Raw genomic sequence first — 57,671 nt, forward strand, 5'->3', positions numbered from 1 at the left:
TCCATTGCTTTCGCCAATTCCATATTAATGGGAATATTGGCCGCAGAACTGCGTGTAAAGAATGCGGGAATCGCACTTTCCTTTAATACAAAAAAGACTAACGGATACGGATTTTGCCGAATATTCCAAAAAACAATCGCTGGATAAACGACTAAAGCAACCACGGCCATCGTACCAATTAACAATAATAATAACTGGCCATACTTGGCTAACCCTGCAATGCCTGTGGTTGCCACCGAATGAAACACCAAACCTAGAATTCCAATTGGCGCAATGCCGATAATCATTTGAACGACCGTGGTAATCCCTGTCGAAAGATTGGCAATCACATCCTTGGTAGCGACTGAACTTTGACGTAGCCCAATGCCGATTAATGAGGACCAAAATAAAACAGATAAATAATTGCCTTCAATCATCGCTTGAATCGGATTTTGGACAACGCTTGTTAACACATTACTTAAAACATCACTAAGTTGCGTTGGGGCTGCTTGCGCTTCTTGCGCCGCCTCCAAGACAATCTTAACGGGAAACAGATAGCTTGCTGTCACGGCAACAACAGCTGCCAAAAATGTCGCTAACAGATAAACAACTAAAATTGATCCAACATATGTTTTCGCCCCAGCCTTTTGTTGGGCTAGCGACGCAATAATTAAGACAAAAACTAAAATCGGCGCAATTGCTTTTAAGGCGCCCACAAACAATTCACCAAGAACGCTGATGAAGGTCCATTCTGGCACCAAGAAACCCAAGGTGGTTCCAATCACAATCCCTATCATGATTTTTTGAATTAACGATAATTTCCGAATCGCTTTGACCATTCACTTCACGCTCCTTTAAAATAAAATACAGTTTGGGACATACTACCATAATTATTAAGATAAAAAAAGAGTGTTTCTCAAAAAACTTTCATTTTTCGAGAAACACTTGGTCAACTCATCAATTTCGTCTATTTTTCTGAAGACTTTTCCTCTGAATGTTCTTTGTTTTTATGGTGATGGTGGTGATGACTTTGTTTAGAATACAAGTAGGATTTTGCTACGACCGAAATAAACATAGCCATAATCCCCAAGCCTACTGTAGCATAAACCATGGTGAAAATTTTTCCCAAGTCAGTAACTGGATGCACATCTCCATAACCAATCGTGGTTAACGTCATGAAACTTAAATATAACGAATCTAATGGCGACAATTTTTCCACTGTTGAATAAAAAATAGTCCCACTCAACAACGTGGTTGCCAGTAAAAAGAACAAGGCACGAGTGTCTTCTTTTTTTAAGATACCTAAAAAAGATGAAAATAATTTTTTGACAGAAATAAGTAAAGATAGCAAAAAAATGACCTCTTTCTATTGTTAATCTCTTCTTAACGTTAGCACTTTTTAGATAAAGTTCAACTTTTTAATTGGTGTGGTTAAAGAAAATTTATTTTTTTGTTATTTATAATACACTTCATCTAAAAACAACCCTTGTGCAGGAGCCGTTTCACCTGCGCCTTCTCGGACTTTTGTTGCGAATAATTCGTCAATTATCGCTAATTCTTTGGTGCCTGCACCAATTTCTAAAAGTGTCCCAACGAGGATGCGGACCATTTTATGCAAGAAACCATTGCCCACAAAAGTGAACTGTAACATTTCGCCGTCTCTTTCAATCGTAATCTTTTCAATCGTTCGAGTAGTCGATTTTTTGGTTTTTTTCAATGCTGAAAAGCCAATAAAATCATGGGTCCCTATTAATTTTTGGCAAGCTTGTTCCATTTTTTCTTGATCCAACGCTTTGGGAAAGTGAAAACTATGATACCGTTCAAAGGCATTAGGAATTGGGCTATTCCAAACATAGTAGCTGTATTGTTTGCCTGTGGCGTTATACCGTGCATGAAAACGTTCAGGCATTTCTGTAACTTCTTTAACAACAATATCGCCAGGTAAATATCGATTTAAAAAGGATAACATTTCGGTTGTTGTTAGTGAACTAGTCGTTTTAAAATTCGCTACTTGACCACGTGCATGTGTGCCGGCATCCGTTCTGCCTGAGCCAATAATTTCAATCGGTTCACCTGTCATTTGTGTTAAAATACTTTCAATTTTCCCTTGAATCGTTTTCTCTGAATTACCTAGTCGTTGCCAACCTGAGTATCTTTTACCATCGTATTCAATGGTTAATTTTATGTTGCGCATGGGCGAAGCTCCTTCGTATTCTTTTTCTCTCTTATCATAGCAGAAATAGGTGGATTTTTCTTCTTTTCCAAGAGAGCCTGGGACAAAAATCACTTTGGATTTTTGTTCCAGGCTTAAAAATTGATAAACGGCGGGAACAAAAGCAACTCCTTCGGAAATAAGCCGAAATTCTCCAAAAATTAAAGAACAATTTTCGGAAATTCCTTCTTATTTCTCGGAGTTAAACACTTCTGTCCCGACCTCTTAGTTTAATCCTGCAATTTTCAATTCTTCAACATTCGCTGCTTTAGCATTTTCAGTCACTACGGCTTTAAATGTCACTTGGTCGCCCTCTTTTAAGAATAGCGCCAGCGGACTGTTATTAGTCGTTACGCTAAAAATGGTTTTTTCATCTTCTAGTAAAAATGAAACTACCGTTTGCGCTTCCCCAGCTACTACTGAGACACGAGCTACTTTACCTTGCATCGTTTTCAAGTTGGCTTTGTCTGTATTTTCATTGTTGCTTCCTTTGGTTACTAACTCAATTCGATAAGCGTCTAATGCGCCTTGTGCCGTGTCTGCATCAATCACAATATCATTATCTACAGCATTTATATAGACATATTTTTTGAAAATCCCTTTACTGTCCATTAACGAAACAATCCACGTTGGCACGCCATCAATATTATAAAGGACTGGCATACTAGCTTTCCATTTCTTTTCTGGATAAATTTTTGAAGCGATAGAAATGGCGCCATCACTATCCATAATGCCGACTTTAGTATCACGATAATACGTAACTTGGCCTGTTCGGGCATTGATTAAGGAGTAGCCTAAAGCGGAATCTTGGTCTTTTTCACTACTTGTAAAGTCCGTAAAATAAAGCAATTGGTTCCCTTCCTTGTTCATCATCGGCGTAATTTGCCCTGATGCATAAATACCATTTTCAGTTGGAATTTTAACATCTTTTTTGGCGCCAAACATTGTCTGGTTCCACCAGCCTTGACTGTAACGACCAAAGAATTCATTTAAGCTATTCGCCGCTGAGCTAGTAATCGGCGCATCAACGAAACTTGGGGCTTTTTGACTGTCATAAACGTTAACTTCTCCTGTTGTAGCATTTAATACCGCCGTTTTAAATTCATTATAGTGCATGCGACCAGAAACCCCATACTCTTTGTAAAGCGTTTGAATATAGTAAGGATTCCCTTGGTCGTCCAGCTCTAAATTGATTGTGCCAGTTGCTGCATAACCTGGATAAGCGGAATAAATTTTTCGTGCGGCATCTTTGCCAAAGTAAGCTGAAGGAGTATAAACAATTGGTTTTTCTACAAATTCTGGCTGTGCGTTGATATCTGTCGCACTAATGATGAAATAGCCAGGTACTTCCCCCAGTTTTAGCCATTTAAAGAAGCCATTAAATTCGACTGTTGCTACATAAACATACTCGCCATTGACGACTTGTGCTGTTATACCATCCAAAGTAAACATATTGGAATTGGGAATGACAGAAAATTTTTGTAACATTTTTCGTTTCGCCGTTTGTGGTGCAATCGCAATGGGTGTTTCTTTCGCCGAAGTTAAAACTTCAGCTTTTTCTTCCGTTTTTAAAGGAATCGTTTGATAAATTTCATCAATAGAAGAAATTCTGGTAATACTACTGACAATGGTCAACAAAATCATTGCCAAAACGGCAACACCCAAAATTTTGCCAGACCAGTCTTTGTTAGCCGTTTTGTTGGTATTCTTCCCTACTTCTTTGCGGCCCTTTTGGATACCAGGAACTTCGACTTTACTAGCTAAGCGTGTACTTAATAACACCCCACTAGCAATCACTGCGCCAATCAGATTAATCCATAACACGGTTGAAAGATTTTTACTTGGCAAAGTCACAAATAAAAAGATACCTAACAAGAGCAATTCCATCGCCATTAACAGAATGGTCCCCTTACTCTTTTTCCCTTTATTCGCTACAATGTTGGCGCCATTCGCAACTAAGATCCCGATACCAAAAAATAACGTTAACCCAATAAAATTAAAAAACATTCACTTGCCCTCCTCATAGATAAGTAAAAAAAGTGCTCCCACGCATTGTAGAAGCACTTCCTGTGATCTATTCTATTATAACGTTTTCTATTTTTACTGACAATATCGTTGAAGCAAAATCAGTCGGAAGGCTTAGCGTTCTGAAGAACGTTTATTTCTCTGGCTGAATATAAGGAACGATAGGTACGGTCACGCCAATTGAAGCACCACGAACAAAAGGTTCATTTTGTAAGGCTTTGAAATTTTTGGTTTGTCCGGTGAGCATGACTCCCCAAATAGGTAATTTTTCGACTTTTTTATTTTTATTTTGTTGGATAAACTTTTGGCCTTCTTGGTTGTCAGCAAACAACGGGGATTTTTCTAAGGTTTCAAAAAAGTGTTGCTTGTCGTTTTCAGGATCAAATATTTCTTTGTGATCGTCCATGCTTAATTGAAAACCATAAGGCAGAGTACCAGAAGGACCTTCTTTTTCATTAACCGTTTTGGAGTAAACATAGAGCCAAACTAAGTTGACATTGCTCGGTAACATTTTGCGGACTTCTTCATATGGATAAGGTTTATCAAAAGAAATCGCCACTTCCGCTACTTGGTTTTCCATTTTATCTAATTCACTTAATTCGTTTTTGATGCCACCATAGTAATTGGTAATCGCTGGGTTATAAAAAGATGCTACTTTCTGCTTGGTTTGTCGGTTGTATTCATAAAAATTCTTAGAAGAATAATAGCTACCAGGATAGACTTCATTCCAGTCAATCGAATTTCTGAAAAAGCTATATCTGCTACGTAAATTACTCCACTCCACCGTGTAACCATCAATATTTTTTGAACGATTGGTCACAACTTCGCCCCCAAAAGGCGAACTATTAGCAATTACTTGGGAATCTAATTGAGTGTTTGGTGAAGCAATCATTTCTTGATCATTAATTACTTCTAGTAGGGTATGATAGTTTTTCGTCGAAAGTTTATCCATTCCCACAAAAAAACCGACAAACAATACGGCAAAACTAACAACGGTTATGGCACCAATCACGATAAATTGTTTTCTTTTCGCTTTACGAATACTTTTTTTTAAATCCACTTCTATTCCTCCAGTTCTTTTTTTAATTTTTGACGTGTGCGATACAATTTTTTGCGAACATTTTCAACAGATAATTCTAAAATCAACGCAATCTCGGCATACGATAATTGATAATAATATTTCAAAAGTACTAGTTCTTGTTCCTCATCTTTTAAGGAATCGATCAATAATAATAACTCTTGCCCTTCCATTTTTTCTATTGATTGCACAGGATGGCTGTTTGCCACAAAAGTGCGTTCTCGTTTCTTTTTTCGATACATCGTAATGTAGTAATTAAATGTTACTCGGAAAAACCACGGGCGTAGATTTTCTGATGTAATTTCAGGTAATATTGAAAAAATCGTTGTATACGTTTGCGACACTGCATCTTGTGCATCTTCAAGACTTGCTCCTCGGTGAATCAAGACTTGGATGACTTCTTGCCCCAAAGAAAATAGTACTTCGTCAAAATTTGCCTCCTTTTTCATCTGATTTCTCCTTTCACTTATACAACGTTTCAACTAGGGAAAAAGTGGACAGTCCTTCGTTCATTATTTTTATGTATTTTTTCTCTCAATAAAAAATACTCCTGCTTAGGCAGAAGCATTTTTTGTTTTTTCTTATTTATCATTTTCCAATGACTAATCTTCGTGTATAAACGGCTTGCCCAGAATGCATCACTGCATCATCAATCACTGAAACTAAACGGACTTGTCTAGTCACCGGCGGGGTCCAATTTTTATCAATCACGTCTGACAATTGTTCTTCTTTGATTTGGTCTAAATAGCTTTTGGTAAGTGCCACACTGGCAGCCAAATAGTCACTAAGCAATTGCTTTTCTGCCACCACGACTTTCGCCGCTTCTTCTGGTGTGTGATGCCAGTCTTCTGTTTCATCTGGCAAATCCAAGGCAAATTTTTCTGTCCAGTGTTGGCTAAGCCATAACGGCTCACTATGATTAAGTGCGGAAATTTGTAGGTCTAATTCTCTGGCTGTGTGCCACATCAGCCAAGTAACAGACTTGATTAATGGTGCGGGCATCGTGTTTGCTTCGGCAACGGTCATTTGCGCAAGTGTTTCTTCAAAACGTTCATGCGCTCGGTCAAGGGTTTCACTAGAAAGTTGAGTGACTTTCATAAAAATACCTCCTTTGTGTTGGTGCCTGTTCTTTCGTTTCTATTTTCTATTATACTGCAAAAGAATCCGTTGTAGCTCTTTTTTGGCTGCGGTATCTGCGGAAAGGGTAAATGTTTGAATAGGCCTTCCATTTTCTTGCCGATTGCCTTTATCATCCATCTCATAAAAACCATCTGTAAAAGAACCACTACTGTTATATTCATAAATTTCACCATCATCACCAAGTAAATATTTTATAATTGGTTTTCCTAAATCAGCAACTTCATTATAGCCTGCTGCTAAAGCCGAAGTCATTACTTTATCAGACCGGCCCAAGGTGCCATCTTTCGAAGTATAAAATGTTACCCCACCCAAGGCTTGAATAGAGTAGCTATTTTGTCTAGATGAATCTTGCCGCTGAACTAAAATAGCTTGCCAATCTGGTGTTAATGCATACCAATCACCTTTACCACTAGCTCCATGATCAAAAAATCTAGTGGTAACAGCCATTCCACCAATTTCTGCTCGCTTACTAGCCCAGAGCAGAAATTCATTAGTTATTGCTCGCTTCTCTGACTCCGTATAATTCCTTTCGTTTAATCTTATTGAACTATTTTGCTGTGAACTCATTGTTTGAGGTATGGTTTTCAAACTCTCTTTACTAATTTTTGTTGTTTGGGTTGTTTTGCTGAAACTTTTTGTTTGTTTTTCAGAATTTTTCCCACCAGTAACAATAATAAAAATAAGTAATCCAATAATGACTAGTAGCAGTATAATCACAACAAAGAAGTATTTATTTTTTTGGTGACGATGATTAAACATACGCTTTAACTCCTTTTCTAAATCAGTGCTCTATTACTTTATAACAATCTGATCCGCCACTCGATTCATACTACTTAAATCACCCACATCAAAAAAATTTTTCCAAATTTTATTCATATTAGCTTGTCCCAAGTTTATCGCTGTTGGTTGAGCGGATGAATTATCCAGTTTCGTTTTAACAACATAATAGTAAATCATTTCACCATCACGTCCGAACGCATAGATTTGCGAAGGAACACCGCCAACACCTTGTATATTTTTTCCAGTTGCAAAAAACATTTGATCATTTTCACTAGTGTTATCACTTAACTTACTACTTACTTTGGTTAACGTTATGGTATTCATATTGGACAAAGCAATCTCTTGAACTGATTGATTCGAATTTTCTTGAGCTGGATAGCCATTAAACCGCCATCCTGAAGGCGCACCCAAAATAACTAACGCCGCACGTTGGCTAGTGGAGAGTTTTTTTACTGCTTCTGCAGCCACATTTTCTTCATCTGAAATAGTAGTAACTGCTGAACTACTTTCACTTTCTTGCACCACTGAGGTACTTGAATAACTGCTAACGGTCTTTGTAGAGGAAGATGGTGTTGCATCTACTTCTTCTACCGTTTTTCTTTTTAAATTTGTTTGCCCATTCACTAAGATGAATACTAATAATCCAATAATAACAATTAATAATCCAATTACTATTCCTAAATACTTATTATTATGATGTCGATCACTTCTCATTAAAAATACTCTCCTATCATATAGAAAGGTAATATTTCCTTTCACTTATTCTACTAATGATTATTTTAACACAATCATTAAACAAAAAATGAAAAACGTCTGTTTCTTTCCTTCCATTTCTTCAAAATAACACCCCCCTAAGTAAAAAAGAATTGACAATTCTCGTAGTTTCCCTTAGTATGTGGAAAAGTACCTTTAAGATAGTCCGAGAGGCTAACAAGGCAAAGTTCTGTAAAATTCTGTATTTTTGTATAGTGAATGATACGAGATGTCTTGCCCTTTTTTTGTGTGCAAGGCTTTTTTTGCGCGGTGCTTAATCAATTTATTTGGGAGGCAACAAAGTGGAAAAGAAAAAACGTGAAGTGAAAGGTATCTCATTTACCAAAAAAATGGTGATTTCATTGGTGGGAGGATTAATCGTTGGGCTCGGCTTTTTATTTTTAAGAGAGCACCTTATTCGCAGCAATCAAGGCGCTGTGTGGCAGACAATCAATCAGATTCTTTTCCAAGATATTTCAGATCCTGAAAAAGGACAATCTGCGATTGGGCTTTTCTATATTATTGGTCAACTATTTATCAACGGCCTACAATTAGTGATTGTGCCGATGGTCTTTACTTCAATTACTTTAGCCATTTGTCATATTACCGATACGCAAAAATTAGGACGAATTTCTTATAAAACAATTTTTGGCTTTTTATCGATGTCACTGATTGCGCTATTAACGGCTGGAATTGTGGGCTATAGCGTATATTTAACTGGTGCTTTTAATGTGTCGTTATCTGAAACGCTAGCTCCTGTCGAAGTAAGTACGAGCGGCAACCCATTAATGGTGATTGTCAATGCTGTCACGAAAAATATCGGTTCTGCATTTAGCGACAATGGTGCAATTTTAGCCGTTGTTGTGTTGGCAGTGATTACTGGTTTATGTATTAATGCATTAGGAGATAAAATTCGTGTTTTCAAAAAATTAATTGAAGAAGTCAATGCGATGGTCACGTTATTTTTAACCTTTGTAATTACTAAATTTGCTCCTATCGCCGTCTTTATGTTGTTAGTTCGGACGTTTGCTTCTTACGGGATTGATTATTTAAAACCAGCGTTAGTCTACGTCGTAACAACGACAGCGACGCTCTTAGCCTTTTTGATGATCGGTTACCCATTATTTATCTTATTTGCGACAAAATTAAATCCTGTTCCTTTTATTAAAAAGATTATGAAAGTTGTGGTCTTTGGATTTTCTACTTCTTCTTCGGCAGCCACTTTACCGTTAAATACAAAAACAACGGTTGAAGAGTTAGGTGTCGACAGCGATGTTGCCGCCTTTGTCTTGCCGTTAGGAATGACTATTAATATGAACGGCACAGCGATTATGCAAGTAATTGCGGCTATTTTTGTAGCGGGCGTAGCTGGTTATGAAGTGACACCAGCTAATATTGCCTTGATTGCCATTTTAGCTTTAATGTCATCCATTGGTACACCGGCGGCACCTGGCGCTGGCGGGATTATCCTTTTCACTATTTTAACTGGTTTAAACTATAACAATGAGATTGCGATTGCGACGTATTCATTAATTTTAGCCATTAATCGTCCAATCGAAATGCTCGTTACTAGCCTAAACGTGGTGGGTGATAGCGCCACTGCGATTTATGTTGCACATTCGGAAGATTTGTTGGATGAAGCCACTTATCTGACTGATGTCGCTGACTTGCAAAATGCGGAAGCGGAGTAATTAATGAAAAAGCAGACTTCTTGTATGGAAGTCTGCTTTTTTATTATGTTTTTAGTGAATCCGTAATTTTTTACTTCTTCGATTTACTTTTACGAAAAACTAAAAGACACCCACTGGCGATAACTAGAAGACCAATAATCACAAGCGCGATCGATTTCTTTTCTCCTGTGCTCGGTAAAAATTGGCTAGCTTTTCTGAAACCACCTTGGCTTGATGGCTTAACTTGTTTCGTACCAGTTTGATCAACTCCCGCACTAGTATTTAAGTGTCCATTATTCCCCCCATTTTTTTGTTCCGTTTTATTTTCCCCACTATTTTTCAATGTTAATTGCTTCACTGCCGAACGTAGTTTTGCTTCTGCTTGATCTACTTCTGCTTGCGTTGCTGTTGTTTGATCTGCCACAGTTTGTGCTTGTTTCAACGCTTCACTGTAGACTTTCCAACTGCTTGCGGTGTAGTCTTTTTCTTGGTGTTTCTCGTTTTCTTTGATGATTTTCAACAAGTTGGTTTTATCTACTTCTTTGGTTGGTACTTTTGCCAATTGCTTCACTGCCGAACGTAGCTCTGCTTCTGCTTGGTCTACTTCTGCTTGCGTTGCTGTTGTTTGATCTGCCACAGTTTGTGCTTGTTTCAACGCTTCACTGTAGACTTTCCAACTGCTTGCGGTGTAGTCTTTTTCTTGGTGTTTCTCGTTTTCTTTGATGATTTTCAACAAGTTGGTTTTATCTACTTCTTTAGTTGGCACTTTTGCCAATTGCTTCACCGCCGAACGTAGCTCTGCTTCTGCTTGGTCTACTTCTGCTTGTGTTGCTGTTGCTTGATCTGCCACAGTTTGCGCTTGTTTCAATGCTTCGCTGTAGACTTTCCAGCTGCTTGCGGTGTAGTCTTTTTCTTGGTGTTTCTCGTTTTCTTTGATGATTTTCAACAAGTTGGTTTTATCTACTTCTTTAGTTGGCACTTTTACCAATTGCTTCACTGCCGAACGTAGTTTTGCTTCTGCTTGGTCTACTTCTGCTTGCGTTGCTGTTGTTTGATCTGCCACAGTTTGTGCTTGTTTCAATGCTTCGCTGTAGACTTTCCAGCTGCTTGCGGTGTAGTCTTTTTCTTGGTGTTCTTTTTGTTCCTGAATTAATTTTTCTAACGCTTCTTTCGTTACTTCAGGAGTTGTTTTAACTGTGATTGAACGCGAGCTGCCATTTAACCCCGCACTATTTAAAGTGATAATATTTTGGTCAACAGAAATTTCTGGGTCCGCTGCGACTACTTCAAGAATGCCCTTATCAAATTCAATAGAAACGGATGCATTATTTTGTAAAGGATTCGCAAGAGTTAAGCGATAAACACCGTTATCAATTTTTTCTGAAATAACCGACATTGGATCATACGCATACAGTCCTGCAATTTCTTGATCATTATTCCATGTATTCATCATGACATAATTACCTGCTTCAATGGCTTGTAAGTTTGCTGTATTTTCTAGAACAGTATAGCCTTTGTTTTTAGAAAGAGCTGCGATTTCTTCATTCGTTTTCCCAACCACTGTTAAATATTCGTAAGTACCATTTTCAACAGTCTTGCCATAATTTTTACTAATTTTAGCAAATGTATTTGTATAGGTTTTATCATTAACAAAGTATTCGTTAATATCTCCGTAGCGACCAGAGCGTTCTTCTATTTGAACATCAAGCGTATTCATTGAATTAGGAAAAACATAGCCAATGTTATTCAATGGATTCGCTGCGCTTAAACTAATCCAAGAATTATCTTTGTCTGAACCTTGGTTAAGCTTCACTTCCTGTGGATGAATCATCCGATTATCGAGGATTGTTTCAATCGAAGCATCTGTCGTACCAGTAATGCCACTTCCCAAATTAATGATTTGACCATCTAATAAGAACCAAGATTTTTTAGCAACTAAGTTCATTCCTTCATTATTTTTATCTAAAAACATTCCTATAGAGGCAACCTGTCCATTATTTGAGCCACCTACCCATGACTGGGGACTGCGTTTCCCTGTATAAGCTCCATTTGCCAATTCTCTTGTGTCAACTGTCGTTCCTGGTAATCGATATGGATCGATCGTTGCCCAATATCCTTCATCAAACTGAGCAAAGTCTTGATTGTATAAATAAAGCATGCCGTCTGCTGTATGCCAGCCTTTTTTATTTTCCGTATTCCCAAATTCATAGTTTCCGACACGTTGTGAATACATACTGATCCCCACCGCATATTCGTTATTTTTCTGTAGGACTCGATCCATCGAACCATATACATTTAAAGATTGCATTGGTGTCGCTTGGGCAGGTGAGGCACTATTCACCACATTTTTCAAGTCAATTAACGCTTCAAAATCTCTTGGTTTTTTAAAGAAATGATAGTATGACCCACTTTGTTGAAGCCACGTTTGGACAGATGTATAAATGTCATTTCTTAAATTTTCTGGTGCAAATTTTGCAATTAAGGTTAAATTAGCTATTGTTTCTTTACCCGATTCAAACTCTGTAGTAAAAGGATTCGTTTCTGGCGCTCTGGAAATACTTCTACCAGAAACCATCGATGGCATTTTTCCATTTACCATCAATTGTAAGTAACCTTTATCAACAACATTAAATAAATTACTAATGTTAGGGTCATTCATCTCCCAGTCGGAACCTTGTAAAATAGTCTGAATTCGTCCAAACCCTTTTAGCAACTCATTCCCGTAACTGCCGTTGTACGGAAAATAACCATGTTGAATCAAGGAACCATCAGGATATAAGCCATCACCAGAGGAAACACTTTTTAAAACGGACGGAACAGCTTCTTGTACTTGTACTAGGCGTTGATTATCTTCTAACAAAAGTCCAGTACCTAAAACGGTGATTGAAATATCTGTTAAGTTAGCCCCTGTTGCACGATAAATTGGCCATTGTATGTTTGGATCTTTTGCATACAGCATCAGCGGAGCAGTAAATTTATTTAATTTTTCTGCATCTGTATTCAATAGGTCATCATGTAATAAAATCAATGTATCTGTTAGCGGCTGTGCGGAACCAATTTGCCAATCCCACCAGTTACCTGTGTAATACGTTCCATTGTATTTTTTTGTATCAATCATAAATTCAATGCCTTTAACAATCGCATCATAAACTTCCGGTTTTTCAAAAAGCTCACTTGATGGTTCATAGTAGCCTAACGCTAATTTTTTAATATTGGTAAATTGAGTCGTGTAATCAGCAGACACTGTATCCGATGGTTTTCGTTCCCACAGATACCCACGATCTGCTGCTTGATTAAGCGTTTGCCACAATGCTAAACTCTCCGTAGCAATCTGGGCACGATACTGTTGCACATCTGCATCGTTATCATACTGCGTTGTACCCAACAATCGCATTTTCCATTTTGCTCGCATTTCCGCATATTGTTTATTTTCTGCTACAACAGTCACAGGAATTGTATCACTAATTTCTGTTCCTTTAATTTTGACTGTTACCTTCGCTTCACCACTCTTAACTGCTGTTAAATTACCCGTTTGGTCAACCGTCACAATAGTAGGATCACTACTTGACCACTCAATCTGATCTTCTGTAATATCTACTCCAGCTGGTGACACTTCAAAGGCTAGCTGTTGCTTTCTTTTTTCACTAATAGTCAGGTTCTCTGTTAAAAGTTTAATCGCTTCTGGCAGTCGTTTTTTTTCATATGCTTCAAACGAAATAATACTTGAACTGTAAAATTGCTTATTTGTGTGTTGCCACATTTTCATCTGCTGATATTTTACAAAACGTGCTTGTACATTATTGCCATCAATATATTTTTTAGTAGGTTGGCCACCTTTCCCATTCTCTTCTTTAAAGATAGATTGATAGCTTTCACCATCTGTTGAAACTAAGATTTCATACACAGGACTTTCTGCATGCAACTGTAAAACGAGTTCGCCAATGTTTTTTACTTCACCCAAATCAACAATTAACCATTGTTCATCTTGCTTATCAGCGGACCAGCGTGTTGTTTCATCGCCATCGACAGCTTTTTCGCCAACAAATTGAGGGTATTTCCAATTCTCTCCAATTTTTCCTCCTTCCACACCAGAATATGTCACTTCTTTTTGTAAAAATAAATCAGTTATTTCTTCTGCAGATGCACTCATCGCAGTTAGCGAGAAGCCTGTAAGCATGAAAGCAACAACGACTATTATTTTTTTAATCATATTTTTCCCCATATCTTTCTATTTTTAAGCAACCAATCCGACTTTTCCAAACACTTTTTTCTGATAATTTAATCAACTTCCTCCTCTACTAAGTATTCTATATAAAAATTAGGCATGAAAAGACAACCTAAAGTAATTACTTCAGACAGACTTTTCATGCCTAGTTTTCCCTAGTCACATGAAATATTATACATGTTTACGCTTTCAATTTAAGGTAATTTTTAATTACTGTCAATAGCGTTTTCTTCATTAAAGAGCTTATTCAACTTTTCACGTTAAAAACATTGATTTTTATGATAATCCCTTAATTTTTTCTCATTTTAAAATAATAATTATGGGTGCTGAACCTATTTCTGAGGCACAACAATCGGACAATTTTAAAAAAAACAAGAGGAATGACCATTGTTTTTTGCCATTCCTCTCATTTTTATTTATTGTTTGAACGGTAACGTTTCTCTCAATCCAGTTTGATTGAATTTTTTTATTTTCTATCAAACAAACAGACTAAAGATATTTTACTTCATATATTTTTCAAGCAATGACTTGATTCATAGAACTTACTGAGCAACCAGCCTACTTCCTATTTATGATACGGTTCCCCTTTCATAATCCGAAAACCGCGATAAATTTGTTCCACTAATACCAAACGCATTAACTGATGTGGATAAGTCAAGCGGCCAAAAGAAATTTGTTGGTTACTTCGCTGAAGGACTGAATCACTGAGACCTAAGGAGCCACCAATGACAAAGGTTAGATTACTTTTGCCACTAATCCCTAATTGTTCAATTTCTTTTGAAAATTCTTCACTAGATAATTGTTTGCCATTAATGGCTAAAACAAAGACGTATTCGTTGTCATTAATTTTCCCCAAAATACGTTGGCCTTCTTTTTCTTTGACTTGAAGCATTTCAGCGTCACTGAGTTTTTCTGGGGCTTTTTCATCTGGTACTTCAATGATTTCCATCTTGGCATAGCTATTTAAACGTTTCAGATATTCATTAATGCCTTGAATCAGGTATTTTTCTTTCAGTTTTCCGACTGTTACTAGTTTAATTTTCACCTATTCCACTACTTTCTCGTTTTCTCTTCTTTCTTATTTTAGCACGAAGTTTGGCTACTTTCCACAACGTTTCCACATACTTATACACATATACACAGAGTTATCCACAGAACAAACTAAAAAATTACTTTATTTAACAGCTTTTTCAATACAAACACATATTCGCCACTGATTTGTCCACATTATCCACATTCTGTGGATAACTTTCTTAAAAACTATACACAGAGTTATTCCCGATTTGTTCACATTTTTCTGTGTATAACTTTTTCATTCGTATTTTTTCTGTAATTTTTCCCTAAGTTGTTCATAAAAAATTCAAAGCTATTCGATAGACTAAAGGAGTAGGAAACAGATATACTTAATATAGAAAATTCAGATGCACTTATTGGGAGGTTATTTTATGCAACGAAAAGATGTTACACCTAATTCAGATAAAAAAAGTTTATTGCAAAAATTTGGGATTGGTTTAGCTGGCGGCTTACTTGGTGGCGCCCTTATTCTAGGAGGCGCTTATTCTGGGATTATTCCCACACCCAACGGCGGAAATAATGCGGCGACGACGACATCCACTAATCACGGCGACACAAAAGTCAGCAATGTGAGTTACAATGTTTCTAGCGATGTCACAAAAGCCGTGAAAAAAGTTCAAAATTCTGTGGTTTCTGTCATTAATATGCAAAGTGCTAGCAACAATTCTTCGGCAGATGATCCTTTTGGGGGATTGTTCGGTGGGAATGAAGGTACTCAAGACTCTTCCGGCAACAATGGTAACGATTTAGAAGCAGCCAGTGAAGGTAGTGGGGTTATTTATAAGAAAGATGGTAAAACGGCTTATGTCGTGACAAATAACCACGTCGTAGATAAAGCGCAAGGATTGGAAGTTGTTTTATCTGATGGTACCAAAGTGAAAGGCGAATTAGTCGGAACCGATGCTTACACGGATTTAGCCGTGATTAAAATTTCTTCCGACAAAGTTGATCAAGTCGCTGAGTTTGGAAATTCTAGTAAAATCACAGTCGGTGAGCCTGCTATTGCAATTGGTTCCCCTCTAGGCTCTGATTATGCTAACTCTGTCACACAAGGAATCATCTCTTCTGTGAATAGAAATATTACCAATAAAAACGAGTCTGGTGAAACCATCAATATTAATGCCATTCAAACCGATGCTGCCATTAATCCAGGAAACTCTGGTGGTCCACTAATCAATATTGAAGGACAAGTCATTGGCATTAACTCAGTAAAAATTGTGCAATCAACTAGTCAAGTGAGCGTTGAAGGGATGGGCTTTGCCATTCCAAGTAATGACGTAGTCAACATTATCAACCAATTAGAAAAAGATGGTAAAGTGACGCGGCCAGCTCTCGGGATTACGATGTCTGATTTAACAGGTATCTCTTCACAACAACAAGAACAAATTTTAAAAATTCCAGCTTCTGTAAAAACTGGCGTAGTGGTTCGTGGCGTTGAAGCAGCGACCCCTGCTGAAAAGGCTGGATTGGAAAAATACGATGTTATCACGAAAGTTGACGGCCAAGACGTAAGCTCTACTACAGATTTACAAAGCGCGCTTTACAAGAAAAAAGTTGGCGATAAAATGGAAGTGACTTATTATCGTGGTTCTAAAGAAATGAAAGCAACCATCGATTTAACCATTGATAAATCAGCTTTAACACAACAAAATAATCGCAGCAATCAATAAAAGAAAGAAACGACCTGTTGTTCAAACAACAGGTCGTTTCTTTCTTTTATTCTCCTACCGCAAATGCAGAACCAACTTCTGCATCAAAAGGCAATTCTAAGATTCCTTTTTTAGCAGGTGCATTTGGTAAACGTAATTCTTTTGCTGAACAAATCATTCCAAAACTTTCTTCACCACGTAAAACCCCTGGCCAAATCATTAAACCATCAGGCATCATTGCGCCTGGTTTGGCCACAACTACTTTTTGTCCTGCTTTGATATTCGGTGCGCCACAAACAATTTGTAAGATTTCGCCGTTGTCTACTTCTGTTTGTGTGATAGATAAATGATCTGAATCTGGGTGTTTTTTACATGATTTGACAAAGCCGACCACAATTTTAGGGGTGTCGTCTTTTTCAAGGGTTTCTGAAAATCCCGCATCTTTAATCGCTGTATTGACTTTTTCGATTTGTTCGTCTGTTAAAGTCACTTGGCCAGTGCCATTAATGTCACCTAGAAGCGCTGAAGCATTAAAAATATTCCAAGCTACCACTGTTTCTGGCGCCTCAACTAAACTTACACGTGCCACATCGCCGACACGTTTTACTTGGTTTTCCGCCCCTTGATCGTCCGCAACGATGACAAGTAAGACATCGCCAACGTGTTCTTTGTTATATGCAAAAATCATTTTTGTTCCTCCTCTGTCGTTTTCCTGTCTTATCTTATCAAAAATTGACCCATTGTGCATACTTTTTTGTCGAAAAACTAAAAGACTTGGAAAATATGTCGCTACGACTTATTCTCCAAGTCCTCAATTTTGAGTGACAAGCCGCTGATCCTTTGAAAAAACAAAAGAAACGTTAGGTCAACTCTCTATTCAATCAATAACTCTTTTTGCTTATTTTTCTTCAGAGTGAACAATTAAGACATCGCAAGGGGCTTGACGAATAATGTAGCTACTGACGCTTCCCATGACCACACGTTCGACTGCGTTTAATCCTGATTGTCCCACCATAATTAAATCAACATTGTATTTTTCAGGTAATTCATGACTCATGACTTCTTTGGGTGAACCGAACATGGTAACTGTTTCAACATTATGAAAATCAACACTTTCAGCATACTTTTTACAATCGGCCATTAATTCTTCCGCAGCGGCTGTTTCTTGATCAATTAATTGATCATTTAACGTCGAATACCCCATCATTGTATACACTTGATTTTCTAAAATATTTGCAACAATGACTCGGCTTCCGTTTCGACGAGCAACCTCAATTGCACGTTCATAAGCTAAATTGGCTTGATCACTACCGTCTACGCCGACAAGAATATTTTTATACATTTGTTCTTCCATTTTCGTCACCTTCCCGATGGAGGCTGATCTAAAAGGCTTCTTTGACTAAGAAACTAGAGTCAAAAATGAATTTAGGATCCTTACGCAGAACGCCCTTTTGTCCAGCTGATTCTCTCTTAATTTAATGGTTCCTCTGGTTCATGAAAATTAGCCTAAGCTAGTTAAAAATGCACTGATTTCTTCTTTTGTTTTTCGATCTTTATTTACTAAGCGTCCTAACTCTTGACCGTTTTCAATTACGACAAAACTCGGAATACCAAAAATATTCCACTCGGCAGCCACGTCAATAAACTGATCACGGTCGACTTCGATAAATTGAAACGCTGGAAATGCTTCTTCAATTTCAGGCATGACTGGTTTAATGAAACGACAGTCTCCGCACCAATCAGCAGTAAAGAAGAAAACATTTTTACCTTTTTCAACATAAGTTGCTAGTTCTTCTAATGAATTGGGATAAATCATTTAAACATCCTCTACTTTCCGTAAACAATTGTATTAACTGTTGATTTATCCAAGCCACGTAATGCTTGTAACAACATTTCCCGCGCTGCTTCATAATCCGCAATACTAAACATTGTTTGATGCGTATGGATGTAACGACCACAAACGCCGATAACTGTACTTGGTACACCATTATTAGTTGTATGCGCTGCCCCAGCATCCGTTCCGCCTTTAGAAACAAAATATTGATACGGAATATTGTGTGTCGCAGCTGTATCTAATAAATATTCACGTAAGCGAGGCAATGTGATCAAACCTGGGTCGAAAATCCGTAATAACGTTCCTTCACCTAAATGACCATATGTCCCTTTTTTCGTGTGAATATCATCTGCCGCTGAACAATCCACCGCAAAGAAGATATCTGGATTAAATTTATGAACAGATGGTTTAGAACCACGTAAACCAACTTCTTCTTGTACGTTTGCTCCAGCAATTAATGTGTGGCCTAATTCTTCATTTTGTAACGTTTCCAATGCATCTAATACCAACGTACAACCATAGCGGTTATCCCATGATTTACTGATAATATTTTTGCCATTGGCTGTTTTAATCGTTTCTGTTTGTGGAACAATGGAATCCCCTGGACGAACACCAAAGCTTTCAGCTTCTTCTTTTGAAGAGAATCCTGCATCAAATAACACATCAGAGACTTCTAATTGTTTTTGACCACTCGTACCACGCAACAAGTGTGGCGGAATAGATGAAGAAATACATGGATAGTTCCCTTTACTTGTTTTTAACGTAAAACGTTGTGCTGAAACAACATAGGGATTCCAGCCACCTAAAGGAACTACTTGGAATAAACCATTATCGTTAATTTGAGTTAACATGAAGCCAACTTCGTCCATGTGGGCTGCTACCATTACGCGTGGCGCTGCTTCCACTTTTGAACGTTTAATCCCAAAAATACCACCTAAACCATCATATTGGACATCGTCCACTAATGGGGTGATATGTTCTTTCATGTACGCGCGAATGTCGTCTTCAAATCCGCTGGTTCCTTGTAATTCAGTTAATTCCTTGATTCGTTGAAATGTTTTTTCTTCCATAGATGTATGTCCTATTGCTTTTGATTTGTTGGAAATTACGCCAACCAAGCGTCACTTTTTCTCTAAAAAGTCACTTTATCCTGTCGATAAAAATAGGTACTCCTTTCATATGATTTCACTCTTATTATAACGCAAATACTAGAAAATGCACATCGCTTTCTCTTTTTAAACGTGACAATGAGAATGCCCTAAAAGAATGATTGAAAAACTTTTTTTATTTCTCAGCGGCCCCTTCTCTATGGTAAAATAAGAGTGATACTGACAAAAGTAATAGTAAGCAGAAACCGACCAAGGGAGGTCATACAAATGAACGAAGAAAATGAGTTGACATACTTTAAAGGCGGCTTAGCGCTAGGCGTTGGTCTTGGTTTAGTAGGCGGCATTGCCTCAACCTTGTTCTACCATAAGAAAAAAACAATCTCCGCTGATCTCGTCTTAGAAAATGTAAAAGCTGCTTTTTTAAAAGAAGGACCGATTGAAGGTTCGTGGATTGAGTTTGAGAAAAAGCCCTTGCGGAAATTCGCCATCCACTCCAAAACGTATACTGGAGGAATTTGCCGCATTGAAGACGACGGCATTGTTCAATACGAATTTACTGCAGATGCCTACACAGGAACTGTCATTGACATCCAACGATTAAAAGATTAAAAAGATTGTTACAAAAGCACTTATTTGCTTTTGTAACAATCTTTTTTTCTTCTCATTTGTTTTTTGTAAAAGGGATGTTTATTTTATGTCAAAAAAATCAAATCAATGATGAATAAATACTCAAAAATCGAATGTTTTCTGTATAGAAATCACCTCAAATCTTTACTTATCAACGTTTGTCCACTTTTTTCATAAAAAAGATTAGACATTTTTTAAAAATTGATAAAAGAATAATCATTTCTAACGATTTTTTAATTTCTCCTTTTCATTTTTACATTATACTGAGAGTATTGCTAAAAATGAAAAGGAGCGTGTCAAATGAAGAAATCTGTTTTATTTACTTCATTACTTGTATTATCAAGCTTAGCTTTAGCGGCCTGCGGCGGTGGCAGTGACGATAAAGGAGCAAGCAACGGCGGCAGCGACAACCAAGTATACACAATGGTTGAATCCCAAGAAATGCCTAGTGCCGATCCGTCCCTTGCGACAGATGAAGTGAGTTTTACCACTTTAAATAATGTCTACGAAGGAATCTATCGTTTAGATAAAGACAACAAACCTGCGCCTGCTGGTGCAGCCGAAAAAGCGACTGTTTCAGAAGACGGTTTAGTTTACAAAGTTAAATTACGTGAAGAATCAAAATGGTCTGATGGCAAACCAGTTACTGCTGCAGATTACGTTTACGGTTGGCAACGAACAGTGGATCCTGCCACTGCTTCAGAATATGCCTACATGTTTGAACCAGTAAAAAATGCTGAAAAAATTTCTAAAGGGGAACTACCTAAAGAAGAATTGGGCATTAAAGCAATCAATGATCATGAATTGGAAATCACTTTAGAAACAGCAACACCATATTTTGACGATTTATTGGCTTTCCCTTCTTTCTTGCCACAACGTCAAGATATCGTTGAACGTTTTGGTAAAGATTATACAAAGAGTAGCGATAAAGCAGTCTACAATGGTCCGTTTACGCTAACTGAGTTTGATGGTCCCGGAACAGATACTAAATGGTCTCTAACTAAAAATGAAGAATATTGGGACAAAGAGACTGTCAAGTTAGATAAAGTCGCTATCAACGTGGTGAAAGAAGCCCCAACTGCCTTAAATCTTTATGAAACTGGTGAAGTGGATGATACGTATTTATCTGGCGAACTGGCCCAACAAATGCAAAACTCGCCTGACTTGGTCCAATTAAAAGCCGCTTCTTCTTTCTATTTAGAAATGAATCAAGCAGATGAAAAATCACCATTGACCAACGCAAACTTACGTCGTGCTATGTCTTATGCCATCGATCGCGATTCATTAGCTAAAAACATTTTAGCCAATGGCTCTCTTCCTTCACAAGGCTTCGTCCCTGTGGATGTCGCGAAATCACCAAAAACGGGTGAAGACTTTGTTAAAGAAGCCGGCAGCGACAAATTAGTCAAATACGACAAGAAAAAAGCTGTGGAATACTGGAACAAAGCGAAACAAGAACTTGGTGTTTCCAACTTAACGGTTGATTTAATGGTAGACGACTCTGAAGGCGCTAAAAAAATGGGCGAATATCTTCAAGGATCACTATCTGATACTTTGGAAGGCTTAAAAGTAACTGTGACGCCTGTCCCTATGGCTGTTCGCTTAGATCGTACCTTAAAAGGGGATTTCCAAATCGCTGTTCGTGGTTGGAGTGCCGACTATTCAGACCCAATTAACTTCTTAGATTTATTAGAAAGCTCAACTTCTAATAACCGTGGACGTTACAGCAATCCTGAATACGATAAATTCATTGCTGCGTCCAAAACTACAGATGTTAACGATCCTGAAAAACGCTGGGAAGATTTAATCAACGCTGAAAAAACAGTAATTGCTGATATGGGTGTTGTGCCAATTTACCAAAAAGCAGAATCACACTTACGTGCACCAAACGTGAAAGAAATTATTTATCATCCAACAGGTGCTAAATACGACTTCAAGTGGGCGTATAAAGAATAATCACTCGATTAAATTTAGAAAAAGATTTGGAACAATAGCGATTTTGGCTATTGTTCCAAATCTTTTTTATATAATCCCGATTAAAGAACCTAACAACCCAAAAATCACAGTAAAAATAATTAAAGCAATCGGCGTGCGTCCTTTTTTCAACATAATAAAACAAAACAGCGTAAACACTAACGGTAATAAATTGGGCATGATTGTATCAAACAATTGTGTTTGAAGGTCTAACTTAGTATCTTTCAAGCGAAAAACAAAAGTTGTCGTTAATTGTACACTCTTCGGAATCAACGCGCCCACCACGGAAATTCCTACAATTGTTGCTGAACGAGATAATTTTTTAGTACTTTCGCTTAAAACTGAAATTGCTTTGACACCCATTTTATAACCTAGATTAATTAACCCAATTTTGGCAGCCATATACGGAATATTAAATAACAACAAGAAAACAATTGGTCCTAAGATATTGCCTTCTAATGATAGTTGTGAACCAATCGCTGCTGCAATCGGCAAAACGGTTAAATAAAATAGCGCATCCCCAATTCCGCCTAACGGGCCCATCAACGCTGTTTTAATCGCTTGAATGGATTTTGGTGATTCTTTTGACTCTTCCATTGCAATAATCACACCATGCATGAACGTCACCAATTGTGGATTCGTGTTCATAAATTGTAAATGATTTTCCAAAGAAAGAGCTAAGTCTTCTTTATCACGATGAATCTTTTTCAATCCTGGAATTAATGAGTAGGTCCAGCCGCCTGCTTGCATTCTTTCATAATTAAATGAAGATTGTAGCAGATACGAACGGAACATTATTTTTTTTAACTCTTTTTTTGTTATTACTTTTTCGGATATCGTATCATTATATGTTTCTTCAGATGCCATCTTCTTCAAACCCTCCATTATTATTTGATGCAGTGACTGTATTATTTCTTTGTGCGTAAAATTCATATAAAGCAATTGCGACAGCTAAACCTGCAACCGCTAATGTATCTAACCCTAAATAGGCAGCCATAACAAACCCAAAAATAAAGAACGGTACGTAGGATGTTTCCCACATCGTTTTTAATAACATGGCGAAACCTACTGCTGGCATCATACCACCTGCAACGCTCAAGCCATGAATACTCCATTCGGGTAGAATAGAAATGAAACTAGATGCTTTATCAGCACCAAAGAAAATACATAAAAACACTACAAAAAAATAACAAATGAATAAAACGATTGGTAAAAAACTAGACATTCTTTCGATGCCTCTTGTATCTGCTTTTTTTGCATAAGCATCAAATTTATGCATAATTGGTGACATCGCTGTATATAACAAGGTAATTAACGCTTGCGCTGCAACTGCGAAAGGAACAGCCAAACCTACGGTCACTTGTGGGTCAGATTTTGTGATAATTGCTAACGCTGTTCCAATAACTCCCCCAATTACTACGTTGGGTGGTTGCGCACCGCCGATTGCTACTGCACCAATCCAAACTAACTCTAGCGTTGCTCCAGTGATTAACCCTGTGTTGACATCTCCCAATATTAAACCAACAATCAGCCCTGTAACAATCGGACGATGAATATGTGTCTGTAAGACAAGCTTATCAACCCCTGCTATCCCAGCCCAAATTCCTACCAAAATTGCCTGTACTAACATTTTTTTCCTCCTATTAGACTTCGTCTACTTTTTATAAACTGTTTCACCATTTACTAAGGTTTCTAGCACTTCGTATTTCTCATCAATAATTGTAAAATTACCTAAAAGCCCTAGTTTGATTTCTCCCATAGATTCGTTCACATTCAACAAACGAGCTGGATTTTTCGTGACTGAATTAATTGCAATCACTTCTGGAAGTAATGCTTTTTCAACAAGGTTGCGAACCATATTATTTAAATGGTTCGTACTTCCAGCTAACTTGCCATTGGCTAAACGAACCACATTTTGTTCATCAATAACCATTTCGATCCCTTTTTCTGGTTTTGGATAAACGCCTGGTTGACATCCTTTGGCCCAGATAGAATCTGTCACAGCAATTAAATAGTCCTTGCCTTTTAGTTTGGCTAACACACGTACTAATGAATAATCAACATGTACCCCATCAGCAATAATTTCAGCAAACGTTTCTTTACTATCCAAAGCAGCAACTACTGCGGTTGGTTTCCGGTGACTGATATCTTCCATTCCATTAAACGTATGGGTAAAACTTTTTGCACCTGCTTCGACAGCTGCCATTGCTTGTTCATAGGTCGCAGCCGTATGGCCAATTGAAATGACTACATCATGTTCATGACAATATGTAGTTAAGGCATTCTCTACATCATTTTCTGGTGCCAACGTCATTAATTTTATGTGCCCTTTTGCTAACTCTTGCCATTTTTTAAATGTCTCTACGGAAGGTTTTACTAATAACTCTGGATTATGAGAGCCACGAAATTCTTCAGAAATCATTGGTCCTTCCGCATGAATCCCTATGATTTGTGCCCCGTTGGTTCCTTGGTCTTCCTCAATAAATGAACCAATCACTTCAAATGAATGTTCCAAGTCTTTTGGAAATGTGGTTGACGTTGTTGGTAAAAAAGCTGTAATCCCTTCTTCTGGAAGGTAAGCTTGCCACTCTTTGATAAATTCATGATTGGCATGATTGGCATCCCCACCATGCCAACCATGATCATGAATATCAATAAATCCTGGAAGAATGCGATTTTCTCCGTATTCTTTGTCGACAGCTTTTTCATTGTACGGTAGAATTGCAACAATTCGTTGTTCTGACACTTCCACTTGAGCTGGTTGAAATTGTTCGTTAATCCATACGTTTTTACTTTGAATAATCATTCTTCCCACTTCTTCTCTTCAAAATTATTGTCCAACATTACTTTTTTATGAAAATAATGCATCTAAACTTTCTTCTGGCGTTGACGGGACACGTTGAATCGAAAGTTTAACACCTAATTCTTGTAGCTTTTTAAAGGCGTCTACATCTGTTTTATTAACCGCAACAGCGGTAGCTACTTGTTTTTTGCCTTCTTCCATATGCATATTACCAATGTTTAATTTTTCGATTGGCACACCACCTTATACCAAGCGCAATGCATCAACAGGATTATCAACTAACAGAAAAATCTTTTGTCTTTCTGAGGCTTTATGAATGACCTCAATCGTTTTCTTAATGGAGAAAAAACGGGTTTGTACTTCTGCAGGGGCCGCCATGTTTAACAATTGTTGGCGCATTGTATCCTCATAAATTGCATCATTTGCGACTAAAATTAAGTTGGCGCCTAAAGAACCGTTCCATTGTGTTGCGACTTGACCATGAATCAAGCGGTTATCAATTCTTGTTAATAAAATATTCGGCATAGTGCTTCCTCCTCTTTTCTAATTGGTTAGATTCCGTCTGCTTCTTCTTGAGTAGTTGCTTGTGGTTGTTCTAGTTTTTTATGAACAATCCCGTCTCTGGCTGAATCTGTGACCATTGAAACAAAATCTTCTACGTTCGTGCTGATTGTGCGTAATGCAAGCCCTTCAAGAACCATCGGTAAATTTGTTCCTGCTAACACTTCAACATTTTGATAATTACTTGCGACAGTCATTGAAATTCTAAACGGTGTACCCCCTAAAAGATCAGTTAAAATGACCACTGCTGGACACGTCTCCAGCATAGAGTCAACGGCTTTACGAATGTTTGACTCTAATACATCAAGCCCTGTATCATTGAAAAAAGGGACCGCCTGAACATTTGCTTGCTCTCCTGCAATCATACTAACTGATTGATGCATTCCAGTTGAAAATACCCCATGTCCCGTTAAAATAAGACCTATCATTTATTCTTTCTCCCCTAACTATTTACTGAACTTACTATTTAATTGGATAAGCAGAACTTATTCCTCAAAGAGTGTAACAATTCTTGTAACAATTGAGTATGCTTTCCCATGATTTTGGACGATGATTTCTATTTAAGAACATGTCCCTATACAGATACAAGGCGTCCCAACTTAAATATGCTTTTGAAAAAATGCTCGATTACAACCGTTAACCCAAATGAGCCAACAAATGTACCCATATACAACACAAGAATAACCAAGCTGACTGGTTGATTGGTTAAAAACGGATGGACCAGTTTCAAGACCACTTGAAAAACAAAAACATTCGCTAAATAACTGCGATACGCATAAGTGGCTATCCATTTAACCATTGGTAAAAGACGAATCTTTTTGGCTATTCCTTGTGTTCCCAAATAAAAAACCAACCCGATAATCAGTAAACTATAGGCACTTTGAAGAAGATCCAAATAAGGTAGATCGTTCGGTGTCATCTGTGTTCCATCAAATAAATTCCCTTGGACTGCCTGCCAAAAAATAAAAAGAAATAACAAAAATAGCGCCACCCTCGTCTTTTTTAAGAAAGTAAAAATTGCCCCTTGATACTTCGCTGCGATGACCCCGAAAATACCATAAATGAGATAACTAAGCCCTGAACGATCTATTAAGTACCAAAGAGAAGTTTCTGCATATGGAAAAATCATTTTCTGGTACCAGAAGCACCAAAGGATATGCGCACCGATTGTAAAAAAGACAATTGGTAAAATCACTTTTTTGTTTTTTGTAATTCTGGTTGCCAACCAAATAAAATACGGCATAAATAATTGGAATTGCAACATCATTACGGCATACCATAGATGTGCCGCGCCATCACCACTGAGAACTTTTCCTAGAAATCCTAGGGGCGTTTCATAGGGCATTCGTTGTTGTAAACTAGGAAAAGCATATAGATAGAGACTGGACCATACCACATAAGGAAGCACCAATTCATAAAATTTTTCCTTTAAAAATTCAAGATACGATTCAGCTTGACTCTTTAACACCATGTTGTAAATAATTGCAAAAATAAACATGGGTGCCGAATATTTAGACATTCGGTAAAAACTACCGATTGAATTCATTGCTTCCGTTTGCGGAGAATGTATCAACACGTATGATAAAACCGTTTGTAAAATAACTGATGCTACAGCGAAAACTTTTAAAAAATCGCTGATATTCAGATTTATTGGTTGTTCTTTACTCATGTACGTCCTCTTTCTTTCAATAATTTAGCGTGTAAGTAGGCGCTCTGATTAAGAACTTACTCACACGCTATTCACGCTTCTTTGATTTACATTGCTAGCGATTCATAATTGGCTAACAAGATGCCGCGTTCTTCAATCGCTTCTTTGACTTCTTGAGACGTTAATATTTCCACTTCACGAATTCGAGGCATACAATACCCTGATTGCTTTTGTAAAATAGTATCGATAAACGCAGGATGACAATTGATTTCAAAGACCTCTCCTTCACTACAAACAACCATATCAAGCAATTGCAAGATGGTTTCAGTTGAAATCGCCTTGTCATAAAATTGGTACAACATTTCATCTGGCGTGCGAACATCCTGATATAACTCTAAATAGTCTTTTGTTTCAATACTTCTTGAAGCGTTACGTAAAGGTAATTGATATTTGCGAGCAAGTGCCAAAGCTACGCCTAATAACTTTTTATTTTTTCCGTGAACGTTATGATGAGAATCAATATGATCAGGGCGTCTGCCACTTTTCATAAATGAAATAATTTGAGCATCCCATTCGTTATAAACCTCTTCTAAATTGACTTTTTCTTCAAAAATCGATTGATGCCAAAAATAACCAGCTTCATCTACTAAGGAAGGAACCATTTCTCGAGGTAAAATAGGTTTTGCTTGGTTCAATGTCAATGTTAAATGGACACCAATAGCTAAAGTCGGTGCACTGATTCGAGCACTCTCCATGGCCTCTAAAAAATAAGGAGAAGTTGGTAATGCGGTTGTTGAAGTAACCACGCCACGTTTGTGTGCTTCAATGATTCCTTGCGTTACCGCTGGCGTGTAACCAAAATCATCAGCGTTGATAATTAATTTTTTATTGCTCATTTTTCCCCACTCTCTCTTCTGTTTCATGAATTTTTAGTTGTTTCTCTATTGATTGTAGCTAAGTGACGCCTTTTTTTATAGCTAGTTTTCTGATTGAGTGCTATAATCTACAAATAAGACCATGTCCCTAAAAAAGGACATTACGTTCACAAATGACAGGAGGGATCAGCATGCTGTTTTTAACCTATGATCCACAATTAAATCCAACAGAATTAGAGATTTACAAGTATATTAGCCACAATATTGAAAAAGTTCCTTATATGACAATTCGAGAATTAGCAGATGAAATTCATTTCAGTAAAACGGCAATCTGGCGTTTTTGTCAAAAATTCGAGTGTGAAGGCTATACAGATTTTAAATTTAAATTGAAGAATTATCTAAGCGAACGAAAAAAAACAGCCCAACCAAAATCTTTAGATGAAACAATGCTGATTCATTTTTTGCAACGCTCATCAGAAGAATTATTAGAAGGACGGATTGTTCAAGCTGCGGAATTGCTGGCAAAAAAAGAATTTGTTCTTTTTATTGGCGAAGGAACGTCCAAAGTCCTAGCTGAATTTGGTGAAATTTATTTTTCCAGTATCTACAATTTATCTGCTTCTGTATCCCACCTTTTTTCCCATCCCGTTAGCAAATTATCCGAAGAAACGGCTAAAAAAGTGGGTGTTATCGCCTTATCAGTTTCGGGTGAAACACAAAAAGTTCGGCAAAATATTGATTATTTTATCGAAATGGGGATTGATGTAATTGCTATTACAAATAGTGAAAAAAGCACGATTGCTCAACTTTCAACAGTCACGATCCCCTACTATATAACAACCGAGAAAAGTTCCATTGCAGACGTAACGTCCCAACTACCTGCACTATTCTTAATAGAAAAGTTGGCGAAAACTGTTTCAACGATGTTAAATGAGTGTCCATAATCACTGCAAAAAAAGGAAGGAACTAGCCATTCGTTTTGCTAGTTCCTTCCTTTTTAATTCTTCTATACTTATTTATACTGACACGTTTCTAAATGATCATTCACCAAACCCGCCGCCTGTAAAAAGGAATAGACTGTCGTGGCACCTAAAAATTTAAATCCTCGTTTTTTTAACGCTCGACTAATCTGTTGCGATAATTCCGTGGAGGCTGGAACCTCTTCTGGGTGCTGCCAGTGATTAACGATTGGTTGCTGATCGACAAAGTTCCAGAGGTAGCGATCAAAGGACCCAAATTCTGCCTGAACTTCTTGAAAAACTTGCGCATTCGTGATGGTCGCTTGAATTTTTAAACGATGACGAATCACACCAGGATTTGCTAGTAAAGCTAAAATTTTTTCCTCATCATATCGCGCAATTTTCCGATAATCAAACGCATCATAAGCTGCTCTGAGCGTTTCTCGTTTATTCAAAATAATCGCCCAGCTTAAGCCCGCTTGCATACTTTCCAAGGTCAATAACTCAAATAACTGTTGCTCTTCATGAACTGGACGTCCCCATTCATCATCATGATAGGCTTGCATCTCTTCAGTTGTATTCGTTGCCCAAGTACATCGCTCCATTGTCCTGCCTCCTTTTATTTGCTAAAAAAGATGCGAACAAAGGGTACTGCCTGTTGTTCCACACCTTTTCTTATTCCTAATAAAATGCCCAGAAGTTTAACGCTTCATTCATCACTTCTTCGGCTGTAAATGTCCGTTTTGAATGGCCCTTTTCTTCTGAATCGTTTGGATCATTAATCCAGAAATCGCCTTTTTCATCCACACCACTCATCACCATAATGTGACCAGTTGTAGTGAAATAGCCCGGTTTTACAGAAATAATGACTGGATGACCTTCCTTCAAGAAAGCTGCCACTGTTTCAATATCCCCAATTTCTTGACAGTTATAGCCTTTCATTTCAGCATATGCACTAAAAATAGACCACGCCGTCCCTTGTCCTTCCATAAAGAAGTCATTTTTTGCCCAAGCTAACACATCCAGAGGGGTAACTTCTTGGTGATCCATGTATGAACCAACCATTGCAAGCGACACAATCGCACAGCCATTAATTTCGATTGTATTCGGCTTATCTACATTGCCAAATCCGTACGCGGTGTCTTTCCATTTAGCATCTGTCTGCAATTCTAACGGCAAATCCAGATGTCCATCATATTGCTTCTTTTCAATTTCTTGATTGACCTGTTGTCCATAGCTTAAAGGTTTGACTTTTTTCTCAATTTTAACTGGTGCTGGTTCTTTTGTTTTACTTGATTCAGCACTAGCTTTAACATATGAATCATCAAACCAACTTGAAAACCCACCTGATTTCATCGGCGAAAACTGCGCTAACAACCCGCCAAAGCCAAACGATACCAACAACACCGTGAGAACTTTTTTTTGGTAACCTGATGGTTTTTTTGACATACTATTCATCCTTTTCTATCTATTGACTACATCCGATAATCTTATGTATTTCTTATATGCTCACACATTATACTACTTTCTTTTTCGAAAAACAGAAACGTTGGTAAATTCTCATAATTATTGAAGGCGAACATATTTTCTTGAATTTTATCACAAAATTAGGTAAAATACAGGTAATTAGTCATTTGAGTTTTATTCTATTTTATTCGTAAAGGAGGCAGAAGAATGGATCAACATAAAGCTACCATCAAGAGCATTTCTAAACTGATTACGCTCTCTTCCCAACATTTCTTTTCGGCATTTTTAGAAGATTCTCAAGATCAAAAGAATAAAGAAAAGGAACGCAGTGCGCTTTTACAAGAGCTCCAAGTCGCTGCCGCCCAAAAATCCTTAGTGGTCTTACAATTGAAAGAAGTCCCTACAGCGCATAAATTCGAAACGGTGATCGGCTGGATTGTCTCAAAAAATATTTCGGACAATATCGTCGTTCGTTTACAAACGGATGAACAACAGTTGCGCATGATTCCTGTTGCTTCTGTCATGAAAGTCAGCACGTTAGCCAATCGTCACCAACGTCAAATTCACTAGAATATTGAAGTCTTTATAAAATAAATGGAAACCACCAACCCTGGCGATTGCAGGTTGGTGGTTTCTTTTATTTATGACTTTAGTCAAAATCCCATGAAACTTCTGACTTAGGACTCAACTTATTTCTTAGGAACAAATAATTGCGGTGCTACTTTTGCCAATAAGCCTAGAACTAGACTTACATACAAACAATTGACGACGGTACTCGTACCGTTTAGTACAAAAGAATAGAGGTATGGGCTCATCCCTTCTGGTGCATACATGCCCCAAACCAATACGCCCGCCCAAAAATGCCAAAACCAGCGGGCGAAGACTGCGACAACACTTCCTAAAATAATCGTACGAATGGCTGATTTTAAACGATTCGCTTGAAAATACAGTTGAATTTTTCTAGCGAATACGCCACCCATTCCTCCAAACGCAAAAGCAAAGGGATATTCAAAAATAATCTGTGGAACGGACAAGAAATTTTTCATGGCTGTACCGAGAATAATATTTAACATGCCCCAAACAAAGCCTGCTGCAACTCCAGGAAGCAACCCACGACGAAACGAATAAAGAACTAATGGAACCATTCCCAACGATAGGTCCAAGCCACTATTGGCAAATTCAATCGGTAAAAAAGAGAGGGCCATTGCCATTGCTGCGACGACTGTTCCTTCTACCCAAATACGTAAATCCATTTTTCTAGCCAAACAAATTTCCTCCTATGTTCTGACGCTCTCAACCACTAATACATCGTTATTTTACCATAGGGACTTTAGAAAAACACGTTTGTCGAACAAGCAAAAAATAGTTGGACCAACGTTTAAGGGAATCAGCTCCTACTCAAACGCATGCCAGCTACTTTTTATCCATTAATCGTCCCGCTCAGTTGTCAAAATTTTACCAGAATGAGCATCGATTTTTACCTCTATTTTTTGTTGGCCCTCTTTCACTTTCACTTCCCAATAGGTGATTCCTAATTCTTTCTCTAACTTCCAATCTGTTGCCTGGCCGACTTTCGCTTCTTTTTCAGCCAAGGTTGTGGCTTGTTCTCTGGAAATGATCTTTGTTAAATCAAGTGCCTCTTCTTGCATTTTAACGCCATTTTGTTCATCGGCATCCAAGGTTTCGACTTTTTCTTTTGTGAATTCGCCAGTCTCTGCGTTCACTTCAACTTGATATTCTTTTTGCTGATCCACGCCTTCTATTTCATAAAAATAACGGCCAAAATCTGTATCTAACTGCAGACTTGTTATTTTAGCTTCTGGATATTTTTTCTCAAATGCTGTCGTTACTTTTTCTAAAGAGACAGCTACCGCGCTTGTCTTCTCTGTTGTCGTCGTTGCTTCTTGTTGTACGGATGAACTTGTTTCACTAGTTGATATTGCTGTTTCTTTTTGTTCATTTGTTGATGAAACAGCAGTAGGCGTTTTGGGTGTACAGCCAGCTACCAAAAAGAGGGCAAAACCAGTCAGAGCGCCATAGAGTATTTTTTTCATTAAACAACCTTCTTTCCTTTTTATCATTTTATTATACTTGATTTCTCATCCAAATCATAGCTACAAAAAGAGCCCTACTTTAGTTGATAAAGTTAGAGCTCTCTCAGCCTTCATGGGCCAACATAAAAATTTCACCGAAATCATTCTCTTGTTCAATGTGCCAAATGCGTTTTTCACTATTATAGACAAGCGTTGCCAAAATTTCTTCTTTTTGGTAAGAGGTATTTTTCATCTTGCTAAGTGAATCTTCCACCAAGTAAATAGGAATCCGATATTCTTCTTTATCCACTTCCGTTTGTTGGAAGCAAAAAATAACACCTTCTTGCAAGATACCTTTCATATTTTTAAGTAATTCAGGACTTAATTTTTCGACAGGCGTATTTCGTTTAAAGAAGGCCTTTTTCTGATTCACTTTCTCTAAAACAACACGTGTAATTTTATCAGCAAAGATTCGATAAAATTCATCAATATAACGATAATAGACACGCGTCATCTGATCTGCAAATTCAAAAAAGACAAAATCATTTTGTAGCTTATAAAAGAAAGGCGAATGCAAACTATTCTTCATGTGTCCAAAATAAAGAAGTTCCGAAATTTCTAATGGCGTTAGCTCTTTTAGCATCGTCACATCGGAAAAGTCAATCCATTTAATTTCTTCAGTCATCCAACGACGTTGTAGCGATTGAAAATAGCGATTGACGCTTTCTTCTCCACGAATAATTTTCAAGCCTGAATGCATATCGTATTCGCCAGCTTCGGCAGAAGGATCTAATAATAGTAAGTTCTGTGGATGATGCACAATTGAACGAACAAAATCGGAATGGGTAATTCCTTTAGATAAAACCGCATTGCTGGTTACATCTATATGTACATAAATTAAATCAAGCAAATTCCCATCTCCCCTCTACTAGCCTCCTTACCATTTTACAATATTTTCAAAAGAAAAGCTTGTTTCTTTTACTTTAAAATTCCATTACAAAATGAGGATTTTTTTGAAAAATCAATCGATTCAGTTGTTTTTTATTAAATCAAGGTCCGGTCTGCTTACCTATTCCCCAAAGAAAATAAATAGGTTTTTCAAATAAATTGTGGTAAACTTGATACATTAAAAGGAGGGAGAATATGCGCCCAAAAGAGAAAAAAAGAGGAAAAAATTGGTTAATCAACAGCTTATTAGTTTTACTATTTATCATTGGCTTGGCCTTAATTTTTAACAATCAGATACGTAGTTGGGTGGTTCAACAAAATAGCCGCTCGTACGCCGTTAGCAAGTTGAAACCAGCTGATGTGAAGAAAAATATGGCTCGTGAAACAACGTTTGACTTTGATTCAGTTGAGTCCTTGAGCACAGAAGCGGTGATGAAAGCCCAATTTGAAAACAAAAACTTACCTGTGATTGGTGCCATTGCGATACCAAGTGTCGAAATTAATTTGCCTATTTTTAAAGGATTGTCAAATGTCGCTTTATTAACTGGTGCCGGGACCATGAAAGAAGATCAAGTCATGGGGAAAAACAATTATGCCTTGGCTAGTCATCGAACGGAAGATGGCGTTTCCTTATTTTCACCTTTAGAAAGAACCAAAAAAGACGAACTCATTTATATCACTGATTTATCTACTGTTTATACATACAAAATAACTTCTGTAGAAAAAATCGAACCAACCCGTGTTGAGTTAATTGATGACGTTCCTGGTCAAAATATGATTACCTTAATTACCTGTGGCGATTTACAAGCAACGACGCGAATTGCTGTTCAAGGAACATTAGCAGCAACGACGCCTATTAAAGACGCCAACGACGATATGTTGAAGGCTTTCCAATTGGAGCAAAAAACCTTAGCCGATTGGGTGGCTTAATAAAAAAATCCTTGAAAAGTTTTGACACTTTTCAAGGATTTTTTGCTTTATTTCATCGCTTGACGTTCTTGCTGTTTCAGACGAGCAAAACCATAACGGATACCTACAAACAATAAAACTAACGGAGATAAGAAGACAGAGATCATTAACCATTCACTTGTATACATACTACTAAAAGATAAATGATACGTGACAGCATACACTAGCGGCAGACTCATTATCAACAATAAATAATACAAACTCAATTCAAAAACATAGGATAAATAACTACTGTTCATCTTACTTCCCTCCTGTCTCTTTTTCCCTGAACAATTTGTTAACACTATTGTACCAAGGGGAAACAGAAAGTACTATCGGACTATAGTCCTAATCTTTCAGCTGTGCTTTTATTTTTTTCAACCATTCTGAGGTACCTGCTTCCACTAAGCGGTAAGTTTCCTCAAAATCACCAGTATAATAAGGATCAGGTACGTCCATGGTTTCTTTACCAGCCACAACTTCCATAAATAAATGAATCCGCCGTTGCTCTTCTTGAGGAGCTAATGCTTTTAAATCTGCCACATTATTCGCATCCATCCCAATGATATAGTCATATTTTTTAAAATCACTTGGCTGGATTTGTGTTGCCCGCATTCCTTGATAGGAAATTCCTTGTTGCTCCAAAATTTTTCTGGTTCCCTTATGTGGCTGACTGCCAACTTCCCAGTGACTAGTAGCTGCTGAAAATACTTGAATAGTCGATTCTAAACCAGCTTGTTGGACTTTCTGACGAAAAATCGCTTCTGCCATTGGCGAGCGACAAATATTGCCTAAACAAACAAATAACACAGTTACCACAACGTTTCACTCCTTCATAAAACTTTTTATCCTTCACACATTACTCATTGGCTTCTTGTTCATACAAATGATAAGCCATAAATTCTGTATCTTTCGCTAAACGGAATAATTGCGTCGCCATTTCCAAAGGAGTCTGAGGATATTCCTCAAGAATCCATTTCGTTAAGACGCCGCTACATCCATAAGAAAAGAAATTCGCATAAAATTGTTTGTCTTTATCTGTTAAATGGTTCTCAACATCGACTTGTTCAAATAATGAAATAAATAAGCGATTGGTCGAAGCGGAAAAAACATTAAGAAGAACTTCTGAATCTGAGGTCACTGTTGTATAGTAAAAATGACTCTTCTCTTTAATCGCTTTTAATAACTTCAGGGCTTGTTCCTCCCAGTTTTCCAAACAAATATCTGTTTCCAAGTAAATCAATGCATCGTGACGATAAATCCAACGTAATAAATCATATTTATCTGTAAAGTGATAATAAAATGTTTGGCGATTCAAGCCCACTTTTTTAGTAATATCTTGGACACTTATTTTACGAAAATCCTTTTGTTCACATAATTCTATTAAAGCTGAAGCGATTGCTTGTTTTGTATCGTGCGTTCCGCTCATGCTGATTCCTCCGCTCCTAATATGTATATACCTCTATAATTGCAAAAAAATGGCCAGATTACAATATTTTCAGATACATTTTATGCATATATTTAAAATTAAATGAATAAAAAAAGCGGCAACTAACGATTTTTGTTAGTTACCACTCCTTGTTATCAATTATTAATAGGTGACTATTTAGCCTGGAAAACGCCATACAACAGCGCGGAATCCTGCTGGTGGTGCTGGTGACCAGTTAGAGTTAGAAGAAACATAACCAGAACCTCCTGGGTTGTTCGCTTCAACGATTTGGACACTTCCACCACTTACACCTGTAACTAAGACAGTATGCACGCCACCAATCCAGCTATCTGGACTATAGGCACTTTCATATTGAACAACATCGCCTGGTTGTACGTTACTCCAGCTAACTTGTGTTGCGCCAGAAGCAACATAGCCACTGTTTGGACCACCATAACCGAAGTTAATACCGCCTGCCGCTAACCAGCGACGAACGGATACTAAACATTCGCCTGGCTGATTCCAACCTGTTGCATAAGAATTACCAACATCTGCTAAAGCTGCATTAATTGCGGCTTGTTTTCCTGAAGTCACGCCACCATTCCCTGGTTTTGCTTCATTGCCTTTTTCAGGAGTCGTTGGGTTAGTTACAGGAACTTCTTTTTCTTTTTCAGGTGCTGCTGCCACAGGTGTTGTTACAACACTTTCTGTTTCAGTACTTGAAGTTGTTGTTTCTTGCGTTGTGGTACTTTCAGTAGTTGCTGATGATTCTACTACTGGTGTTGCGGCTTTTTCTTCAGCGGCTGATGCTGCTGCCTCATTGGCTGCTTTTGTTGCTTTCGCTTGCTCAGCTGCCGCTTTTTGTGCTGCGGCTTGTGCTTGCGCTGCCGCTTGTTCTTCTGCTTTTTTAGCAGCTGCACGTTGGCGTGCTTGCTCTTCTGCTAAACGTTTTTCCGCTTCTTTTTTCTGTTTAATGAAGCTGTCTTTTTTCCCTTGTTCTTCAGAACGTTGTGCTTCTAAATCATTTTTAGCCACTTCTTGTTGAATCTTCAATGTTTTTAATGATTCTGTTTTGTCATTTAATTCTTTTGTTGCTGCTTCTAATTCAGCAATTTGTTTTTCAACATTCTTTGTTTTCTTTTCAACAGTCGCTTTGTCTTCTTTTTGTTGTTCTAGTAATTCATTGTTGGCGCTCATCATTGTTGAGACCGCTTGAACACGACCAATTGCATCTGCTACTGAATCTGCATCTAAGACCGCATCAATAATTGAATCACTTTGACCATTCACTTGGACATCGCGCGCTTGTTTTGTCATTTGTACTTCACGTTTTTGAATACGGACATTCAAATCAGAAATTTCACTATATAATTTAGATACTTCTGATGATAGCTTGTTCTTTTTAGCTGTTAATGTATCGATTTGTTTGGCCGTTTCAACCATATCATTTTCAATAGCGGCAACTTTTGCTTCTGCATCTGACATTTGGCTAGTTAACGCATTAATTTTTTGATCTTGTTGTTGAATCTTTGTATCGTATTCATCTGCAAATGCTGCGGATGGTAACGCTACGCTTGTTAAGGTAATGGAACATACCATTAGAGCCGATAATACACTTTTCTTCAATCTGTTGTCCTCCGAAAATCCTTTTTTGTTAAGCTTTTTTATTATTTATTAAAATTTGAATAAATTTCTCTTTTTCAACGATAGAGCAATTGTAGCATAGCTGTATGTCACTGAGATAATATGGATGTTACAGTAATATTTCAATTTTCTTCTTGTAAATGACAAAAAAAAGCTTCACTTTTTTCACAACTTTCTTCATGGCTCCAGGGTAAGCTTCTCATTGTTTTGTTATTTAAAGAAAATAAAAAAAGCGAAAAATGCTAACAAATGAGCATTTTTCGCAAACGAACAAAATTTCCAATTTTTATTTTACGGAAAACAGTTTTTTCAGTGGATAAGATAAAATAACATACCACACCATGTTCAATAGCAATGTAGGGCCCAACACACGCGTAATAAATAAAATTGGGCTGACATCCGCTAAATGAAAGGCCACTTGAATCAGTACCGCAATCAGTTCATACAACGTGGTAAAAATAACGATCCCAAAAAAACCAGTTAGTAAATTTGTTTGAATTACTTCTTTAAATGTATACATCAACATAACCGAAATCGTCAGTGCAACTGTATAAATCCCGATAATGCCAATGTAGTAGCTATCGCAAATAAAGCCTAAAATTAACGAAGTAATTAATAGATAACGTTTAGAAAAATTAGGAACGGCAAACATAAACGCAAGTAATAACAGATGAGAACTGGCAAAGTAAACATTACTTGTCCACGTTTCAAAAGACTTTGTTAAATGAGCATCAATTAACATTAAGAAAAACAAGAGAATAGGTGTGACGTATTTTAAATACTCTTTCCGAATCATTCGCTTTCCCCTGCCGATCTTTTCACGACCGTCACAACAGAGATACCATAGACATCCGCATAAGGTTTCACATACACTTCACGATCTAAACCAAAACTATCTGGTTTCACTTTAATAACTGTCCCTACCGCTAAATCGGCTGGGGAATTACCACCTAAGCCAGAAGTCTGAACGACATCGCCTTCTTTCAGAGTGGCATCGCCAGTTAATTGTGACACAATTAATGCATTTGTCTTATTGTCGTAATTTTTAAGTAAACCAAACGATTCGCCATTTGCGGAAGTTACTCGCACAGGGAAATGGTTTGAGTTAACATTTTTAGACGTTAGTAGTTCCACTTTTGCAGTCGTTGCATTGACTTCAATAACACGCCCCACTAACCCTTTTTGCGCCATGACCGCCATGCCCGCTTCAATGCCGTCATTGGTTCCTTTATCGATAATTAATAAGTCTTGCCAAGTATCCGGCGAACGCGTAATGACATTCGCAGTTACTTTTTCATAGTTGGCCAACGTTTCGTTCAGATTCAATTCTTGTTTTAAACTATCAATTTCACGTTTATAGTTATTGTTTTGGACAGCTAATTCATTATAGCTATCAATTTTTTCTTTTAGACGTTCGTTTTCTTTAAACGTGTTAATTAAATTGCCCATTGAAGACAAGCCATTTTCCACCACACGAGCTGGAAAAGAAATCACACGATCCACCATACTAACGCTATTGTTGACACCACCTTGAACGACATTGGTTTTGCCTTTTTCAGAACGTTGCGCAGCAGTTAAACTAATAATGGTTACTAAAATAATGACTAAAATTAAGGTAATGATTATATTTTTATTTGGATTAAATTTTTTCACAAAGACACCCCAGATATTCTTCAGACTGATAGTATTAATTTTACCACTAATTGACTATAAACAAAAGAGTTGGCGATCGTCTTTAGCTTTTTTTATCATTTCTTTTTTAGGGCTTGTTTTCAACGAAAAAACCAACGAAAAGAAAGGAAGCTTCCTTGGTTTTCGTTGGTTTAAAAAGAAATTATTTTTCTTTGTTTTCTTCGTTTAATAATGCTTTTCTTGACACGTTGACACGGCCTTGTTTGTCAATTTCAGTTACTTTGACAAGGACTTCGTCGCCTAATTTCACGACATCTTCAACGTTGTTCACACGTTCGTTTGCTAATTGAGAAATATGGATCAAGCCATCTTTGCCTTTAATTAGGTTAACAAACGCACCAAATTTTTCAATGCGGACAACTTTTGCTAAGTAAACTTGACCGACTTCAACTTCTTTGGTTAATTCTTCAATAATCTTGATGGCTTTTTTAATCATTTCAGCATCTGATGAAGCAATACTTACGTTACCGTCTTGATCGATATCAATCTTAACACCAGTTTCATCAATGATGCTGTTGATTGTTTCGCCACCTTTACCAATGACATCTTTAATTTTCGCTGGTTTAATTTGAATCATTTCAATTTTCGGTGCATATTGACTTAATTCTTCACGAGGGGCAGCAATCGTTGTTGTTAATTCTTCTAGAATTTCCATCCGTGCTTTCTTCGCTTGGTCTAATGCTTCCGTTAAAATTTGTTCTGTAATTCCTTGGATTTTGATGTCCATTTGTAAAGCAGTGATTCCGTCTTTCGTTCCCGCTACTTTAAAGTCCATATCGCCAAGGTGGTCTTCTAAACCTTGAATATCTGTTAAGATTGTATAGTTTTCACCATCACTAACAAGACCCATTGCAATACCTGCAACTGGCGCTTTAATTGGCACACCCGCATCCATTAATGCTAATGTTCCCGCGCAAATACTTGCTTGTGAAGAAGAACCATTTGATTCTAACACTTCTGCTACTAAGCGGATTGTGTAAGGGAAGTCTTCTTCTGATGGAATAATTTGTGCTAAGGCACGTTCACCTAACGCACCGTGACCGATTTCACGACGACCTGGTGAGCCCGCGCGTCCTGTTGAACCAACAGAGAATTGTGGGAAGTTATAATGATGGATGAAACGTTTGCTATCTTGGACACCCAACCCATCGATAATTTGATGTTCCCCTAAAGGCGCTAATGTACAAACGGATAAAGCTTGTGTTTGACCCCGAGTAAATAAGCCAGAACCATGCACACGTGGTAAAATACTTACTTCTGATGATAAATGACGAATTTCGTCTAATTTACGGCCATCCGGGCGAATCTTATCGATCGTGATTAACTCACGTACAACATCTTTTTCAAGATCTTCCGCAATTTGTTTCACTTCTTTTAGTAATTGTGCTTCTTCTTCGTGTTCCGCAAATTTTTCAGCGTAAACTTCTTTGACTGTATCTTTTACTTTGTCAATTTCAACTTCACGTGCTAATTTTTCTTCCGTCATTACGGCTGTTTTCATTGTATTGTAGTACGCATCAAAAATTTCTTTTTTAAGATCAGCGTCCACTTGTAATAAGTCCACGTCCATTTTTGGTTTACCTACAGCGGCAACGATTTCTTCTTGGAACGCCACTAGTTCTTTGATGGCATCAAAACCGAAAAGTAAGGCACCTAACATATCTTCTTCTGATACTTCTTTGGCACCACTTTCAACCATGTTGATGGCTTCTTTTGTTCCAGCAACAGTTAATTCAATATCTGTTTGTTCTGCTTGTTCTACCGTTGGGTTTAAGACATATTCGCCATTAATACGACCAACGTCAACGCCAGCAATTGGTCCGTCAAACGGAATATCTGAAATTGCTAACGCTAAGGAAGACCCAAACATTGCAGCCATTTCTGGTGTACAGTCTTGCTCCACACTCATAACGATGTTCGTAATTTGGACTTCGTTACGGAAGCCTTCTGAGAACATTGGACGAATAGGACGGTCGATTAAACGAGCGGTTAATGTCGCACGTTCACTTGGACGACCTTCACGTTTAATGAAGCCGCCAGGAATTTTTCCTACCGCATACATTTTTTCTTCATAGTTTACAGTTAATGGGAAAAAGTCTACATCTTTTGCTTCTTTAGAGGCAACAGCAGCACTTAAAACGACCGTATCGCCGTAACGTACTAAGACAGCTCCATTGGCTTGTTTGGCTAATTGGCCGATTTCTACTTCTAGTGGGCGGCCGCCCCAAGTTGTTTTAAAGACTTGTTTTTCTGTCATAATTCTTCTCCTTTACTCTTGCTCTTTGGAAAAGTCAGACGGCTACTAAACAAATGAAAAAGTAACAAGTCGTTGCTGCTCTTTCATTTGGTTAGTAGTTCCTAAAAACTTTCCAAAGAGGACCTTCAATAGTGACAATAAGATAAAAAGCGAGATTCTGATTGAACCTCGCTTTATACGTAATGATTAACGACGTAATCCTAAACGTTGGATCAATTCGCGGTAACGTTGGATGTCAGTTTTACGTAAGTAAGCTAACAAGTTACGACGGTGACCGATTTTTTTCATTAAACCACGGTAAGAATGGTGATCTTTTTTGTGTGTACGCGCATGTTCGTTCAATTGGTTAATGTCTTCAGTTAAGACAGCAATTTGTACTTCTGGAGAACCAGTATCTCCTTCATGACGTGCGTATTCTTTAATGATTTCGTTTTTTCTTTCTTGTGAAATTGCCATTTGTTCCACCTCTTTCTCTATTATTCGTCTGATCACTGAGTGAAGCGTTGGTGACTCGCTAAACCAAGTGATAGATGGTGTGTTTCCACACAAGCTTACTTTACAGGAAACACCGCTAAAATGCAAGCTTAATCTCTATTATTCGATAGTTTTTTTAAACAATCTAGCCCCTTTTTTGGTGATTTTGTGATACACTAAATGGTGGTAAACAACTGATTATTTCAGCGCATGAATAAATAAAAGAAGAATTTTTTTATGTTTCAAAGGAGGAACCATTGAATGATTACAATGAAAGATATTATTCGTGAAGGGAATCCCACACTTCGTGCTGTGGCAGAAGAAGTGCCTGTCCCTATCACTGAGGAAGACCGACAATTAGGCGAAGACATGTTGACTTTCTTAAAAAATAGTCAAGATCCAGTCAAAGCCGAAGAATTACAATTACGTGGTGGCGTTGGTTTAGCTGCACCACAATTAGATATTTCTAAACGAATTATTGCTGTCCATGTTCCTAGTAACGACCCAGAAAACGAAACGCCTTCATTAAGTACGGTAATGTACAACCCTAAAATTTTGAGCCATTCTGTGCAAGATGTATGTTTAGGTGAAGGGGAAGGCTGTTTATCTGTCGATCGAGATGTGCCTGGGTATGTCGTTCGCCATAACAAAATTACCGTCAGTTATTTTGACATGGCTGGCGAAAAACACAAAGTTCGTTTAAAAAACTACGAAGCGATTGTGGTTCAACATGAAATTGATCATATTAATGGCATCATGTTCTACGATCATATTAACAAAGAAAATCCATTTGCTTTAAAAGAGGGCGTTTTAGTCATCGAATAAAGGAGCGTGGGACAAAAATCACTTTGGATTTTTGCTCCACGCTCAAAAACTAATAAACGGCGGGAACAGAAGCAACTCCTTCGGAAATAAGCCGAAATTCTCCAAAAATTAAAGAACAATTTTCGGAAATTCCTTCTTATTTCTCGGAGTTAAACACTTCTGTCCCGACCTCAAATGGCCTTCATTTCTTTTAAGGCTTTCCAAATGCCATCATTATCATTTGTATCTGTGACCATCGTAGCCACTTTTTGAATGGAAGGACTCGCATTGCCCATTGCAACGCCAATTCCTGCATGGCTTAGCATTTCTCGATCATTTTCGCCGTCCCCAAAGGCAATGATATTTTTTGCATCAATGCCCACACGTTTAGCTAAATACGTTAACGTAGCTGATTTTGAGCCATCTTTAGGCACAACATCTACGCTATGTTGATGCCAGCGAATAAAGCGAAATTCTGGGTATTCTTCTTCAAACGTACACTGATCTTCTGCGTCATAAAAAGCTAGCGCTTGGTAAATATCATTTTGACGATAAAAGTGTTCATCATAAGCAGGTGAATGAAAATGAAAAGAGTTCATCGCAATTTCCATTTTTTCAGCACGGTGCTGGTTGCTCTTCTTAATATCATCTAAGCCCACACAAGCAAATCCTAAGCCGCGTTGATCACTGTCTTGTGCCAAACGTTCCAACGCTTCAGCATGCAATAAATTTTGATAATATTGCTCATGATCCACAAAAGCCGCGGCGCCATTACATAATACGTAATTGGTAAAATCTAAATCCCAAATCACCTCTTGCGCCATATAACGACTTCTGCCAGTTGCCAGCGTAACTAAGTGTCCTTGCTCCCGCAATTTTGCTAGCGCTTCTCTCGTGCTATCCAATGCTTTCTTCTCCGAATTTAACAACGTCCCATCAATATCAAATGCAAAAAGTTTTCTTTCCATCATTTCTCCTTATTCGCTCGCTTTCGCTAAATATTTACTGCCTTCTCGTTGTGCTAAAGGACTCAACACTAATTCATTCATCAATTCCTCGACCCATTGCGGATTCGTTTTACTATATTGGCGTAAGGACCAGCCAATCGCTTTTTGAATGAAGAACTCCTCTGTAGTTCTATCATAAATAATCGCCTTTTTCAACAGGTCCTGATTGGTCTTTTCTTTCAACATCAACTGTAAATTCAGCGCAACACGCCGATTCCAGAAATTTTCAGCGCCATAAAAAAGGGCAAAAATCGTTGGCAATTCAGTCAGATGCAACGCCACCCACGACCCAAAAAATTTTCGCCAAGCATCCACACTATCCCACCACGCTTTTTGTGGAACATAGGCTTTAAACGCTACGACCTCTTCTAATGAAAATCTCCGAACATTTTGAAGGGCTAAATCAATAGCGACATACTGATATTCTCGTTCTGTTTTTTGATAGTAAGCCTCAATCTCTTGGCATAATTTTTCCTTTGGCCACGTATGACTTTCTTTTAAAAGTTGTTTACTTAACACTTGACGTTCTGGGGCGGGGATGCCTGCAAAAACAAATTGGTGTTTCATATAAGCAGACATTTTTGCTGCTGTTTCTGGGTTCTTCTGAAATTGAAGTGTGTCCATTCCTTCGCTCCTCATAATAAAAAAACTATACTAAAACAGTGTACCATGTTTTAGTATAGTTGGTTGGTCAATTAATCAAAATACGTTAAGTTTTTGTTGTCTTTATCTAACCAAGCATAGCCGAGACCCATAATTAAGCCACCACCGATAAAGTTACCGATAAAGGCCCAGAAAAGATTATGAATAACATTACCAGCTGTGAAAGCTTCAATTGCGCCGTTTGAAGCAAAGTAAGCTAAACTGAAGGCTGGGAAGTTGGCAATCACGTGTTCAAAACCAAGGAAAGCAAAGATAAAGATAATGAAAATAATGGCCGCGACTTTGCCGGCGTCATCTTTCATTCGCATACTCACTAATACGGCTGTATTAACCACAATATTGGCGAACATAGCTTCAACTAAAATTTGCAGGGTGGTTTTTTCTAATTTTCCAGCAATCGACGTAAAGAAGAAACTATCTTTTGGTAAATCTTGGAACGGCACCGTAAGTGATACCAAGAAACCAAATAAGACACCACCAATTAAATTGAATAAGATACAGGTAAATAAAATTTTTGCAGCTAAGGAAAAGTTGACTTTTTTACGATAGACGCCAACAGTCATGTACAACATATTCGAGGTACCAAGTTCGGCATTCATATATAAAATCATCACAAGTGACCAACTGAACATGAAGGCGTAAAGCATTTTCCCTAAACCATGAGAAATTCCTTCTCCTTTAATTGCGATTGCAAAAGCAACGGCTGTTCCCAACGTTAAAAATAGACAAGCAAGCATTGCACGAACAGCGTAGCGGGAAAAGCTGTTTGAGAATAAATTCACTTTCTTGTCGATGGATTTATCAATTTGTTCAAACAATGGTGAACCAGACTTCATTGTAAACTCCCTTTCATTCCGTTTTCAACTTATATTTTCAAAACATCTCCCCTTATTCTAATGAGGAAAAGTGTTTTTGTCTACCTTTTTTTCATATTTCACTTTAAAACCTTGACGTTTCCTATCCTATTAAGTATACTAGATTTTGTGTAAAATAATTGCAGCAGAAGAATAATAACTCGTCAACAGTTCATTGCCAAACTTGGTTCAACTGCGTAACCGCGGCTGCAAAGGCGAAGGTTGAAGAATGAACTGAACGAATATGAATTTTTCATCTAATTATTTTACTCCAAAAAAACATTTATTTATTGGAGGAATTTTTAATGTCTCGTTATACTGGACCATCATGGAAAGTATCTCGTCGTCTAGGTATCTCTTTATCAGGTACTGGTAAAGAACTAGCTCGTCGCCCTTACAAACCAGGACAACACGGACCTAACAGCCGTGGTAAAGTTTCTGAATACGGAATGCAATTAACTGAAAAACAAAAATTACGTCATATGTATGGCATGAACGAACGTCAATTCCGTACGTTGTTCATTAAAGCAAGCAAAATCAAAGAAGGTAAACACGGTGTTAACTTCATGGTTTTACTAGAACAACGCTTAGATAACGTTGTTTACCGTTTAGGTCTTGCAACTACTCGTCGTCAAGCACGTCAATTAGTTAACCATGGCCACATCACTGTAGACGGCAAACGTGTTGATATTCCATCATACCACGTTGAAGTTGGTCAAGTGATCGGTGTTCGTGAAAAATCTCAAAACATCTCAACAATTAAAGAAGCGGTTGAAGCAACTGTTGGACGTCCAGCATTCGTAAGCTTTGACACTGAAAAATTAGAAGGTAGCTTCACTCGTTTACCAGAACGTGATGAACTTTACCCAGAAATCGACGAAGCACTTGTCGTTGAATACTACAACCAAAAACTTTAAGATTTCAAAAGGTCGAACTTCGGTTCTTACCTTCTTTCAAAACCTTGCCTTTCTTGGCAAGGTTTTTTTCTTTGCCCTCTTTACAAAATTGTTTACTTCCGCTAAACTATTGTTAACCAAACAAAAATAATTGGTTAACAATAGAAAGTGAGGCTTCTTATGAATAAAGCATCGTTACGCTCTTTAATTTTAGCAGCAGAATTCGCTGTGATTATTGCTGTACTTTCACAATTTACAATTCCATTGGGGATTGTCCCCTTGACTGGACAAACGTTCGCCATCGGCTTAACCGCTACCGTTTTGGGCAAACGAACAGGGACCTACGCTATTTTAATTTACTTCTTATTAGGATTAATTGGTTTACCCGTTTACGCTGGGATGTCTAGCGGGTTCGGTGTACTCTTTGGACCAACTGGCGGCTATTTAATCGGCTTTATCTTTAACGGCTTATTAACTGGTTATATTTTAGAAAAAACAACCTTTAACTATACTTGGGCCATTATCGCAAATATTGCCGGCGCCTTAGTTACCTTAGTTTTCGGTATGATTTGGTTGAAATATTCCGCAAATCTACCGTGGCCAAATGCTTTCGCGGGCGGGTTTGCTCCGTTTATTATTCCTGGTATCATCAAGGCTGTCGCAGCTGCTTATGTTGGTATTTTAATTCGCCAACGCTTTATGAAACGTTTTTTAGCACACCTTTCTTAAGGGGAAAACTTTTTTCTTTTCCTTGTCTGTAGTACACTAAAAGGACAAAGGAGTGAAGTCCATGTCCTCATTATTAAAACGATTGGTTCAGTTGGTTTTGCTAGTCGGCGCTGTCTTGCTGATTCGACACTATGTGTTCTCCCCTGCTGCGGTGAATGGCTCTTCAATGGAACCAACACTTCATAACAACGACCGTTTATGGGTGACCTCGATTAAAAAGCCACAACGCTTTGATATTATCGCTTTTCCTAGCCCGCGCAACGGCCAACGAGTAGCCAAACGTTTAATTGGTTTACCTGGCGAAACAGTCGAGTATCGCGATGATACCCTCTATATTAATGGTGTATCACTCAGTGAAGATTACTTAGCAAGTGCTAAACGAAATGTCTCTAAAAATGAAAATTATACCCAAGATTTTACCTTAGAGACCTTAGAAGCCACCCAATCCCTGACCGTTCCAGAAGGTATGTATTTTGTCTTAGGCGATAATCGCCCGCGCTCAGATGACAGTCGTTACTTTGGCTTTGTTAAACAAGCGAGCGTGGAAGGTGTTTTGACTTTTCGTTATTATCCATTAGATAAAATTGGCTTTCCATAAAATAGTAAACCGCCCCCAAAAAGTTAGACTTTTTGAGGGCGATTTACTATTTTTTTAAGGTCCAGTGACTAAGTTCCACGTCACCGTTCCTTGATATTTCTCATTTATTTTCCCTTGATTGGCAGGGACTTCTAATTTCACATTGGCAAAATCAAAATCTAATTGATAGACATCATTACCTGTAAATTGGTTATTAAGAATTACTGGTGTAGATGTGCCGTCACTCGTCAAAGCTAACGGCTCCGTAATTCCAACTTTATTCGTTAATTCTGTGACTAGATTATAGTTTTCGATTGCTGCAACGTCTGCATTGCCTAATAATAAGCGCGTACTAGTTGGCAAACTATCGGCAGACGCTTTTAGCTGTGATAATTGTGCTGTCAACTGCCAATTGGGTTGGCTTTTCTTTATCCGTAAATACGGATTACGTGTGCCATTCCCATAATAATCAGCTGCTTTTTTCAGGCTGTACTGCTTAGTACTACCGCTAATCATAATTTTTCCAAAGTCAAACGTCGGCATACTAATGAAGCCTTCTTCTGCTGGTGTTGGCTCAATCGTTTGATCTTCGCCTTGAATACGCACAAAGTTACTAGCTGTTACTGCAGAAAAGTTCCCACTAGCTGTCATTTCTGCGGTTAATAGTTGCCTTGGTTCCCCAGTGATTTTCGCTGTGTTCACTGTCACTAAAGCTTCACCATTCACCGGAATTTCCACACCCAAGTTAACTCCTGTGCGCCATTGTTCTGCCGTCACTGGAATAATTTTATTTGGCGTATTACCAAGGCGAACAGCTAATTGGGTCGGCGCCGAAATACCTGCCGCCCATTTGGCCGTTGGTGCTAGTTTAACGTTGGTCAATGGATCTTCACTAGTGTTTTTTAGCCTAACTGTCCAAATCATAGAAGCTTCATTGGAGACAACTTCTAGTAACCGACTAACGGTCATTTCTGCCGTTGCTTGGACTTCCTCATAGACTGCCGTCATGTCATCTTTATCATCGTAAGTTACGGCATAACTTGGCGTTTTCGTCGTTTTCAACGCAGTTTTATCAGTACCTTTGTACCAACCTTTGAACTTGTAGTTTTTGTCCCCTACTGTGTAGGTGGCTGGCAAGGCTTTGGCACTGGTGTAGGTGAAGCTGTTACTTGTCATTGGTGTTTGTTTCCCTTGCGTGAAACCTGTCGGTGGCGTAATTTTAGCACCAGTGGCATCAACAAAGTTTTCGGTGACTTGTTTTCGTGTGACTTTATAGTTTATCGTTTGCTTGTAGTCGCTAGTTCCATCGAAACCAAATAATCTTGGTTGGGAATTTGCACTAGTTAGAAATAACAAACTAGGAAGGATATCTCTTGTTAGTCCTGATTGGCCCCACCTTGCCTTAACAGAAAAAGTATTGTTCGTCTCTCTGTTAAACACTGTTTCAAAACTAGTAAAACTAGTCGTTGCTGAATCCGATAGAAGGTTGGTGCCAATGTCACTAATGGTCTCGTAGTCGTACAACGTAATGGTTTTCGTTGTTGCTTCCACTTTGTCAACATACTTCAATTCATTCGTAATATCAAAGTTGTTCAACGCAAAACCTTTATTTAAAACACCTGTTGGTAGATCAGAAAAAAGTTCATAATCATTAGGAATCAAGACGTTTTGCTTTGTTTCTACTTTATAGCGATTAGCAACGGTCGCCTCTTTACTTCCCACCATTGGGTAAAGCGAACCTGTTGCTTCAAAGGGACTAGTGGCGGTTTTTCTGAAAAATTCTGTATAGTTTCCAGAAAGCGTAAGTGGATTCGTGAACGCTTGACCTTGTTCATCGACAAACTCTGCGTAGAATCCTGGGTGAACAGTGATTTCTTGGACTTCTTCATAAACCGCCGTCATATCATCTTTGTCATCGTAAGTGACGGCATAACTTGGTGTTTTCGTCGTTTTCATTTTGGTTTGATCAGTGCCTTTGTACCAACCTTTGAACTTGTAGTTTTTGTCCCCTACTGTGTAGGTATCTGGCAAGGCTTTGGCACTGGTGTAGGTGAAGTTCTCACTATCAATCACTACTTTGTTGCCTTGGGTAAAGCCTGTTGGTGGTGTAATTTTGGCACCGCTGGCATCGACGAAGTTTTCGGTGACACGGCGGTTTTCTAGATAATAATAGATGGGACTATCATCTTTAGAAATCACTACAATCCCCTCCGCTGGTCTCATAAATGCCATCCCTAAAGCGGTAAATGTTGTATTCGTTGGACTAACATTATATCGTGCTTCCGCCAATGAGAACTGGGTAGGATCTGCCATAGTGAATAAATCTCGATAGGTCAAATCATTAGGTATCTCAGTCTCTAAAACACCGGTAATAAAATTCTTTCTGCGAATACTAGCCGCTGGATAAACTTTGGCTGTTTTAGAATAATACGTTCCTGGGTTTTTCGTCAACGATTTATAGTATTTTGGAAGCGTAAATATTGATCTTTTCGCTCCATAAAAACTGAAACGCGTATCAGTCACGCCATAGAATACTTTCTCAGGAATCGTGTATTCTTTTACCATCCCATTATCTTTACCAATAATTTCCCCGATAATTTTTGGTGTTTCATCTGAAACATATTCTTGGAGATTCCCTTTTAAAGAAATTCCACTTGGATTGACTAAATTTCCTTGCTCATCAACAAAACTAAATTTAAACGTTTGTGCTGGTAAAGTTGTCGTCTCACCTAAATCCTCGTAGACCGCTGTCATGTCGTCTTGGTCATCGTAAGTCACGGCATAACTTGGTGTTTTCGTTGTTTTCAGGGCTGTTTGGTCGGTACCTTTGTACCAGCCTTTGAATTTGTAGGTCTTGCCGCCTGCCTTGTACGTATCTGGCAAGGCTTTGGCACTGGTGTATGTGAAGTCATTGCTCGTAATACTTGTTTGTTGCCCTTGCGTGAAACCAGTTGGCGGTGTGATTTTGGCACCTGTGGCATCAACGAAGTTTTCGGTGACTTTTTTATAAATAAGTGATAACTTATAATCGTTTTTTGGTAAAAAAGTTGCTAAATGTACTGAAGTTGAACTTGCTGGATTAGCTAAATAAGAAAAATAGTGTTGGATTTTATTCACTCTAGAAATACCTTCAACAGGTTCAGTTAATGTTTCATAAGAAGATATTTCAAACTTAGATTCATCAATCTTCGAGATGGTAGCTGGGGGAAGTTCTGCAAAATCACTTAAATTAAACAATCCTGAACTCCATAAATAAACTATAGGTGCATCAATCGTAATATCTTCAACATATTTAGGAGTTTGCAAAATAATATCATCTAAGTAGCGACGACGAGAAACAGCATTTAAATTAAAACTTATAGAAGGAATGGTGATATCAAATCCCGACATTATTTTAACTATCGGAACAGCTTGTTTTTCAACATTCGTTGTGATAATACTATTAACACTTGTTTTATCCATGGTTACCATGTTAGCTGTCAAGTTAAAGTCAGCCATTTGAATCTGAGTATTATTTTCTGCATCAATAGCTAGACCAAAAATAACTTCTGGAAATCTAATAATATTTGCATGTGTAAAATTTTTGTTTGCAATCAATGTCTTGATTTGTTGCTGCGCACTTGCTAAATTTCCTGCCTTAACCCCAATCGCTCGATTCTGGATTTGTACTGGGAGTTGCGGTGTGAGTTGCACCTCCTGCTGAGCTTCTGCTTCTTTTTGCTCCGCTTTCACTGGCGGTGCTTCCTTCTTTTCTACCGCCACTTCTGCTTGTTTCTCTGTTTCCTGTGTTACTTCTTCTCGACTTGTTTCAGTCGTTGTTTCTTGCGTTTCACTACTTGCTTGCGTTTCTTCCTTGACGCTACTTTCAGCGGTCGGACTACTTTCAATCGTGACGGTTTCCGCAACTGCTGTCACGCCCGAAAAGGCATTCACTAGCAAAGAACCACATAAGCCAATAGCTGCAAGACGTTGCCACTTAGTTTGCTTCATGTCGTCCCTTCTTTCTATGTACCATTCCGACAAGGCCAATTAAGACCAAGCCGAGAATGTTAAGATTTGCCTGACTCTTACTTCCTGTACGCGGTAGTTGTTTGTCACCAGTGGTAGGGGTGCCTTGACCGCCTGCCACACCTGCTTGATTAGTTCTCGTCTGTCCCGATACTTGCCCCTTAGGACTTGGCGCGTCTGTTTTCGGTGAGGGCTCTTCTTTCGGGGATACCTTTTTGTAAAATTCAATCCCCACCGAACTAGAACCACGTTCAGACGCTTCAACATTTATAAAAAAACTAGGGGAAAATAGTAGGCACGCAATCATTAAATAACGCTTTTTTTTCATTTAAAAACCTCCTTTTAAATCAACAACAGCTTTGAGCTTTTATTTCCTCATGCTCAAAGAACCTTTTTTATACCTCTATAATAACAAACAAAAAGCTTTCCAAAACACCATTATTTTCCATTTGACAACCCTATTTCCCACAAAACCCTTATATAACAAGCGTTTCGTGCTTTGTTATTTAAAATTATCCTTTGAAAATGATTGTCGAAACACGTTTATCCTTTAGAAATCGCCTTTAATTTCTTAAATTTTTGCTAACCAAACCTCAGAAAAGCTCACAATGTTAGTTTTCGATACTAACATTGTGAGCTTTTCTCATTTTTGACGATTAGATAATTCGATAAAATAACACTAAAACACAAAATGCTGTCTGTTTCTCTTATTGGGCAATAGCCAATTGGTACAATGGCAGGAGTTGTTGATAGGTTGCCAACATATACGCTCGTGCTTTTTCAGGGTTTTGCCACAAAGCACTATCTTTGGGAATGATGCGCCCAATTTCAAACTCACCTTTTTTTACATCTCTAAAACGAGTTAAGGCTTTTTCTAAATCCGTTTCCGGCAGCGGAGTAATTTGAGGAACCGTGTGATCCAAGGAAACATACGTATCTTCTGGTAATGCTTGGAATAATTGCTGATTCTCTAAAAAGGCTTGCGCAATCTGCTTTTCATTTTTAGGATTATCAATAAATGACAACCACATAAACACATAGTCGCCCCAAATGCCTAATTGAAAATGCGGCTGCATTTTATAGCCGCGCTTATTCGGACTGAGTGCGGACCAAGTATTTTCTGGTGGATACACGGTGCGACGGCGATGTTGCGCAATATGGACAAACAACTCCGTTCCTAGTTCAGGCGCTAGTTGTTCGGCAAAATACGTGTCTAATTCTTGAAAAATAGGTTGAATTTGCGCACGGATAACCGCCATTCGTTCATCTAATCCAGCAACTTCAAAGGCTGCGAATTCTTTTTCTGTAAACATCAACATTTCTCTAATTCCTCTCTCAACTTGTCTTACGCTTCTATTTTTGTCGATTTTGCCATGTTTCCAGTGTCATCCCACGATAAACATCTGTGACAATTTTCCCTTTACTAATTCGAGCATTGGGTAGTGTTCCTTCGTAGGTAAAACCAATTTTCTCCATGACACGACCAGAAGCTGGATTGTCTTGATCATGTAAAGCAAAGATTCTCATGAGTTTCATTTTTGCAAAACCCAGTTCAACTAACGCCGTCGCGGCTTCAGGCATGTAGCCATTGCCCCAAAAGGCACGGTTCAAGACATAGCCTAATTCTCCAACATTATTGGTTTCATTGACCCGCAAATCAATCGTGCCAATCATTTTGCCCGTTTCTTTCACTTCAATCCCATATTTTCCTAAAGGTTCCCCCATAAAATATTTAGCAATGTTTTGTCGTGTTTCAGCGATTGTTTGGTTTTTCAAAAACACATAGCGGACCGTTTCCTCATCTGAAGCATATTCGTACATATCTTCTGCATCGGCTAATGTGACAGGTCTTAAAATCAAGCGTTCGGTTTCAATTCGTTGGTTTTCTGCAAAAATCAATGGATAATTCATGAACAAAACTCCCTACTTTTCTACATACTTTACCGAAAAACAGCGAAACACGCAAGGAAAATCGGCATTTCCCTCGCGTGTTTCTTTAATTGGCGTTTAAGCGAATGATGGCAATGATCGTTTGAACAGCTTTGGCCATTGATTCAACGGTAATAAATTCATATTGCCCGTGAAAATTTTCGCCTCCTGTAAATAGATTAGGCGTGGGAATGCCCATGAAAGAAATCTTAGAACCATCTGTCCCGCCACGAAATGGTGTGATGATTGGTTCAATGTCACAACTTTCCATTGCTTGGACGGCCAATTCTACAGGCGTCCAATCTTTTTCGATGATTTCCTTCATATTATAGTATTGGTCTTGGAAAGTAATTGTTAGTCTGGGTTTATCCGCCAGCGCATTTAAACGTTGGACTTGTTTTTCCAAAAATTGCTTTCTCGCTTGAAAGTTTTCTTGATCATGATCCCGAATGATATAGACAAGTTCTGCTTTTTCAATACTTCCTGTAAATTTATTGAGTAAATAAAATCCTTCATTTCCACGTGTTTGTTCTGGTACTTCCTTTTGCGGCAGTGATTGATCAAGTTGTTCGCCTAATTTAATGGCATTTACTAACGAACCATAGGCCGTTCCCGGATGGACACTGGTTCCCTCAATTGTTATCACAGCTTGAGCAGCGTTAAACGTTTCATACTCGAAATGCCCCACGCGGCCACTGTCGATTGTATACGCAAAAGCGACTGGGAAGTTCGGCGCATCAAATTGATCGGCCCCGCGTCCAATTTCTTCATCTGGACCGAAGGCGAGCCAAACATCCCCCCGCGCTACTTCTGGATGTGCCAAAAAATACTCAACAGCAGCTAAAATCTCGACAATTCCCGCTTTGTCATCTGCTCCTAAAAGTGTTGTTCCGTCTGTAGTAATCAACGTTTCCCCTTGATACTCTTTTAAATTGGGAAATTCAGCAACCGATAAAACGATGCCTTGTTCTTGATTCAAGAGGACATCTTGGCCATCATAATTAGTGATGACTTTGGGACGGATATTTTCTGCTGAAAAATCCGCCGTATCCAGATGTGCAATCAACCCAATACTCTTCGCTGCAGGTTGGTTACCCGGCAACCGTGCCGTTAAAAAGCCGTTTTGTTCGTTATAATGCACATCGGCCAAGCCTAATTCATGAAGTTCTGTTTCAATCATTTTGGCTAAAACCACTTGACCGACCGTCGTCGGTGTGGTTTGACTATTGGCATCTGAACGGGTGTTAACTTTCACGTAAGTTAAAAATCGTTCGACTAATTTTTCCATTTTTTACTCCTTCTTCCTGAATCATTCTGTTAAATAAGCATTGCGCAAGTGGAAATAATCCCCATACAAGTGATAACTAATGCCTTTCAATTTAGGATTGATTAGATAATTTGAGGCACTTTGATACAGCGGTACTTGGGCAGCATCTTGGTTCAACAAGATGTCTTCCGCTTCTTTGTATTCTGCAAACTGTTTCTCTGGATTATTGGCATTAATCGTTCGTGCATCTTCTACCAGTTGGTCGTATTTGGCATTATGATAATTGCCATAATTGTAACTTGATTCTCCTGCATATAAGTTAAAGTAAGAGTCTAATTCACTACTGCCGGCAATCCATCCTGAAAGAGACAACTCATAATTTTTTTCACGTCGCGATTGGTTCACATTATTACTTGGTTGCGATGAAATGGTAATTTCTAAACCTGGCAGATTTTCTTGCAACTGACTTTGAACATATTCAGCAATTCGTTTTCCTTGATCTGTATCTGCCGCCAGCAAGGAAAGTTTCACTTTTTTACCGACATCCGCTTGGGCTTTCGTCCATTCAGCTTGAGCTTTTTTGACGTCATTTTTCAAATATTCGCCACTGTAAGCTCGGAAATCTTCATCTGTTTCTGGGTTCGCATAAAGTTTACTTGGAATCAATCCGTTGAGGGGTTTTGACCCATCGTTTAAGACACTTTGTGTTAAGGCTTCTTTATCAATTGCTTGGCCAATCGCTTTTCGTAAATGAACATTCGCTAATGGCGTTCCTTCTTTTTTGTTGAAATCTAAGAAGTAGTTGGCCACATCTGGATGACTGACATAGCCTGGGTCCTCTTGATATTGTTGAACATATTGTCCATTAATGCGAACTAAGTCTAGTTCATTCGCTTGATATAAATTAATCCCAGTATTATCTTCTTTGATTGTGCTAACCGCAACTTCTTCCAGTTTCACTTGATCCGCATCATAGTATTCTGGATTTTTTTTCAATGTCCAAGTATCTGAAGTCGCATCCCAATTGGCTAGCGTAAATGGCCCGCTATAAAGTAAATGTTCACTATCCAAGGCGTAATCTTTGCCTTGCGCTTCGACAAATTTTTGATTTTGTGGCGCTAACCAAGCAATCGAAACGACTGCTAAGAAGGAAGGTTGGGCCTGTTTTAATTCAACAATGAATTCTTTGTCATTAGGGGCTGAAATCCCTAATTCATCGACTGACTTTTCACCGTTGCGTATTTCAAAACTATTTTTAACACTATCTAGTAAATAGGCATTCGGTCCAATCGTCGCTGGTGTCACCAGTTTTTTCCAAGAATAAACAAAATCTTGGGCCGTGATTGGCTCGCCGTTGCTCCACTTAATCCCCTCCCGCAAGGTAAAGTGGTACTTGCGCCCATCGTCACTAATCTTGACATCTTTAGCTAGAGCTGGCACCGTGGCACTATCATCATCAAACCGATAAAGGCCTTCAAATAAATGTTGTGCCATTGTAAAGGTATTTTTATCTGTTGTTTGTGTTGTATCCAATGTTGAGATTGGTGCAGGTGAACTAATACTGATTTTTTGTTCAGCTGCTAAATTTCCCGAATCTACTTTCTCTGCCGCTTCTTTGGTTCCGCCACATGCGGCTAAAAGAAACCCTGTTGCAATCAAACCTACTACTTTTTTCCCCAATTTCATGTTGTTGCCCCCTCATATTTTTTAAACAAATAAAAAAGCATTCGTCCTAAAAAGGACGAATGCTTATGCAATCGCGGTACCACCTTTGTTGATCTCTTCGCTAAAAAAGATCCGCTCGTTTCCAGTACAATCATACTGTAGCGCTATAACAGGCGCACCTGAATTGGTTTAAGCAAACGGCTTCAACCAACCTGTTCAAAGGCCATTTTCCCCTTTAACGTCACTACCTCTTCTCACCAAACGAGGCTCTCTGCAAGCTATTTTAAAAAGTACTTTCCTTCTCATCACATTTTGTTCTTTTATTTGTTTCATCAATCATACTGATTTACGGATAGTTTAGCAAACATTTTCGAGGCCGTCAACTACATTTTTAATTTAAAACTTTTTTGTTTTTCATCAAAAAAAAGAAAAGAGGTTTCAATCCCTCTTTTCTAAAACAATTTTACTCTAATCCTTTTTTAACATCTTCTATCATCAAATGCATTGATTCTAATCCACCACCGCTTAGATACCAAACATCTGGTTGAAGCATAATGACTTTATCATTTTTACCAGCATCGGTTTTTTGAATCAATTCGTTTGCAGCGACGTTATCTTTTGAATCGTCGCCACCAATTGCTTTGGTGCGATCTACCACAAAGAGAATCCCAGGATTTTTTTCTAAAACATATTCGTAAGAAACACTTTGCCCATGAGTGGAAGCTTCAATCTTATCGTCTGCTGCTTTGAAGCCAAATGTATCATGAATTAAACCGATGAAAGACCTGTTCAACCATCAATTGGCCGAACACCAGTAAAAAGACTGCTATTAAACTCCCTGCCACAAACAGTTCTCGGTGGCGATAGGTTTTCATGAATTGATAACTCATATTGGCCACGATAAAACCTAAAAATGTAATCGGTCCCACTAATGCTGTTGATAAGCCGACCAGACTACTGATCAAACACAACAACACTAATTGAAACTGATTCACAGCAATCCCCAAATTCTGGGCTTGATGGTTCCCTAAATGTAAAACGTCTAAACGGTAACTTTCCCGCCAAAGTATCCCACAAATTATGAGTACCGCCACACCAACGAAAACGAGATACTGACTATTGACGTTACCAAAACTGGCAAACAACTTTCCTTGGAGTAAGTCGTATTCGTTAGGATCCATAATCACTTGTAAAAACGTACTAATACTACTGAAAAAAGTACCTAAAATCATGCCAATCATCAATAATAAAAATAAATCGGATTGATTTTTGCGTAATAGAAAATACGATAAACTAGTACTTAAAAACACCATTAAAAAGACGTTCATCAAAAACGACCCAAGACTTACTTGACCTAACGCTTGTGCGCCTCCTAAAAGAAAAAATAACACCGTCTGCACAAAGA

The 57,671-nt window shown here is 38.1% G+C and carries 54 protein-coding genes, 3 pseudogenes and 1 other annotated feature (2 of these 58 only partly in view); of the genes and pseudogenes, 11 read left to right on the forward strand and 46 right to left on the reverse strand.

The window, feature by feature from the left end; all coding sequences use genetic code 11:
• The 9 genes from sstT to IGK86_RS12850 form a co-directional block, all read right to left on the reverse strand.
• Positions 1–818 carry the 5' portion of a serine/threonine transporter SstT gene (gene sstT, locus IGK86_RS12810; RefSeq protein ID WP_002359106.1) on the reverse strand. It extends 445 nt beyond the left edge of the window, so only the first 818 of its 1,263 coding nucleotides appear in the window; the start codon lies at positions 816–818; its stop codon lies off the left edge, out of view.
• A 128-nt stretch (positions 819–946) separates the two neighbouring features.
• Entirely contained in the window at positions 947–1,330 is a 384-nt protein-coding gene (locus tag IGK86_RS12815) for a potassium channel family protein (RefSeq protein ID WP_025193931.1), read from the reverse strand.
• Between the two features lie 102 nt (positions 1,331–1,432).
• Positions 1,433–2,173, reverse strand: coding sequence for a tRNA pseudouridine(38-40) synthase TruA (gene truA, locus IGK86_RS12820; RefSeq protein WP_010715458.1), 741 nt, complete (start codon positions 2,171–2,173; stop codon positions 1,433–1,435).
• A 243-nt stretch (positions 2,174–2,416) separates the two neighbouring features.
• Complete coding sequence (locus IGK86_RS12825; protein WP_104877148.1) at positions 2,417–4,198, reverse strand: DNA-binding protein; 1,782 nt, start codon at positions 4,196–4,198, stop codon at positions 2,417–2,419.
• Positions 4,199–4,349: 151 nt separating this feature from the next.
• Positions 4,350–5,276, reverse strand: a complete 927-nt coding sequence (locus IGK86_RS12830) for an anti-sigma factor (protein WP_016616586.1) — start codon at positions 5,274–5,276, stop codon at positions 4,350–4,352.
• Between the two features lie 2 nt (positions 5,277–5,278).
• A complete protein-coding gene (locus IGK86_RS12835; RefSeq protein WP_002401614.1) occupies positions 5,279–5,743 on the reverse strand; it encodes an RNA polymerase sigma factor in 465 nt (154 codons plus the stop codon).
• A 139-nt stretch (positions 5,744–5,882) separates the two neighbouring features.
• Entirely contained in the window at positions 5,883–6,392 is a 510-nt protein-coding gene (gene gst, locus IGK86_RS12840) for a DinB family glutathione transferase (RefSeq protein WP_002370068.1), read from the reverse strand.
• Between the two features lie 39 nt (positions 6,393–6,431).
• Positions 6,432–7,193 (reverse strand): hypothetical protein, encoded by a 762-nt coding sequence (locus IGK86_RS12845; protein WP_016616587.1) that lies wholly within the window; start codon positions 7,191–7,193, stop codon positions 6,432–6,434.
• 33 nt (positions 7,194–7,226) lie between these two features.
• Entirely contained in the window at positions 7,227–7,928 is a 702-nt protein-coding gene (locus IGK86_RS12850; RefSeq protein WP_010776159.1) for a hypothetical protein, read from the reverse strand.
• Between the two features lie 326 nt (positions 7,929–8,254).
• Here IGK86_RS12850 and IGK86_RS12855 point away from each other — a divergent pair, with 326 nt between their 5' ends.
• Positions 8,255–9,658 carry a dicarboxylate/amino acid:cation symporter gene (locus IGK86_RS12855; RefSeq protein WP_002387350.1) on the forward strand — a complete coding sequence of 468 codons (1,404 nt, stop codon included), beginning with the start codon at positions 8,255–8,257 and terminating at the stop codon, positions 9,656–9,658.
• 70 nt (positions 9,659–9,728) lie between these two features.
• Here IGK86_RS12855 and IGK86_RS12860 read toward each other — a convergent pair whose 3' ends face one another.
• Together IGK86_RS12860 and rlmH are read right to left on the reverse strand one after the other, a co-directional pair.
• Entirely contained in the window at positions 9,729–13,847 is a 4,119-nt protein-coding gene (locus tag IGK86_RS12860; protein WP_104877149.1) for an EF3023 family LPXTG-anchored polysaccharide lyase, read from the reverse strand.
• A gap of 580 nt (positions 13,848–14,427) precedes the next feature.
• Positions 14,428–14,907, reverse strand: coding sequence for a 23S rRNA (pseudouridine(1915)-N(3))-methyltransferase RlmH (rlmH, locus tag IGK86_RS12865; RefSeq protein WP_002355021.1), 480 nt, complete (start codon positions 14,905–14,907; stop codon positions 14,428–14,430).
• Between the two features lie 400 nt (positions 14,908–15,307).
• Between rlmH and IGK86_RS12870 the strand changes: the two genes are divergently transcribed.
• Entirely contained in the window at positions 15,308–16,606 is a 1,299-nt protein-coding gene (locus IGK86_RS12870) for a S1C family serine protease (protein WP_002368406.1), read from the forward strand.
• 46 nt (positions 16,607–16,652) lie between these two features.
• On the opposite strand, the gene ytpR is transcribed toward IGK86_RS12870, so the two are convergent.
• From ytpR to pepA, 4 genes are all read right to left on the reverse strand, one after another.
• Complete coding sequence (ytpR, locus tag IGK86_RS12875) at positions 16,653–17,273, reverse strand: YtpR family tRNA-binding protein (protein WP_002361057.1); 621 nt, start codon at positions 17,271–17,273, stop codon at positions 16,653–16,655.
• A gap of 210 nt (positions 17,274–17,483) precedes the next feature.
• Complete coding sequence (locus IGK86_RS12880; RefSeq protein WP_002385249.1) at positions 17,484–17,939, reverse strand: universal stress protein; 456 nt, start codon at positions 17,937–17,939, stop codon at positions 17,484–17,486.
• Positions 17,940–18,086: 147 nt separating this feature from the next.
• The gene (locus tag IGK86_RS12885; protein WP_002355015.1) at positions 18,087–18,401 is read right to left on the reverse strand and encodes a thioredoxin family protein; all 315 of its coding nucleotides are present in this window, start codon (positions 18,399–18,401) and stop codon (positions 18,087–18,089) included.
• Positions 18,402–18,412: 11 nt separating this feature from the next.
• Entirely contained in the window at positions 18,413–19,489 is a 1,077-nt protein-coding gene (gene pepA / locus IGK86_RS12890) for a glutamyl aminopeptidase (protein ID WP_002355013.1), read from the reverse strand.
• Between the two features lie 306 nt (positions 19,490–19,795).
• On the opposite strand from pepA, the gene IGK86_RS12895 reads away from it, so the two are divergent.
• Positions 19,796–20,137, forward strand: coding sequence for a PepSY domain-containing protein (locus IGK86_RS12895; protein WP_002355012.1), 342 nt, complete (start codon positions 19,796–19,798; stop codon positions 20,135–20,137).
• Positions 20,138–20,455: 318 nt separating this feature from the next.
• Positions 20,456–22,111 (forward strand): peptide ABC transporter substrate-binding protein, encoded by a 1,656-nt coding sequence (locus tag IGK86_RS12900; protein ID WP_002355011.1) that lies wholly within the window; start codon positions 20,456–20,458, stop codon positions 22,109–22,111.
• A gap of 66 nt (positions 22,112–22,177) precedes the next feature.
• On the opposite strand, the gene IGK86_RS12905 is transcribed toward IGK86_RS12900, so the two are convergent.
• From IGK86_RS12905 to IGK86_RS12935, 7 genes and pseudogenes are all read right to left on the reverse strand, one after another.
• Positions 22,178–23,014 (reverse strand): PTS system mannose/fructose/sorbose family transporter subunit IID, encoded by an 837-nt coding sequence (locus IGK86_RS12905; protein WP_002396861.1) that lies wholly within the window; start codon positions 23,012–23,014, stop codon positions 22,178–22,180.
• The gene (gene agaW, locus IGK86_RS12910; RefSeq protein ID WP_002365326.1) at positions 22,986–23,759 is read right to left on the reverse strand and encodes a PTS N-acetylgalactosamine transporter subunit IIC; all 774 of its coding nucleotides are present in this window, start codon (positions 23,757–23,759) and stop codon (positions 22,986–22,988) included. Before agaW ends, IGK86_RS12905 begins: the two co-directional genes overlap by 29 nt.
• A 24-nt stretch (positions 23,760–23,783) precedes the next feature.
• Positions 23,784–24,935 carry an N-acetylglucosamine-6-phosphate deacetylase gene (gene nagA, locus IGK86_RS12915; RefSeq protein WP_010823987.1) on the reverse strand — a complete coding sequence of 384 codons (1,152 nt, stop codon included), beginning with the start codon at positions 24,933–24,935 and terminating at the stop codon, positions 23,784–23,786.
• Between the two features lie 45 nt (positions 24,936–24,980).
• Positions 24,981–25,457: pseudogene (gene agaV / locus IGK86_RS12920) on the reverse strand (PTS N-acetylgalactosamine transporter subunit IIB).
• A gap of 26 nt (positions 25,458–25,483) precedes the next feature.
• Positions 25,484–25,921: a PTS sugar transporter subunit IIA gene (locus tag IGK86_RS12925; RefSeq protein ID WP_002372860.1), complete on the reverse strand. Its 438-nt coding sequence runs from the start codon at positions 25,919–25,921 to the stop codon at positions 25,484–25,486.
• A 146-nt stretch (positions 25,922–26,067) separates the two neighbouring features.
• On the reverse strand, positions 26,068–27,162 hold the full coding sequence (locus IGK86_RS12930; protein ID WP_016617011.1) for an acyltransferase family protein: 1,095 nt from the start codon (positions 27,160–27,162) through the stop codon (positions 26,068–26,070).
• A gap of 86 nt (positions 27,163–27,248) precedes the next feature.
• Positions 27,249–28,064, reverse strand: coding sequence for a carbohydrate deacetylase (locus tag IGK86_RS12935; protein WP_016617012.1), 816 nt, complete (start codon positions 28,062–28,064; stop codon positions 27,249–27,251).
• 143 nt (positions 28,065–28,207) lie between these two features.
• Here IGK86_RS12935 and IGK86_RS12940 point away from each other — a divergent pair, with 143 nt between their 5' ends.
• Positions 28,208–28,960, forward strand: coding sequence for a MurR/RpiR family transcriptional regulator (locus tag IGK86_RS12940; RefSeq protein ID WP_002365331.1), 753 nt, complete (start codon positions 28,208–28,210; stop codon positions 28,958–28,960).
• Positions 28,961–29,028: 68 nt separating this feature from the next.
• Here IGK86_RS12940 and IGK86_RS12945 read toward each other — a convergent pair whose 3' ends face one another.
• Together IGK86_RS12945 and IGK86_RS12950 are read right to left on the reverse strand one after the other, a co-directional pair.
• Positions 29,029–29,580 carry a DNA-3-methyladenine glycosylase I gene (locus IGK86_RS12945; RefSeq protein WP_002378947.1) on the reverse strand — a complete coding sequence of 184 codons (552 nt, stop codon included), beginning with the start codon at positions 29,578–29,580 and terminating at the stop codon, positions 29,029–29,031.
• A gap of 76 nt (positions 29,581–29,656) precedes the next feature.
• A complete protein-coding gene (locus tag IGK86_RS12950) occupies positions 29,657–30,433 on the reverse strand; it encodes a peptidase C39 family protein (RefSeq protein ID WP_002372856.1) in 777 nt (258 codons plus the stop codon).
• A gap of 216 nt (positions 30,434–30,649) precedes the next feature.
• On the opposite strand from IGK86_RS12950, the gene IGK86_RS12955 reads away from it, so the two are divergent.
• Positions 30,650–31,012 (forward strand): hypothetical protein, encoded by a 363-nt coding sequence (locus IGK86_RS12955; protein WP_002354999.1) that lies wholly within the window; start codon positions 30,650–30,652, stop codon positions 31,010–31,012.
• 119 nt (positions 31,013–31,131) lie between these two features.
• Here IGK86_RS12955 and thiT read toward each other — a convergent pair whose 3' ends face one another.
• The 3 genes from thiT to IGK86_RS12970 all read right to left on the reverse strand — a co-directional run bounded on the left by thiT (position 31,132) and on the right by IGK86_RS12970 (position 33,385).
• Positions 31,132–31,707, reverse strand: a complete 576-nt coding sequence (gene thiT / locus IGK86_RS12960) for an energy-coupled thiamine transporter ThiT (RefSeq protein ID WP_002354998.1) — start codon at positions 31,705–31,707, stop codon at positions 31,132–31,134.
• A 162-nt stretch (positions 31,708–31,869) separates the two neighbouring features.
• Positions 31,870–32,523, reverse strand: coding sequence for a PepSY domain-containing protein (locus IGK86_RS12965; RefSeq protein WP_016617013.1), 654 nt, complete (start codon positions 32,521–32,523; stop codon positions 31,870–31,872).
• A gap of 76 nt (positions 32,524–32,599) precedes the next feature.
• Positions 32,600–33,385, reverse strand: coding sequence for a hypothetical protein (locus tag IGK86_RS12970; RefSeq protein WP_002354996.1), 786 nt, complete (start codon positions 33,383–33,385; stop codon positions 32,600–32,602).
• Positions 33,386–33,618: 233 nt separating this feature from the next.
• On the opposite strand from IGK86_RS12970, the gene IGK86_RS12975 reads away from it, so the two are divergent.
• Positions 33,619–34,353: a class A sortase gene (locus IGK86_RS12975; RefSeq protein WP_002354994.1), complete on the forward strand. Its 735-nt coding sequence runs from the start codon at positions 33,619–33,621 to the stop codon at positions 34,351–34,353.
• A 47-nt stretch (positions 34,354–34,400) separates the two neighbouring features.
• On the opposite strand, the gene IGK86_RS12980 is transcribed toward IGK86_RS12975, so the two are convergent.
• From IGK86_RS12980 to rpsO, 8 genes are all read right to left on the reverse strand, one after another.
• Complete coding sequence (locus IGK86_RS12980) at positions 34,401–34,631, reverse strand: hypothetical protein (RefSeq protein WP_438742553.1); 231 nt, start codon at positions 34,629–34,631, stop codon at positions 34,401–34,403.
• Positions 34,632–34,719: 88 nt separating this feature from the next.
• Entirely contained in the window at positions 34,720–35,190 is a 471-nt protein-coding gene (locus IGK86_RS12985) for a low molecular weight protein-tyrosine-phosphatase (RefSeq protein ID WP_002378799.1), read from the reverse strand.
• 40 nt (positions 35,191–35,230) lie between these two features.
• The gene (locus tag IGK86_RS12990) at positions 35,231–35,800 is read right to left on the reverse strand and encodes a TetR/AcrR family transcriptional regulator (protein ID WP_002354991.1); all 570 of its coding nucleotides are present in this window, start codon (positions 35,798–35,800) and stop codon (positions 35,231–35,233) included.
• A gap of 177 nt (positions 35,801–35,977) precedes the next feature.
• Complete coding sequence (locus IGK86_RS12995) at positions 35,978–37,399, reverse strand: CHAP domain-containing protein (RefSeq protein ID WP_016617014.1); 1,422 nt, start codon at positions 37,397–37,399, stop codon at positions 35,978–35,980.
• 331 nt (positions 37,400–37,730) lie between these two features.
• Complete coding sequence (mreD, locus tag IGK86_RS13000) at positions 37,731–38,240, reverse strand: rod shape-determining protein MreD (RefSeq protein WP_002359075.1); 510 nt, start codon at positions 38,238–38,240, stop codon at positions 37,731–37,733.
• The gene (gene mreC / locus IGK86_RS13005; RefSeq protein WP_002383273.1) at positions 38,237–39,097 is read right to left on the reverse strand and encodes a rod shape-determining protein MreC; all 861 of its coding nucleotides are present in this window, start codon (positions 39,095–39,097) and stop codon (positions 38,237–38,239) included. Before mreC ends, mreD begins: the two co-directional genes overlap by 4 nt.
• Before the next feature lie 181 nt (positions 39,098–39,278).
• Positions 39,279–41,393: a polyribonucleotide nucleotidyltransferase gene (gene pnp, locus IGK86_RS13010; RefSeq protein ID WP_002354984.1), complete on the reverse strand. Its 2,115-nt coding sequence runs from the start codon at positions 41,391–41,393 to the stop codon at positions 39,279–39,281.
• Between the two features lie 186 nt (positions 41,394–41,579).
• Positions 41,580–41,849, reverse strand: a complete 270-nt coding sequence (rpsO, locus tag IGK86_RS13015) for a 30S ribosomal protein S15 (protein ID WP_002354983.1) — start codon at positions 41,847–41,849, stop codon at positions 41,580–41,582.
• Positions 41,850–42,128: 279 nt separating this feature from the next.
• On the opposite strand from rpsO, the gene def reads away from it, so the two are divergent.
• Positions 42,129–42,692 (forward strand): peptide deformylase, encoded by a 564-nt coding sequence (def, locus tag IGK86_RS13020; RefSeq protein WP_002354981.1) that lies wholly within the window; start codon positions 42,129–42,131, stop codon positions 42,690–42,692.
• 170 nt (positions 42,693–42,862) lie between these two features.
• On the opposite strand, the gene IGK86_RS13025 is transcribed toward def, so the two are convergent.
• The 3 genes from IGK86_RS13025 to IGK86_RS13035 all read right to left on the reverse strand — a co-directional run bounded on the left by IGK86_RS13025 (position 42,863) and on the right by IGK86_RS13035 (position 45,177).
• Positions 42,863–43,639, reverse strand: coding sequence for an HAD family hydrolase (locus tag IGK86_RS13025; protein WP_002361040.1), 777 nt, complete (start codon positions 43,637–43,639; stop codon positions 42,863–42,865).
• Between the two features lie 9 nt (positions 43,640–43,648).
• Positions 43,649–44,302, reverse strand: a complete 654-nt coding sequence (locus tag IGK86_RS13030) for a DNA alkylation repair protein (protein ID WP_025193925.1) — start codon at positions 44,300–44,302, stop codon at positions 43,649–43,651.
• A gap of 71 nt (positions 44,303–44,373) precedes the next feature.
• A complete protein-coding gene (locus IGK86_RS13035) occupies positions 44,374–45,177 on the reverse strand; it encodes a formate/nitrite transporter family protein (RefSeq protein WP_002375588.1) in 804 nt (267 codons plus the stop codon).
• 323 nt (positions 45,178–45,500) lie between these two features.
• Between IGK86_RS13035 and rpsD the strand changes: the two genes are divergently transcribed.
• From rpsD to lepB, 3 genes are all read left to right on the forward strand, one after another.
• Complete coding sequence (gene rpsD, locus IGK86_RS13040) at positions 45,501–46,112, forward strand: 30S ribosomal protein S4 (protein ID WP_002365342.1); 612 nt, start codon at positions 45,501–45,503, stop codon at positions 46,110–46,112.
• A gap of 159 nt (positions 46,113–46,271) precedes the next feature.
• Positions 46,272–46,820: a biotin transporter BioY gene (locus IGK86_RS13045; protein ID WP_002354975.1), complete on the forward strand. Its 549-nt coding sequence runs from the start codon at positions 46,272–46,274 to the stop codon at positions 46,818–46,820.
• A gap of 61 nt (positions 46,821–46,881) precedes the next feature.
• Entirely contained in the window at positions 46,882–47,418 is a 537-nt protein-coding gene (gene lepB, locus IGK86_RS13050) for a signal peptidase I (protein ID WP_010707024.1), read from the forward strand.
• A 54-nt stretch (positions 47,419–47,472) separates the two neighbouring features.
• Here lepB and IGK86_RS13055 read toward each other — a convergent pair whose 3' ends face one another.
• From IGK86_RS13055 to IGK86_RS13090, 8 genes and pseudogenes are all read right to left on the reverse strand, one after another.
• On the reverse strand, positions 47,473–51,387 hold the full coding sequence (locus IGK86_RS13055) for a WxL domain-containing protein (RefSeq protein WP_438742556.1): 3,915 nt from the start codon (positions 51,385–51,387) through the stop codon (positions 47,473–47,475).
• Positions 51,374–51,733: an LPXTG cell wall anchor domain-containing protein gene (locus tag IGK86_RS13060; protein ID WP_104877041.1), complete on the reverse strand. Its 360-nt coding sequence runs from the start codon at positions 51,731–51,733 to the stop codon at positions 51,374–51,376. The genes IGK86_RS13055 and IGK86_RS13060 overlap by 14 nt, the downstream gene beginning before the upstream one ends.
• A 379-nt stretch (positions 51,734–52,112) precedes the next feature.
• Complete coding sequence (locus tag IGK86_RS13065; RefSeq protein WP_010713729.1) at positions 52,113–52,724, reverse strand: YktB family protein; 612 nt, start codon at positions 52,722–52,724, stop codon at positions 52,113–52,115.
• A gap of 34 nt (positions 52,725–52,758) precedes the next feature.
• Entirely contained in the window at positions 52,759–53,316 is a 558-nt protein-coding gene (locus tag IGK86_RS13070) for a GNAT family N-acetyltransferase (protein ID WP_002415462.1), read from the reverse strand.
• Between the two features lie 85 nt (positions 53,317–53,401).
• Entirely contained in the window at positions 53,402–54,622 is a 1,221-nt protein-coding gene (gene pepT, locus IGK86_RS13075; protein ID WP_002408266.1) for a peptidase T, read from the reverse strand.
• 21 nt (positions 54,623–54,643) lie between these two features.
• Positions 54,644–56,287, reverse strand: a complete 1,644-nt coding sequence (locus tag IGK86_RS13080) for a peptide ABC transporter substrate-binding protein (RefSeq protein ID WP_002368425.1) — start codon at positions 56,285–56,287, stop codon at positions 54,644–54,646.
• A gap of 48 nt (positions 56,288–56,335) precedes the next feature.
• Positions 56,336–56,581 (reverse strand) — a binding site (T-box leader).
• A gap of 148 nt (positions 56,582–56,729) precedes the next feature.
• Positions 56,730–57,050: pseudogene (locus IGK86_RS13085) on the reverse strand (ABC transporter substrate-binding protein); the annotation flags it as partial.
• Positions 57,043–57,671, reverse strand: a pseudogene (locus IGK86_RS13090) (iron chelate uptake ABC transporter family permease subunit); its annotated part runs 247 nt beyond the window's last position; the annotation flags it as partial. The pseudogenes IGK86_RS13085 and IGK86_RS13090, both read right to left, overlap by 8 nt.

It is taken from the genome of Enterococcus sp. DIV1206 (assembly GCF_051712485.1).
Classification (GTDB): domain Bacteria; phylum Bacillota; class Bacilli; order Lactobacillales; family Enterococcaceae; genus Enterococcus; species Enterococcus faecalis.

Coding starts and splice junctions, on each gene's coding strand:
- truA (WP_010715458.1), bottom strand. CDS start 2,173: ATGCGCAACATAAAATTAACCATTGAATACGATGGTAAAAGATACTCA.
- IGK86_RS12825 (WP_104877148.1), bottom strand. CDS start 4,198: ATGTTTTTTAATTTTATTGGGTTAACGTTATTTTTTGGTATCGGGATC.
- IGK86_RS12835 (WP_002401614.1), bottom strand. CDS start 5,743: ATGAAAAAGGAGGCAAATTTTGACGAAGTACTATTTTCTTTGGGGCAA.
- gst (WP_002370068.1), bottom strand. CDS start 6,392: ATGAAAGTCACTCAACTTTCTAGTGAAACCCTTGACCGAGCGCATGAA.
- IGK86_RS12845 (WP_016616587.1), bottom strand. CDS start 7,193: ATGTTTAATCATCGTCACCAAAAAAATAAATACTTCTTTGTTGTGATT.
- IGK86_RS12850 (WP_010776159.1), bottom strand. CDS start 7,928: ATGAGAAGTGATCGACATCATAATAATAAGTATTTAGGAATAGTAATT.
- IGK86_RS12860 (WP_104877149.1), bottom strand. CDS start 13,847: ATGATTAAAAAAATAATAGTCGTTGTTGCTTTCATGCTTACAGGCTTC.
- IGK86_RS12870 (WP_002368406.1), top strand. CDS start 15,308: ATGCAACGAAAAGATGTTACACCTAATTCAGATAAAAAAAGTTTATTG.
- ytpR (WP_002361057.1), bottom strand. CDS start 17,273: ATGATTTTTGCATATAACAAAGAACACGTTGGCGATGTCTTACTTGTC.
- IGK86_RS12880 (WP_002385249.1), bottom strand. CDS start 17,939: ATGGAAGAACAAATGTATAAAAATATTCTTGTCGGCGTAGACGGTAGT.
- IGK86_RS12885 (WP_002355015.1), bottom strand. CDS start 18,401: ATGATTTATCCCAATTCATTAGAAGAACTAGCAACTTATGTTGAAAAA.
- pepA (WP_002355013.1), bottom strand. CDS start 19,489: ATGGAAGAAAAAACATTTCAACGAATCAAGGAATTAACTGAATTACAA.
- IGK86_RS12895 (WP_002355012.1), top strand. CDS start 19,796: ATGAACGAAGAAAATGAGTTGACATACTTTAAAGGCGGCTTAGCGCTA.
- IGK86_RS12900 (WP_002355011.1), top strand. CDS start 20,456: ATGAAGAAATCTGTTTTATTTACTTCATTACTTGTATTATCAAGCTTA.
- IGK86_RS12905 (WP_002396861.1), bottom strand. CDS start 23,014: ATGGAGGGTTTGAAGAAGATGGCATCTGAAGAAACATATAATGATACG.
- agaW (WP_002365326.1), bottom strand. CDS start 23,759: ATGTTAGTACAGGCAATTTTGGTAGGAATTTGGGCTGGGATAGCAGGG.
- nagA (WP_010823987.1), bottom strand. CDS start 24,935: ATGATTATTCAAAGTAAAAACGTATGGATTAACGAACAATTTCAACCA.
- IGK86_RS12925 (WP_002372860.1), bottom strand. CDS start 25,921: ATGATAGGTCTTATTTTAACGGGACATGGGGTATTTTCAACTGGAATG.
- IGK86_RS12930 (WP_016617011.1), bottom strand. CDS start 27,162: ATGAGTAAAGAACAACCAATAAATCTGAATATCAGCGATTTTTTAAAA.
- IGK86_RS12935 (WP_016617012.1), bottom strand. CDS start 28,064: ATGAAACAGAAGAGAGAGTGGGGAAAAATGAGCAATAAAAAATTAATT.
- IGK86_RS12940 (WP_002365331.1), top strand. CDS start 28,208: ATGCTGTTTTTAACCTATGATCCACAATTAAATCCAACAGAATTAGAG.
- IGK86_RS12945 (WP_002378947.1), bottom strand. CDS start 29,580: ATGGAGCGATGTACTTGGGCAACGAATACAACTGAAGAGATGCAAGCC.
- IGK86_RS12950 (WP_002372856.1), bottom strand. CDS start 30,433: ATGAATAGTATGTCAAAAAAACCATCAGGTTACCAAAAAAAAGTTCTC.
- IGK86_RS12955 (WP_002354999.1), top strand. CDS start 30,650: ATGGATCAACATAAAGCTACCATCAAGAGCATTTCTAAACTGATTACG.
- IGK86_RS12965 (WP_016617013.1), bottom strand. CDS start 32,523: ATGATAAAAAGGAAAGAAGGTTGTTTAATGAAAAAAATACTCTATGGC.
- IGK86_RS12975 (WP_002354994.1), top strand. CDS start 33,619: ATGCGCCCAAAAGAGAAAAAAAGAGGAAAAAATTGGTTAATCAACAGC.
- IGK86_RS12980 (WP_438742553.1), bottom strand. CDS start 34,631: ATGAACAGTAGTTATTTATCCTATGTTTTTGAATTGAGTTTGTATTAT.
- IGK86_RS12990 (WP_002354991.1), bottom strand. CDS start 35,800: ATGAGCGGAACGCACGATACAAAACAAGCAATCGCTTCAGCTTTAATA.
- IGK86_RS12995 (WP_016617014.1), bottom strand. CDS start 37,399: ATGGTATGTTCCATTACCTTAACAAGCGTAGCGTTACCATCCGCAGCA.
- mreD (WP_002359075.1), bottom strand. CDS start 38,240: ATGATTCGGAAAGAGTATTTAAAATACGTCACACCTATTCTCTTGTTT.
- pnp (WP_002354984.1), bottom strand. CDS start 41,393: ATGACAGAAAAACAAGTCTTTAAAACAACTTGGGGCGGCCGCCCACTA.
- rpsO (WP_002354983.1), bottom strand. CDS start 41,849: ATGGCAATTTCACAAGAAAGAAAAAACGAAATCATTAAAGAATACGCA.
- def (WP_002354981.1), top strand. CDS start 42,129: ATGATTACAATGAAAGATATTATTCGTGAAGGGAATCCCACACTTCGT.
- IGK86_RS13025 (WP_002361040.1), bottom strand. CDS start 43,639: ATGGAAAGAAAACTTTTTGCATTTGATATTGATGGGACGTTGTTAAAT.
- IGK86_RS13030 (WP_025193925.1), bottom strand. CDS start 44,302: ATGGACACACTTCAATTTCAGAAGAACCCAGAAACAGCAGCAAAAATG.
- IGK86_RS13035 (WP_002375588.1), bottom strand. CDS start 45,177: ATGAAGTCTGGTTCACCATTGTTTGAACAAATTGATAAATCCATCGAC.
- rpsD (WP_002365342.1), top strand. CDS start 45,501: ATGTCTCGTTATACTGGACCATCATGGAAAGTATCTCGTCGTCTAGGT.
- IGK86_RS13045 (WP_002354975.1), top strand. CDS start 46,272: ATGAATAAAGCATCGTTACGCTCTTTAATTTTAGCAGCAGAATTCGCT.
- lepB (WP_010707024.1), top strand. CDS start 46,882: ATGTCCTCATTATTAAAACGATTGGTTCAGTTGGTTTTGCTAGTCGGC.
- IGK86_RS13055 (WP_438742556.1), bottom strand. CDS start 51,387: ATGAAGCAAACTAAGTGGCAACGTCTTGCAGCTATTGGCTTATGTGGT.
- IGK86_RS13060 (WP_104877041.1), bottom strand. CDS start 51,733: ATGAAAAAAAAGCGTTATTTAATGATTGCGTGCCTACTATTTTCCCCT.
- IGK86_RS13065 (WP_010713729.1), bottom strand. CDS start 52,724: ATGTTGATGTTTACAGAAAAAGAATTCGCAGCCTTTGAAGTTGCTGGA.
- IGK86_RS13070 (WP_002415462.1), bottom strand. CDS start 53,316: ATGAATTATCCATTGATTTTTGCAGAAAACCAACGAATTGAAACCGAA.
- pepT (WP_002408266.1), bottom strand. CDS start 54,622: ATGGAAAAATTAGTCGAACGATTTTTAACTTACGTGAAAGTTAACACC.
- IGK86_RS13080 (WP_002368425.1), bottom strand. CDS start 56,287: ATGAAATTGGGGAAAAAAGTAGTAGGTTTGATTGCAACAGGGTTTCTT.